Genomic DNA, 55,518 nt, shown 5'->3' on the forward strand with positions numbered 1-55,518 from the left:
GGCTTGCTATCATCGCGCCACTTTACCTAGAGGAACCACCATGACCTTCTCCATCTACTCCGCTTCGATCCCCGTCTTCAAACAGATCCTGGGCAGCCTGGCCGCCATCCTGGACAAGGCGGAAACGCACGCGCAAGACAAGAAAATCGACCCGAACGCCCTGCTGCAATTCCGCTTGTTCCCGGACATGCTGCCGTTCGTGCGCCAGATCCAGATCGCCACCGACTTCGCCAAGGGCTGCGGCGCGCGTCTGGCCGGCGTGGCCGTGCCGCCGTATGAAGACAGCGAACAGAGCTTTGCAGAGCTGAAAGCGCGCATCGTGAAAACCATCGCCTTCCTGGAAAGCCTGCCGCAAGCGGACATCGACGGCAGCGAAACGCGCGCCATCACCACCGGCAGCGGCGAAAAGACCAAGCACTTCACGGGCCAGACTTATCTGTTCCACTACGCGCTGCCGCACTTCTTCTTCCACGCGACGACCGCGTACGACATCCTGCGCCACAATGGCATCGAAGTGGGCAAGAAGGATTTTATCGGTAGTTATTGATCGCTAGCGTCAACAGTACCGGGGTCAGACCCTCAATGCCGCTCACACAAAAGTCATCGCCGGCATGTGAGGGGGTCTGACCCCAGCAGTTGCCCTTGGGTTAGCTAAGTATTCCGGCGCGGATACCCCTGCGCCAGGATGCGCACCCACACCACTTCCTTCTCCTCGTCCGTCATCGACACCCAGTGGGCCACTTCCACCACGGTGCGGCCGCAGCCGCGGCAAATTTCATCGAACGTCGTCGAGCACACGGCCACGCAAGGCGTGTCTGGACGCGGCGGCAATTCCTTGTCAGCCATCAGGATACCTTCGGCAAGCCGAGCTTTTCCCAGCCTTCGACGCCCAGCGCTTCCAGGGTGGCGATATTCTTGTCGAAGATTTCCGATGCTTCCGGGAAGGCCTCGACGGCGCGCTCGATGCTGTCTTCGCGCAGCAGGTGCAGGGTCGGGTACGGCGAGCGGTTGGTGTAGTTGCTGATGTCGTCCTCGAACGTCTCGGCAAACTGGTAGTGCGGGTGGAAACTGGCCACTTGCAGTTCGCCGGCCAGGTGCATGTCTTCTACAGCCGCGTCGGCCACATCGAGGAACTCGTTGTAGTCGAGGAAATCGTTCAGGGTGTAAGGGTGGATCAGCAAGGTCGTGTCGATCTGCTCGGGGTCCGTGTCGGCCAGGGTTTGCAGCTCGTCCATCAGCATCGCCAGCAGATCTTCCGGGTTCTCCGACTCGCATACCACATAGCGGATCTGCTTCTTGACGTGCACGGCCTTGGCGAACGGGCACAGGTTCAGGCCGATCACGGCCTTTTCCAGCCAGGCAACGGTATTGGCGATGATGACGGCGTTGTCGTCGTCGTGGCGCGGCGGGGTGTTCATATACTTGACTCTCTATCAATAAGGCAGCCGGCAGCCAAATGGCCGGCCAAAGCCAAATTGTACGCACTCTTTGCGCAGTCTCATACCGGACGGGCGCCAAGCTTGCGCCAGCCTCGTCGCCATGTATGCTATAACAGCGGCCGAATCGCACATCTGGCAAATTAAATTTGTAATAATTGCATTATTAGCGACTGGAAACATCGCTATTGACGCCTATGTGCTGTCATCATGCTGACATAATTCTTGACTCCGGCATGTGGATATACGTACACTCGCAACTTGATCATGGGTCTGTCCGATGTTTCTCCGACGACAACAATGGAACACTATGCACGAAAACTCCTTTAAATCTACCGTCCTGGCGGCGTTGGCCCTGGCGCTTGCGCCCGCCCTCAGCCAGGCGTACGAAGCCGGTGTTGAGAGCGATAACGCGCCAGTCGCCGCCGCCGCACCTGCCCTGATCCCGATGACCGCCCAGGTCACGGCGAAACTCCCCACCCTCGACAACCGCCTGCAAAAGACCGACCGTCTGCTGAAAAACCTCAGCGACAATTCCGATCCGCTGCGCGAAGCCGACGTCTGGGGCCGCATCCGCAGCGGCTATGCGATTCCCGACATCAACAACCAGCTGGTGGCGAATCACGTCAACTGGTACGCCACCCGCCCCGACTACATCGCCCGCACCACGGCACGCGCCTCGCGCTACATCTTCCACGTGGTGCAGGAACTGGAAAAGCGCGGCATGCCGACGGAACTGGCCTTGCTGCCGTTCATCGAATCCGCCTTCAACCCGCAGGCATTCTCCAGTGCCAATGCGGCCGGCATGTGGCAATTCGTGCCCGCCACGGGGCGCGATTTCAACCTCAAGCAAAACATGTTCAAGGACGAGCGCCGCGGCGTGCTGGCCTCGACCGATGCGGCCCTGACATACCTGCAGCGCCTGTATGACATGTTTGGCGACTGGCAACTGGCCCTGGCTGCCTACAACTGGGGCGAAGGTTCGGTGCAGCGCGCCATCAAGAAAAATCAGGCACTGGGCAAGCCGACCGATTTCGAAAGCCTGGCCGACCTGATGCCGGCCGAAACGCGCAACTACGTGCCGAAACTGCAAGCTGTCAAAAACATCATCGCCAATCCGGCCCAGTTCGGCCTGACCCTGCCCGTGGTCGACAACCAGCCGTATTTCACGGCCATCGACAAGACCAGCGACATCGACATCACCGTCGCCGCCCAGCTGGCCGAACTGTCGATGGATGAATTCAAGGCCTTGAATCCGCAATTTAACCGCCCCGTCATCATCGGCGGCGAAAAGACCAAGATTCTGTTGCCGCAGGAAAACGCCGCCAAGTTCACCACCAACCTGGCGCAATGGGGCCATGCCTTGTCGAGCTGGACCACGCACAAGATCACCAATGCGCGCGAACGCATCGAAACCCTGGCGTCGAAATTCGGCACCACGGCCGACGTGCTGCGCCAGGCCAACAATATTCCCCAGCGCACCAGCCTGCGCGCCGGTTCCACCATCCTCGTGCCGAAAACCTCGGCCACGATGAACAGCGACATCACCCAGGAAATCGCCGACAGCGCCACCATGCTGCTGGAAGCGGACCGTCCTGAACGGGCCGCCAAAGCGCTGCGCCGCGTCGCCAAGGGCGGCAAGGCGCAAACGGCACCGATCTCGCTGGTGAAGCCGCGCATCCAGCGTGGCGGCGGTAACAGTCGGGCAAAAGCGCGTCACTGATCGCCTGAGTTGTATTGACGCACTTCACCGGCCGCCACAGCTTTGCTGTCGCGGCCGGTTGTACATCCGCCCGACCCACCACCCCAGACAGGAGTCGTCATGGCTTTCTTGCAAGGCAAAAAAATCCTCATCACGGGCTTGCTGTCGAACCGCTCCATCGCCTATGGCATCGCCAAGGCTTGCCACCGCGAAGGCGCCACCCTCGCCTTCACCTATGTGGGCGAACGCTTCAAGGAGCGCATCACGGAATTTGCGGCGGAATTCGGCAGCGAACTGGTGTTCGACTGCGACGTGTCCAGCGATGAACAGATCAGCGCCGTCTTCCGCGACCTGGCGCAGCACTGGGAACATCTGGATGGCCTCGTGCATGCCATCGGCTTCGCGCCGCGCGAGGCGATCGCGGGCGACTTCCTCGACGGCCTGTCGCGCGACAGCTTCCGCATCGCCCACGACATTTCCGCCTACAGCTTTCCCGCCATGGCCAAGGCCGCCCTTCCCCTGCTGCATCCGGGCGCCTCGGTCCTGACCCTGACCTACCTGGGCGCCGTGCGCGCCGTGCCCTACTACAACACCATGGGCCTGGCCAAGGCGTCGCTGGAAGCGTCCGTGCGCTACCTGGCCGAATCGCTGGGCCCGCGCGGCATCCGCGCCAACGGCATCTCCGCCGGCCCAATCAAGACCCTGGCCGCTTCCGGCATCAAGGATTTCAGCAAGCTGCTGGGCTTCGTGGCCGAGCACGCCCCGCTGCGCCGCAACGTCACCATCGAAGAGGTCGGCAACACGGCCGCCTTCCTGCTGTCCGACCTCGCGTCGGGCATCACGGGCGAGATCACCTACGTCGATGGCGGTTTTTCACAAGTGATGGCGGTCAATCCCGAAGTGGAGTAATGCGGTGACGTGTGCCGACCTGGCGGCATGCCAAGGGAATGTATCAGCTGGAGCCCGGCCTGCACGGCAGGCGCCGCCGCTGCCCGCCGACATCGTGGCCATGCTCAATTAAACGGGCGAAATCTACGTATTCCTACTGATTTCAGATAGGAAACATCTTCAAAACGTGGTAGGACTTGCGTTTCTTCCCATTTAGCCCGTGCAAAACGGCGGCAAATACGGTATAGTGTCGTTGTGCGCTGCAATATGTTCCCTTGAAGCGATGGCAACACCGCAGTCATGCACTACAAACTTAGCAGCTTCGCAAGCCTTAGCGCATCCACAGGATGCCGCTTATAAAGCCCTCCCGCCTTGTGTGTCGCACCTGACACCGTCCCGGCGCAAAGCTTTTGTGCCGAAATTTCTTTTTAGTTGAGTCATTTCGTTTTGGTTGGCGTTGCTATTTTGCGTTCTGCTTTTTGCAAGAACGCTGATTTTTACGAAAGAAAAGAATGACATTTGAATCCTTAGGCCTGCATCCGTCCATCATCGCCGCTCTGACCGAATCGGGCTACACCGCGCCAACCGCGGTACAGTCGCAAGCGATTCCAGCCGCGATCGAAGGCCGTGACCTGCTGGTCTCGTCGCAGACCGGTTCGGGCAAGACCGCAGCTTTCATGCTGCCGTCGCTGCACAAACTGGCCAGCGCCGAACAAAGTGCCGCCGGCAAGACGCCGAACCAGGAAATGCAAGCATCGCGCGCCCGCGGCGAGCGTCCACGCTTCAAGGCTGCCCAGCCAAAAATGCTGGTACTGACGCCAACGCGCGAACTGGCCCTGCAAGTGACCACCAACACCGACAAGTACAGCACCGGCATCCGCCGCATCAAGGCTGTGTCGATTCTGGGCGGCATGCCTTACCCGAAACAGATGCAATTGCTGGCCAAGAATCCTGAGATCCTGGTCGCCACCCCTGGCCGTCTGATCGACCACATGGATTCGGGCAAGATCGACTTCTCGCAACTGGAAATCCTGGTGCTGGACGAAGCCGACCGCATGCTGGACATGGGTTTCATCGACGACATCGAAAAAATCGTGGAAGCGACGCCGGAAGGCCGTCAAACCATGCTGTTCTCGGCAACCTTGGACGGCGTCGTCGGCAACATGGCCCGCCGCATCACGAAAAACCCGCTGGTCATCCAGGTGGCAAGCTCGAGCAACAAGCATGAAAACATCACCCAGCGCGTGCACTTCGTCGACGATCTGTCGCACAAGAATCGCCTGCTGGACCACCTGCTGCGCGACGAATCGCTGGACCAGGCTGTTGTGTTCACCGCCACCAAGCGTGACGCCGACACCATCGCCGACCGCCTGAACATCGCCGGTTTCTCGGCTGCCGCCTTGCACGGCGACATGCATCAGGGCGCGCGTAACCGCACCCTGGACGGCATGCGCCGCGGCCAGGTCAAAGTGCTGGTTGCCACCGACGTTGCCGCCCGCGGCATCGACGTGCCGACGATCACCCACGTGTTCAACTACGATCTGCCGAAGTTCCCGGAAGACTACGTCCACCGCATCGGCCGTACCGGCCGCGCTGGCCGCAATGGCCTGGCCATCTCGCTGGTGAACCACGCTGAAGGCATGAACGTCAAGCGCATCGAACGCTTCACCAAGCAATTGATCCCGGTCAATGTCATCGAAGGTTTCGAGCCGAAGAAAACGGCATCGGCGCCACGTTCGAGCGCCCGTCCAGGCGGCTGGAAACCAGGCGACAACCGTGGCGGCGCGAAGCCAGGCCAACGCACGTTCAGCAAGCCGGGCGCACCGCGCAAGGACGGCGCGCCGAGCACCGGCGGCGGCTACAAGGGTTCCAACCCGCGCAGCACCGACGGCGCACGCCGCAGCTACGGCGACCGTTAATCACGGCGCCATGCCGCCAGCAGGCGGCAGGCAATAAAAAAAACGGCCACCAGATTGCTCTGGCGGCCGTTTTTTTATGCCGATTGCCTTTACTTCTTCGACACCTTCTGGCGCGACAGCTTGCGCAGCTTGGCTTGCTCGAAGCGCGCATGCTGCTCCGGCGTCTCGAGCACCAGTGGCGGCACGGCCACCGGCTTGCGGTTGGCGTCCACGGCCACCATCGTGAAATAGCAGCTGTTGGCGTGGCGCACCAGGCGCTGCTGGATGTTTTCCGTCACCACGCGGATACCCACTTCCATCGACGTCGTGCCCGTGTAATTGATCGAGGCCAGGAACGTCACCAGCTCGCCCACGTGGATAGGCTGCAAAAACATCACCTGGTCTACCGACAGGGTCACCACATAGCTGCCCGAATAGCGGCTGGCGCAGGCGTAGGCGACGCTGTCGAGGTATTTCAGGATGGTGCCGCCATGCACGTTACCGGAAAAGTTGGCCATATCGGGCGTCATCAGGACCGTCATCGTCAGTTCGTGGGCCGACCAGTTCATCGCGCTGTCCAAAGTGTTCTCCAAAGGGGAAAATGAAAAAATGAGGGGGATGTGAAAACCGGCCACTGGGGCCGGTTGCCGGGACAGGCTGTTACAGTCCCAGGTTGTCGATGTCGGCCAGCGATTCGCGGCCCTTGTCGGAAATGTCGTGGCCCTCGCCTTCGGCGCGCGCCACGATGTGGGCTTTCTTGCCCAGAAAGTAAGCCACTTCCGTGTCCAGCTTGGTCAGCGGATCGGCGGCGACGGCGCGCAGCCCCATGATGCAGCGGCGCAGGAACAGCAGTTGCTGCGCCTTATCGGTGATGGACAGACGGCCATCGCGTGCATAGCTGAGCAGCTTCAGGCCCGACAGGCGCTTGGCATTGCGGGCAACGCAAGCACTGGGGCGCTCGGTCTTGATGCCGCGTGCAACTTGCTCCAGCGCGTCATATTCATCGGTTGTTAATTTCTCGTTCTTCATTACTTTTCCATAAAAGGCCAGGTGTTCGGCCCCCATGGTACGCGCCCCGCTGCGCATCGGCAACAGGCAACGTGCATCTACCGCCGCCGGCCAGGCGGCCAGGCGGCGGAAACACGCGTGTGATGAGCGTTATTTGTAGCTGCGCAGCAGCAGCCATGCGAGGCCGCAACCAGCAACGGCACCCGCCAGGGCCAGCGCCACGAGGTGTTTGCTGGTGATCACAGGCCGCCGGCCCAGGTAGATTTTGTTATGCAAGGAATTGCCCACGATGGTCTCCTGTACAAGAATTTTTATGATGTCTCATTATAAGAACAGAATCGTGACGGCCGCATGACACTCGACAGTTGGGGCTTGATTTGTATCCACTCGGCAACATTTGTGGGCATTTTTGTTGTTTAAATGGCGTACCTCCGGCGAGGCCCGCGCCTTCCATTTCTGACTGGAAATAAACACGGCGCGCGCCTGCCCACCGCAGGCCTTGGCGCGGCGCCATGGCACGAAAACCGCTCAATGCATTTTCACGGGCGGTGGCGGCGGCGTTGGCTCCTCGACCGGCACGGGGTCGATGTGCGGCGGCTGTTCCGGCGGCGGCGTGAGGGGATCGCCTTCCGGCGGTGGCGGCATATCGGGTTCGGGCGTGCTGTGTGCACGCAGCGGGGAAAAACGGAATTGTGGCTGCATGGTGGCCTCCTTTGCCCCACTCTAGCCGATGCGGCCAAATCCTGGCGCCCGCCAGTGGCACGCTGCAGGGGAACTAAACGGCGTGGCGCCACTCCAACTTGGCAGGCATCCCCTACAGCACGAGTGCAAGCGACCCTATGGCGCGCAAGAAAATCCTCTTTATGGCCGAGGCAGTGACCCTGGCCCATGTTGGCCGCCCACTGAGCCTGGCCCAGGGCCTGGACGAGGAAGCGTACGAAGTGCACTTTGCCTGCGCCGATGGGTATGACTTTTGTTTCAGGCAAGCCCACTTCCGCCGCTGGCGCATCGACAGCATTTCATCACTGCAATTTCTGCAGGCGCTGGCCCACGGCAAGCCCGTCTATACGGAAAGCACCTTGCACGCGTACGTGGAAGATGACTTGCGCCTGCTCAATGCCGCCCAGCCCGATCTCGTGATCGGCGACTTTCGCCTGTCGCTGTCCGTCAGCGCGCGCCTGCAGCACATTCCCTACATTACCGTCAGCAACGCCTACTGGAGTCCCTGGGTGCGCCAGCATTACACGGTGCCCAGCCTGCCCCTGACGGGCGTGCTGCCCATCTGGCTGGCCGATCCCCTGTTCCGCCTGATCCGCCCGCTGGCCTTCGCCTCGCATGCCGTCCCCCTGAACCGCGTGCGCCGACGCCATGGCCTGCCATCGCTGGGCAGCGACCTGCGGCGCATCTATACGGATGCCGACCGCACCTTGTACGCCGATATTCCCCAGCTATTCCCGCCGCATGGCATGCCACCCACGCACGACTACCTGGGCCCCATCATCTGGGCGCCGCCGCTCGACTTGCCGGACTGGTGGCAGCGACCGGAACTGAGCAGCGGACGGCCGATCGTCTATGTCACGCTGGGCAGCTCGGGCCAGGGGCAATTGCTGCCGCGCGTGCTGCGCGCGCTGGCGCCCCTGCCCGTCACCGTGCTGGCGGCCACGGCCGGCACCATCCGCGTCGATGCCGTGCCGCCGAATGCCTATGTCGCGCCCTTTCTGCCGGGCGACGCGGCCGCCCGCCGCGCCAGCCTGGTGATCTGCAACGGCGGCAGCCCCACCAGCCAGCAGGCGCTGACGGCAGGCGTACCCGTCATCGGCATCGCCGGCAACCTCGACCAATTCCTCAACATGCACGGCATCGCGGGCGCCGGCGCCGGCCTGCTGCTGCGCGCCGACCGTTTCCAGGAAACCGCCCTGCGCCATGCCGCCACGCGCATGCTCGACGATGGCCGCGCCAGGCTGGCGGCGCGTCAACTGGCCACGGCCATGCGCGACTATGTGCCAGGGCAACGCTTGCTGCCCCATCTGCACGCCCTGCTGGGCTCGTCGCCCCGTGGTAGCCAGCCTTGAGGGGCGCCGTCGGTTTTTCTTACAACGCGTCCGGCAACACCTGCACTGTGTCAACAAAAGCACGCCAAGTCATTGATTTCAAAAGAACCTCATGCGTTGGCATGGAAGTCGCTTAAGTCTGGCCATGAGCACCTGCCGACAGGACTCAGGCAAGACTTCCAGACTCACTCAACCACGAGGTGAATGACATGAAACTTTCTAAACTGAAACTGCTCCCGGCGGCAGCGACACTGGCCATGCTGTGCGCGGCCGGTAGCGCACAAGCGGGCGCCTACGGCTATTCCTACAACAACATCTTCGGCCTGGTCATCGCCGTGCCGACGGGCCAGATCACGGTGGCCAACAGCACCACGATTTCGCGCAGCACGGCCACCCTGAACGGCGTGAGCGTCATCAACGGCGGCGCCGGTTCGCTCGACGCGCCGCGCGCCAACGTCGGTGCCGTCACCAAGGGCGAAAACGACTTCACCCAGCAAGGCCCCACTGGCACCTATTCGCGCGGCGATGCGCAGATCGTCAGCACGCAGTTCCCGTCGTTCCCGCCCGGCTCCACCTCCACCCAGGTGGTGAACGTGGCCGAAGCCCATCTGGGCGGCCCTGCCGGTACGGCCGATGCCTCCGGGCGCAATGGCTCGACCACGGGTTTTTCCGTCGATTTCGTCGTCGGTTCGCCCACGGCGACGCTGAGCTTTGACTTCCTGGCGTCGCCCTTCATGCAGGTCTTCCTGCAAAGCACGGTCGGCCAGTTGTCCACGGCCACGGCCAACCTGGTCGTCACCTTCACCATCACGGATGCGGCGGGCCTGACGGTGTTCAACTGGACGCCCGATGGCGTGATCGGCTCGGGCATCTTCGGTGGCACGGAAAACGCCGACGGCGCCAACCTGAACACCAGTCTGGCGACCAATTTCCTGACGCGCGGCAACCTGTTCACCTACGACCCTTCCGGCTGCGGCACGCCCACGGGCACGGGCGTGGGTACGGGCTGCGGCAGCAACTTCAGCTCCGTCAGCAATGCTTTAACGGCCGGCAACTACACCTTGACCTTGAATGCGGTGGAAAGCGTGGACCTGGTGAAACAGGCGGTGCCGGAACCTGGCACTCTGGCACTGCTGGGTCTGGGCCTGGCTGGCCTGGGCTATGCCCGCCGCCGCAAGGTTGCCGCCTGAACCAGGCAACAGGGGGATTTACAGGCGAGGGAGTCTCCTCGCCTTTTTTTATGTGGCAAGCCTGTCGGTTTTCCTTACAACGCGGCCGCCCGGCAGATGAGGATTTTCATGACTACATTTTCTTGTACCCGCTTGCCAACGGCCTTGCTGGCCTTGCTGTTGCTGGCCAGCAGCGGCACTGCCGGCGCCGCCGCCTATGGCTATTCGTACACCAGCGTCTTTGGCCTCGTCATCAGCAACCCCACCGGCTCCACCACCTTGGTCAGCAATATCGACCTGTCGCGCACCACCGCCACGCTCAATGGCAGCAGCGTCATCCACGGCGGCAGCAACGAGATCGATGCGCAGCAAGCGACACGCGGCGCCGTCACCAAGGGGGAAAATGATTTTACGCAACAAGGCATGGGCACGGCCTCGTTTGCGCGCGGCGAGGCGCAGATCGTCACCTCGCAAATCCCCCCCTTTCCACCAGGCTCGACCAGTACGCACACGGTGAATGCGGCGGAAACCTTTCTCGCGGGCGGCGGCAGCGCCGACGCCTCGGGACGCAACGGTTCCAGTACCGCGATGACCGTCAATTTCGTCGTCGGCCAACCGGGCGCGACCCTGGCCTTCGACTTCCAGGCCCTGCCTTTCATGCAGTTGTACCTCGATGCCCTGGCCGGCACGGGCTCGGCGGCCACGACGAATATGGCGATGACGTTTACCATCATCGATGAACATGGCCAGATCGTCTTCAACTGGGCCCCCGACGGCAACCTGGGCTCCGGCATCCTGGGCGGCACCGAACTGGCCGACGCCGCCAGCCTCAACACAGGATACGCACAAACGCCGCTGACCAGCGGCAGCGTGTTCACCTACGATCCCGGCGGCTGCGGCGCGCCCACGGGCACCGGCATCGGCACGACGTGCGGCGGGCAGTATGGCGCCGTCACGGACAATCTGGTGGCAGGCAGCTATACCCTGGTATTGAACATGCTGAACAGTTCCGAACTGGCCTATGTGCCGACGGACACGCCGATACCGCTACCTGGCACCTTGCCGCTGCTGGTGGCGGGTCTGGCGGCGCTGGCTGCCCTGGCGCCACGGCGGCGGCGCTGAACGCACAGGGAGTCACGCCTCACGGCCCAGCCGTGGGCGCCACCAGCAAGTCTTGCAGCGGACGGCGCAGCGAGCGCGCACTGGCCGCCGGCCCGGCGCCGATGCGCCCTAGGAACACGGCCCGCTCGACCGCCGCCGCCCCCAGCACGCCCTGGCATTGCACGGCCAGCTCCTGCGCCATGTCCTGCATGCCATCGGTGCGCGAAAAGGCGCGCCGTTCGCGCACGTAGCGGGCAAAGATCAGCGGCGTCAGTTCCGGCTGCAATTGCAGTCCCAGTTGCGTGGCCGTCAGCCAGAAGCGCTGCATGGCGCGGCCGGCCGCCACGTAATCGTCGATATGGCGCGGCGGCGCATCGGCCAGCAGCACGAAATGCGCGGCACAATACAGGCCCGGCAGCAAGTCCATCTGCAGCCGCGGGGCAATGGTGCCTCCCAGCCAAGTATTAAAAAAATCCACGCGGCGCCAGCTGTGCATGACCCAGCGCATCAGCCGCGCCGTCATGGCATCGACGCCGAGCGCCTGCTCCGGGATGCGGTCGGCACTGAAGCGCGCCCCCCATTCGATCACGTCGCGGTGCACCTTGTGCGCTTCGGGCATGGTCAGGCGCAGCTTCGCATTGTCGAACATCAGCCGCGCGCAGGCCAGGCGCGCGCGCCCGCCTTCGAACCACTGCACGCCGTAGCCGGGCGGCAAGCTGGCCGCCAATGCCGCCTTTTCGCTGGCGCGCAGGCTGCGCGTGCTGAGCCGGCGCCGCTGCACGCTGCGCCGGGGCAGGAAGGCCGCCAGCGGATCGGGCAGCATGCCCGGGCTGTCGACCAGCCGTACATCGAAGGTGGGCAAGGTGTCGGGCATGGACAAACGCCGGCGCGCTTCCATGCGCAAGCCGTGACAGCTGGCCGCCAGTGCCATGCTTTCAAGCAAGGCACCCAGCGACAGCTGGCTGGGATGGCCGTCGAGGTCATACACGCAATGGCTGCGCGTATCGAAACCATGCACGACCACGTGCCGCTGGTCGACGACTTCAAAGCGCCACGGCTGCGTATTGTCGCCGCTGGGCGCCCAGCGCGCCTGCTCGAGGATGTTTTCCAGCACGGGATCGTTCAGCAATGCTTGCGCCATTTATGCCCCCTGTGCGGCGCGGCGCCGCTTGATGATGGCCATCGTCAGGCGCTGCAGCGGATGACGGTTGCCGCCTGGACGCCAAGTATGCACGAGCTTGTTGCGGTAGGCGTCGAAATGCACGCCGTGCGGTGCCGCCATCACCTTGCCCCGTTTTAACAGGATTTTCAAGGCTTCCGTGGCGGCCGCGCCCGCGCACAGCTGGCAGCCCATGATGGTCGACGGTCCGCGCCGCTCCTTCAGGTTGATGGCGGACGGGTCGACCAGATACGGGCCGTGCAAGCCGGACGGCGCCAGCCCGACGAGGAAGCGCAGGGCCTTCTCTTCTTCGGGCAAGTCGCCCCAGCCAAAATACTCTTCGAACGTCATGCCGCCCGGCATGAAGCTGAGCACGGCCGTGCCCATGCCCAGCGGCGCGGCCGTGATGGCGGGAATGCCCAGGCGCGCGCACGTGGCGAAGGTGGCCTGGCGCGCGGGGAAGGCAAAGAAATCCAGGCCATCCACGTACAGGTCGACACCGGCAAAGAACTCCGCCAGGTTGCTGTCGTGTATGCCGTCGGGAAATTGTTTAATCTCCAGTTCGGGATTGATGTCCTTCGCCATCTGCGCCAATACGGCCACCTTGGGCTGGCCCAGGGTCGACATCATGGCGCCGGCCTGGCGGTTGAAGTTGGCGATATCGAAGGTGTCGAAATCGGCGATGTGGAAGGCGCCGATGCCCAGCCGCGCCAGGGTCAGCAAGTGCACGCCGCCCACGCCGCCCATGCCCGCGATGGCCACGCGCTTGCCGCGCAAGCTGTTTTGCTCCGCCTGCGTGACCCAGCCCAGGTTGCGGGCAAATGCCGCGTGATAGGAAAAACCTTCTGTCATGCTCACCTCTTCTGTGCATCCATTGCGGACGAAAAAGTTTGGACAGGTGAGCCGGGGATAAGTTCCCCCGTGACAGATAAAAAGCGGCTAGCGCGTCAGGCGCCGCTGCGCCGCGGCCGGCGCCACGGCGCCCACCTTGAACACGCTGACGATCTGCGCCAGCCCGGCCGCCTGCTCGTTCATGGCCTGCGCTGCCGCCGATGCCTGCTCGACCAGGGCCGAGTTTTGCTGCGTCATGTTATCCATCTCGACGATGGCCTGGTTGATCTGCTCGATGCCGGCGCTCTGCTCGGCGCTGGCCGAGGAAATCTCGGCCACGATATCGGTCACGTGCTGCACGCTGGAGACGACTTTTTCCATCGTCTCGCCCGCCAGCGCCACCAGTTTTTCACCGGCGCCCACTTGCTCGGCGGAGCTGTCGATCAATTGCTTGATTTCCTTGGCGGCACTGGCCGAGCGCTGAGCCAGGTTGCGCACCTCGCTGGCCACGACGGCGAAACCACGGCCCTGCTCGCCCGCGCGCGCCGCTTCCACGGCCGCATTCAGGGCCAGGATATTCGTCTGGAAGGCGATGCCGTCAATGACGGCGATGATGTCGCCGATTTTCTTCGACGAGGCATTGATGGCGCCCATGGTGTCGACCACCTGGCTCACCACGCCGCCGGCCTGCGTCGCCACTTGCGAGGCAGAAATGGCCAGCTGGTTGGCCTGGCGCGCATTGTCCGCATTCTGGCGCACGGTCGAGGTCATTTCTTCCATGGTCGAGGCCGTTTCTTCCAACGATCCCGCCTGCTGCTCCGTGCGCGCCGACAGGTCGTGGTTGCCCGAGGCGATCTCGCCCGATGCCGTGGAAATCGATTCCGCATCGCTGCGCACCTGGCTCACCAGATGCGCCAGGTTGTCGCGCATGGCCTTGATGGCCATCAACAGACTGGACGTATCGCCGGGACGCGTGTCGATCTGCGTGGTCAGGTCGCCCTGGGCGATTTGCGCCACGATGGCGGCGGCATAGTCGGGTTCGCCGCCGAGCTGGGCCAGGATGCGGCGCAGCATCAGGGCCGCCAGCGCGCCCACCACCAGCATCAGCGCACCGCCGATGGCCAGCAGCACGCCCGCCTGGGCCCAGAATTTGTGGTTGATGTCATCGATATACGTGCCCGTGCCGATCAGCCAGTCCCACGGTGCAAATTTCACCACGGCATACATCTTCGCCACGGGGTCGGGCACGCCCGGACGCGTGCCGTCCGCCTGCACGAGGCCGATGCGGCTGTTGGCCAGCGCGGCGCGGTAGCGGTCGCCCGACTGCTTCATGTTCTTTTGCGGCGTGCCGATGCGCGACGCATTCGGATGCACGTACAGCAAGTCCGTGCTGAAATCGCGCACAAAGTAATACATTTCGTCCTTGACGAAGCTGCCGATGGCCAGCTTGGCCTGCTGCTGGGCCTGCTCCCGCGTGAGCTTGCCCGACTGTTCCAGCGCGTACGCCTTTTCCACGGATGCGTTGGCCAATTCGACCAGCACCGTCAATTGCTCGACGCGCTCGGCCATCATGGTCTGGCGCAGGGAATACAGGGAGAAGGAAGCGATGAGGACGATGCCCAGCAAGGTGCTGAAACACAGGAGGAGAATGCGTGAACGGAGTGTCATGGGTGCCTGGAGTGAATAGGAAATTTAATTGCCCGATGGAAATCTTTTCAGAAAAGCAAAACGGGCGGCGCTACCGGGCTGTGCCCGGCAGGCACCGCCCGCTGTAAGTCGTGTTTAAAAGGTCAGGCCAAGGCTTCCTTGGCCGCCTCTTCCGGCGTCAAGCCGTCGTAGAACTGGTCGGTAAACCACTCGACCTGCTCTTCGATGTGATCCTGCGCCTGCGCCACGGTGGCGCCGCCGGCCACGAGGAAGCCTTCGACCTCGATACACCAGTTGATCAACTCCAGGGTTTCCGGATCGAGCTCTTCTTTCTTAGCCATCGTATTTCCTTGCTTGTTAAATTGCAATATCACATCAATAAGCGGCAGTTTAACAGCTTCGCCACGCTGCCGCCCATGCAGATCAAACACGAGGATTACTTGGCTGCAACATTTTTACGTTCCGGATACAGCACCACCTGCACATAATTGTGCATGTCCAGGTAGCGCTGCGCCGCCAGTTTGACGGCTTGCGGCGTGATGGCGCGCACGCGTTGCTCATAGCGCAGAATGTGCGCGGGGTCGCGCCCCTGCGTCACCGAACCCATCAACTGATTCATCCAGTAGTTGTTTTCGCGCAGGGATTTCTGCTGGCGCGTGATCCAGTTCAGCTTGACCTTTTCCAGGTCGGCCACGGATGGCCCGTCCGCCTTCATCTTGTTGATTTCGGCAAAGGCGGCGGCGATCACCTTGTCCACGTTTTCCGGTCCCGTCGGCAAGTTCAAGGCCACCGAATAATGACCGTACGGATGCTGGCCCATCGAGGTTTCAAAGCCGCCGCCATAGATCATGCTCATCTTTTCGCGCAGCACTTCGATGACTTTCAGGTTCAGCACCTCGCCCAGCGCCTGCAGGGTCAGCTTTTGCTCGTCCGAATACGCGACGTCGCCATTGAAGGTGATGGAAATCGTACTCTTGGGCTCGCTGCCCATATAGATATCCTTCTTGACGACGCCGGTCACCGGGCGCATGCCCACGTCGCGGTAGGCGTGCGCCACCTCGCCCACGGGCAAGGTGCCCAGGTAGCTGGCGATCAGCGGCTTGATCTTGTCGAGCTCGAAGCTGCCCGCAAAGATGAAGGTCATGCCGCGCGCGCTGGAAAAACGCTGGCGGAAGATGTCCAATGAGCGGTCCAGGCCCACCTTGTCGAAATCGGCCGCACGCGGCACGCCATCGACGCGGGGGTTGTCGCCATACATGGCGTGCTGGATGGCGTCGTAAAACACGGCTTCCGGCTGCGCCATGCTGTTTTTCGCCAGGTCCTGCTGCTTGCCGATGAAGGACTGGTACAGGCCCGCATCCTTGCGCACGTCGTTGAAATACAAATACACGAGCTGCAACATGGCTTCCACGTCGGCGCTGCTGGCCGAGCCGCCAAAGCCTTCGCTCAGTTCGCCCAGCGAAGCGCCCACATTGACCGTTTTGCCGGCCAATACTTTTTGCAAGTCCAGCGGCGCCAAATCCTTCAGACCCATGCTGCCGACCACGGCGCTGGCGTAGCGGGCGTTGTAGATGTCGGCGTCGCCAAACAGCGACTGGCCGCCGAAGCGCGTCGAGCCCATCAGTACCTGGTCATTCTTGAAGTCCGTCGGCTTGAGCAGCACGCGCACGCCATTGCCCAAGGTCAGTTCCGTCACGCCGATGGCACTGTTCAACTTTTCCGAAACGATGCTGCCGCCGGCCGGCGGACCGTCCATCAGCTTGCTGGCGAGCACTTTCTCCGTGCGCGGCTCGACCTTCTGCTGCTCGGCCTTCGCCACGGCGTCGAGCAATTGCTGCTGCGTCGGCACGCTGGACGTCGCATCGCCCGCTTTCGGTTCGGCGCCCATGAAGACCACCAGCTTCTTTTGCTGGTCGGGAATCACCTTGGCCACCGTTTCGTTGATTTCCTGCAAGGTTACCTGCGGCAAGAGTTCCTTCGCGTACAGCAATTCATTGGCGATGCCGGGAATGGCTTCCTGCTCCAGGAAGTTGCGCGAATACTCGGCCACGAAGCCGGCCGAATCGGATTTGTCGCGTTCGCTGTACGCGCGCTCGTAATTGCGCAACATATCCTTGCGCGCGCGGTCCAGTTCATCCTGGCTGAAACCGAAGCGGCGCGCCCGCTCGTCTTCCTGCACCAGCGCATCGACGGCCGGCTGCACGCCGCCCTTGCCCAGCAAGGCATAGGCGCTGAACGATTCATAGCCGCGCACCAGCTTGCCCATGCTGCTGCCGCCCTGGATGAACGGCGGGTTCGCTTGCTGCGTCAATTCCTGCATGCGCGCGCTGAGCATTTGCCCATACAGGTTTTCGATCATCTGGCGGCGGTAGTCGGCAATGGTGACGGGCTCCTGCGCGGCGCGGATCGGGTAGCGGATGAAGACGCTGTCGTCCGGTGCTTCCTTGTCCGTGATCACCACCGCTTCCGTTTGCGAGCGCTGCGGCACTTCCGCATACAGGCGCGGACGCGGTTTCGCGGGGTTTTTCAGCTTGCCGAAATGCTGGCGTATCATCGCTTCAGCCTGTTTCGGCTCCACGTCGCCGACCACCATCACGGCCATCAGGTCGGGACGGTACCAATCCTTGTAGAAACGCTTGATGGCTTCCGGCTTGAAGGTTTTCAACACGGATTCCTTGCCGATCGGCATGCGTTCCGCATAGCGCGAACCGTTCAGCAGCTTCGGATACAGCACCTTGTTCATGCGGTCGCTGGCGCCCTTGCCCAGGCGCGCCTCTTCCAGCACGATGCCGCGCTCGCTGTTGATGTCGGCCGGATTGAATTTCAAGCCGTGCGCCCAGTCTTCCAGCACGAGAAAACCTTTTTCCAGGTTTTCCTTCTTGTTCGTGGGAATCGGCAACACGTAGACGGTTTCATCGAAGCTCGTGTAAGCATTCAGGTCGGCGCCGAACTTCACGCCGATCGATTGCAAATAGGAAATCAGCTCATTGCGCTTGAAATGCGTGGAGCCATTGAAGGCCATGTGCTCCGTGAAATGTGCCAGGCCTTGCTGGTCGTCATCTTCCAGGATGGAACCGGCTTTCACCACCAGGCGCAATTCCACTTTCTGCGCGGGACGGGCATTTTTCTTGATGTAGTAGGTCAAGCCGTTCGGCAGTTTTCCGACGGTAACTTCTGGTGCCAGCGGCAAGGGATCGCTCAAACGGATTTCCGCCTGGGCCATGCAGGCGCACGCCAGCAAGACGGCGCCCGAGATCAGGCGTAATTTACTCAGCTTCATGTATTCTCAACGGTAAAATTCAGTAGCCATACCTTACACTGAAATTCTGTTTCCGCCATTAAAAACAGCTTAGGAAAAACCGCTTTTCCCAGGCAACTTTGCCGAATGACAAACTCAACGGTGTCCTGCCAGCTTTTTTCAATTGTGCTAAAGTATTGCCGCCGGTCATGTGGACCGGCACAACAATACGTCTTCGGGGCGGGGTGCGATTCCCCACCGGCGGTAAGACCGGCAACGGTCAAGCCCGCGAGCGCTTTCCAGGCACCGCTTGGCGAGGTCAGCAGATCCGGTGTGATTCCGGGGCCGACGGTATAGTCCGGATGAAAGAAGATGTGCAGTAGTGTGATGTCCCGTCGCCACGGCGATGCGGCCAGTTGCGTCTATTCGCTTGCCCTGCAGCGTTTTTCGCCTATGCGAGGAGCGTTTCACCATGTTAGTCAACAGCTATACCCTGCTTTCCAACGACCTGGAAGGTCGCATCCAGTCCGCCCTGGCCGCCATGCGCGCCGGCATCCCCGTCATCCTGCTCGACGATTTCGACCGTGAAAACGAAGCCGACCTGATCCTGTCTGCCGAAAAATTGACGAACGAAACCATGGCTTTGCTGATCCGCGAATGCAGCGGCATCGTCTGCCTGTGCCTGCCGACAGATGTCGTCAGCGCGCTGGAATTGCCGCCCATGTCGCCCGACAACGGCAGCCGCTACGGCACGCCGTTTACCGTCTCCATCGAGGCGCGCGACGGCGTCACGACGGGCGTGTCGGCCGCCGACAGGGTCACCACCATCCGCGCCGCCATCGCGCCGGACGCCAAGCCCGCCGACCTGGTGCGCCCCGGCCACGTCTTCCCCCTGCGCGCCGCGCCCGGCGGCGTGCTCGAGCGCCGTGGCCACACGGAAGGCTCCGTCGACCTGTCGCGCATGGCGGGCCTGAACCCGGCCGCCGTGCTGTGCGAGCTGATGAACCCGGACGGCACCATGATGCGCGGCGACGATATCGAACGCTTCGCCGAACTGCACGGCATGCCGATCCTCACCATCGAAGAACTGGTGGAATGGCGCAGCACGCGCGAGCAATAACGCTGCAATAGCGCTTCAGGCGGCCACGGCCTTCGGCACATGCACATGCCGGTACACGAGGCCCGCCGCCAGGCCATACGCGGCGGCAATCGTCGCGTAGGCCAGCGGCAGGCGCAGCGACCATTCGGGCAGCATGTGCAGGATGCTGCCGATCAGGGCCACGCCCACCAGGGCGCCGATCTGGCGGTTGGCATTCAGGGCGGCCGCCGCGCTGTTCGCATGCTGCTTGCCGGCCACCCGCATCACGGTGGCCGTCATGGCGGGAATGGCGATGCCGATGGCCACATTCATCACAGCCGTGCCCAGCGCCAGCCAGCCATACGGCGTGCCCGGACGCAAGCCCATCAGCAGCAAGGCCATCACGGCGCCCACCAGCAAGCCGGCCAGCATGGGCCTACGCGTGCCATGGCGCGCCGCAATACGTCCCGCCATGAAATTGCCCACCGTATAGGCCGCCATCATGGGCAGCAGGCGCAAGCCCGACTGCAGGGCGTCGGCGCCGCCCGACTGCTGCAGGAACAGGCTCAATAAAAACAGCTGGCCGAATACGCAGAAATTGATCAAAAAACCCACGCCATTGGCCGCGCCAAAACTGCTGCTGTGAAACAACGCGCGCGGCAACAGCGGATGGCTGCCGCTGCGCTCGCGCCGCAGCAATTGCCAGGCCGACAGCAAGGTCAATGCCCCCGCCGCCACGACGCCGGGAGACAGCCAGCCCAGCACGGGACCTTCGATCAACACGAAACTGAGGCCCGCCAGCGCCGCCACGCCCAGTGCATGGCTGAACAGCGACAAATCGCGCGGCTGACGCGCCGGCGCCACCAAGAGCAGCTGCGCCATGACGATGGCCAGCAGGCCCAGCGGCACGTTCACCCAGAATACGCTGCGCCAGCCGAACTCGTGCACGAGGATACCGCCGATCAAGGGGCCGGACGCACCGGCGACGCCCACCAGCGCCGACCATGCGCCCAGCATGCGCGTGCGTTCGCGCTCGTCGTCAAAACTGTGCGTGAGCAGGCTGAGCGAACTGGGCATGAACAGGGCCGCGCCCGCCCCCTGCAGCAGGCGCGCGGCCGTCAGGAAATACCCGTCGGGCGCGGCGCCGCACAGCACCGAGCCGAGCAGGAAGACGCCGAGGCCGCCCTGGTACACGGCTTTCGGCCCGTAGCGGTCGGCCAGCGCGCCGCCGGCCAGCAGCAGCGCGGCAAACGTCAAGGTGTAGCCGTCGACCACCCAGACCAGGCCCGTCAGCGGGATATGCAAGTCCAGCGCGATATCGGACAGCGCCACGTTGACGGCCGTGACGTCGAGCATCGCCATGACGAAGCCGAAGGCCAGGGTCAGCAAGATCAAGCCGTTGGCGCGGCGCGGTGGTGAGGCAGTCATGGTATTCCTTGCAGTACAGGGGCAGCCAGTATGCGAGCATTGCGCGATGCAGTAAACAGGCATAAACTCGGCATCTTGATGCAAAAATGCATCACAAAAAAAGGAAAATACAATGGACTGGGATAACGCGCGCATCTTTCTCGCCATCGGGCGGGCCGGCACCCTGCGCGGCGCGGCCGCCCTGCTGGGCATCGACCAGGCCACGTGCGGGCGCCGCCTGGCCGCGCTGGAAAGCTCGCTGGGCGCCACCCTGTTCCTGCGCACGCCATCGGGCTACGTGCCCACGCCGGCCGGCGAGCTGGCGCTGACGGCGGCCGAAGCGATGGAGCGGGCGGCCGACAAGCTGCAGCGCGAGATGCAGGGCGTCGATAACCGTTTAAGCGGCCTGGTGCGCGTGGCCACCACGGACACCATGGCCAGCCATTTCGTCATCCGCGCCATGCAGCGGCTGCACGCGGCCCACCCCGACATCCGCATCGTGCTCAACGTGGCGCCCGCGCTGGCCAGCCTGACGCGGCGCGAGGCGGACCTGGCCGTGCGCGGCGTGCGCCCCACCGACCCGGACCTGATCTCGCGCCACCTGGTCAAACGCAGCCTTGGCCTGTACGCCTCGAAAACCTATCTGGCCGAACGGGGCGAACCCGTGCGCGGCACGGCGCTGGCCGGCCACGACATCGTCATTTACCACCAGTCCGTGACGCCGCGCCACGCAGAGAAAATCGCCGGCGAATCCGTCGCCAACGCCCGGGTCGCCATGGAAGTGAACTCGGCGGCCATGCTGCAGGAAGCCACGCGCGCGGGCCTGGGCGTGGCCGAGCTGGCGACTCATCTAGGCGACATCGACCCGCAGCTCGTGCGCATCTGGCCCGAGCGGGCGGAAAGCTACGACGTGTGGCTGGTCATGCACGCGGACCTGAACCGCTCGGCCCGCGTGCGGGCGGCAGCCGACGCCATCATTGCCAGCGTGGCCGGCCCGGCGCACTAGGCGCAAGTCCATCCCCAAAAAAAATCATTCCCAAAAGAAACTTTATCTCTTGTGAATCTGATAAAATTCCTCCCCCGCCGCGCACAGCCGCCGCCAATCGCCGCGGGATCCCTCAATCCCCCTGGAGAATTTTTATGCTTATCTGGCAAGGCTTCGGCATACTTGGCCCCCTTATCTGTTTGATCGTCGTACTGGCCGCGCAAGCGCTGTTTGGCGCCACCCTGGGCGAGGCCTATACGAAGAGCCACACATGGACCCTGGCCCTGGCCTTCCTGCTGGCAGCTGCCGCCAGCTGGTATGCGGGCGTACGCCTGAACAGCGCGCCCGGACGCGAACTGATCGACCCGGCCACGCAGGAGCGCGTGATCCTGCGCCAGCGCCACACCCTGTTCTGGATTCCGATGCAATACATCGCCGTGCTGATGGTCGTCATGGCCGGCTTCGCCCTGTTTGAGTAAGTAGGTCGTGGGAAATTATTGTGAAGTTATGACGAACAGAACCGGATGCGCTGCAAGGCGCCCGTTGCGACGCAGTGCAGGCACTGCTAGCAGCAGGTAACGCCGCAGAGCGCCGGTTATGGAAGTCAGAAATCACAATAATTTATTACGACCTACTTCAGCGCGCACGCCTGACGTGCCCGGCGGGCGGGCAGATGTTAAGATGCCATGATGACCCTATCCGTCTCCCTCATCATCAGCCTGCGCCGCCTGCACCGGGCCACCATGGCCTGGCTGGTCAGCTGGTGGCGCATGCTGCATTTCGCCATCCTCGTGTTTTCGCTGGCCCTGTCGCCATCGAGCTATAACCGCGACAACCGCCCCATCCTCGCGCACCGCCTGGTGACGAACACGGCGCCCAATCTTGTGTGGTTCAGCGTGGCCTGCGCGCTCGTCAGCCTGGTGCTGATCCGCATCGTCGTCGTCAGCGCCCAAAGCTACGGCCTGTCGCGCTATGCGCTGGAAATGGTGGTGCGCGTGCTGGTGCTGGAATTGATACCGCTGACGGCCGCCCTGTTCGTGGCCCTGCGCCTGACCCTGCCCGACGGCATTGCTTTCGCGCAAATGCGCTCGTCCGGCATGCTCGATACCATGCAGCGCCAGGGCGTCGACCTGCTGCGCCGCGAATATTTTCCACGTGTCATGTCGGGCATCTTCGCCGTGTGGATGCTGGCCATCGTCAGCTGCGTCACCTCGCTGATCCTCGCCTACCTGACGATCTATGGCTTTACGCCGTGGGCGCTGCAAGGCTACACGCGCGTGGTGGGGCAAATTTTCAATCCGGCCGTGGCCCTGATCCTGATGCTCAAGGTGATCTTCTTCAGCTTTGCCGTGGCCCTGATCCCGCTGGCCTCCTCGTACTATCCGGAAGACCCGCACGGCCGGCGCAACCGCCTGTGGGCCGCGCACGGCCTGTCCGAAATGCTGCGCCTGTTTTCCGTCATCCTGCTGATCGAAGTGGCTTCGCTGATGGGCAATTACTACTGATGCCCCGCCCGCCACCGCCAGCGATCCCGAACCACCCATACGAGAGCCAGAAGCCATGAGCCAACCGCAAAATCCCGACCAGGTCGACGTCACGGCGCCCGCCGGTCTCGCGCAAGATAGTGTCCTGCCCGCCCCGCCGCCCGTGCGCCACGCCGAACTGAAGGCGGCCATCCTGCTCATCTTCATGTTCGTGCTGGTGGTCGGCTCCGTCGTCTACCTGATGTATGCGCGCGGCGCCTTCGAAGCCACGCAAACCCTGGTGCTGACGGCCGACGATTCCGACGGCGTGGGCGTGGGCGCCGACCTGACCTTTTCCGGCTTTCCCATCGGCCGCGTGCAGCGCATCGAGCTGGCGCCGGACGGCCGCGCACGCGTCATCGTCGACGTGCCGCGCAAGGACGCGCACTGGCTGCGCAGCAGCTCCATCTTCACGCTGGAGCGGGGCATCGTGGGCGGCGCCAAGCTGCGCGCCTACAGCGGCATCCTGACGGACCCGCCGCTGCCCGACGACGCCACGCGCGATTTGCTGGTGGGCGACATGGCGGCGGAAATCCCCCGCCTGCTGGCCGCCGCCAAGGATTTGCTGAACAACGTGGCGACCCTGACGGGCAGCGATTCCGCGCTCGACGGCACCTTGCGCAATGTGCAGGCCGTGACGGGCAAGCTGAGCGGCCCGGGCGGCGCCATGGGCTTGCTGACGGGCGACGACAAGCAGTCGCGCCTGCTGGTCGAGCGGGCCAACGCCCTGCTGGTCACTGCCGACCAGCTGGCGCGCCGCACGGATGGTCTGGTGGCCAATGCCGATACGCGCGTGTTTGGCGACAAGGGCGTGATGACGGATGCCCAAGCGACCATCGTGCAGCTGAACGCGCTGCTGGCCGACACCCGCGCCAGCCTGAAAAAAGTCGACGCCGTGCTGGTCGAGGCGCAAGCCGTGGGCGCCAACGCCAAGGCGGCCACGGCCGACCTGGGCCCGCTGCGCGCCGATGTGGAAAGCAATCTGCGCAAGGTCGAACAGCTGGTCAATGAAATCAACCGCAAATGGCCGTTCAAGCGCAATCCGGAGATCAAACTGCCATGAAAATGTCCCGCCCCGCTCTCGCCGCCCTGCTGTCCACCTTGCTCGCCGCCTGCTCCAGCGGCCCGCCCGTGCCCGACTGGAAAATGAATGCGCAAAGTTCCGTCGAACGGTTTCAAGCGGCCTACCTGGGCGGCAACGCCCTCGTCGAACAGACGGAATTCCGCCGCGCCCGCAGCCAGGTGGCGGGCACGGGCAAGCTCGAACTGGTGGCGCGCATCGAACTGCTGCGCTGCGCCGCGCGCGTGGCCAGCCTGGCCTTCGAGGACTGCACGGGCTTCGATGCGCTGCAAGCGGACGCGAACGACGCCGACCGCGCCTATGCGGCTTACCTGGCCGGCAAGGCGCAAGGGGCCGATGTCGCCCTGCTGCCGGAAGCGCAGCGGGCGGCAGCAGGCGCCGCATCCGACACGGCCGCCGCCAGCGCCGTGGCGGCCATCGATGACCCGCTGTCGCGGCTGGTGGCGGCCGGCGTGCTGCTGCGCTCGGGCCGTGCCACGCCGGCGCTGCTCGACACGGCCGTCGCCACCGCCTCGGACCAGGGCTGGCGCCGTCCGCTGCTGGCCTGGCTGGGCGTGCAGCGCCTGCGCGCCGAACAGGCGGGCGACACGCAAGCGGCGCAGCGCATCGCGCGGCGCATGGCGGTCGTCGAGCAGCCGCCGGCTCCCTGAGCGCGCCGATGGCGGCCCAAGGCAGGCGGAATCAGGCATAATTCAGCCAGGATGACAGCTATGCCGTGCAGGCAGCGAGGTGTGACGATGCAGTTCGAGGATTTCGACCTTTCCACTCCCGATACCGGCCGGCATGCCGGGGCGGCGCCTGGCGATGACGCACCGGCGGCTACGGCCGTGCGCCTGCAATACCTGCTCGACAATACACCCTCCATCATCTATTGCACCGTGCCCAGCGGCGACTTCAAGATGACTTTTGTCAGCAACAATGCCTTGAACGTGCTGGGCTACCAGCCCGAGGACATGGTCGCCGATCCCAATTTCTGGTTCGACCACATCCACCCCGACGATGCGCCCGGCATCTTTTCCAGCCTGGCGCAGATCTTCGTCGAAGGCGCGCGCGCCTATGAATACCGTTTCCGCGTGCGCGACGGCAGCTACCTGTGGATGCACGACAGCCTGCGCCTGGTGCGCGACGAGCACGGCGTGCCGTTCGAGGTGATCGGCTCGCTCACGGACATCACCGAGCGCAAGCGCATGGAAGCGATGCTGCAGGCGCGCGGCGAGGAGCAGCAACTACTGATCAGCAAGTTGCAGGAAGCGCACGACCAGCTGCTGCAATCGGAAAAGATGGCGTCCATCGGCCAGCTGGCGGCCGGCATCGCGCATGAAATCAACAACCCGATCGGTTTCGTCAACTCCAACATGAGTTCGCTGCAAGGCTATGTCGGCACCCTGTTCGACGTGATCGGGCAATACGAAGCGGCGATGCGCGAGCCGCCGGACGGCCCGGCCCTGGCCGACAGAGTGACCCAGGTGCGCGCGCAGGCCGACCTGGCCTTCCTGCAGGACGACATCGGCGACCTGGTGCGCGAGTCGATGGATGGCTTGAAACGCGTGCGCGACATCGTGCAGGCGCTGAAGGATTTTTCCCACGTGGGCGAGACGGACTGGCAAGTGGCCAGCCTGCACGCGGGCCTGGACAGCACCCTCAATATCGTCGCCAACGAGTTGAAATACAAGGCGCGCATCGAGAAGCACTATGGCGAGCTGCCGCCGATCCTGTGCCTGGCCTCGCAGCTGAACCAGGTGTTCATGAACCTGCTCGTCAACGCGGGCCAGGCCATCAGCAGCGACGGCGTGATCAGCATCCGCACGGGCCACGCGGGCGACTGGGTGTGGGTGGAGATCGGCGACACGGGCGCCGGCATCGCGCCCGAGCACCTGAACCGCATCTTCGAGCCGTTCTTCACCACCAAGGCCGTGGGCAGCGGCACGGGTCTGGGCCTGTCGCTGTCGTACGGCATCGTCAACAAGCACGGCGGACGCATCGAGGTGGCGTCGGAAGTGGGCCAGGGCACGCGCTTTACCGTGCACCTGCCGCTGCAGCCGCCCACCGCCGCGGCCGCGAACGCCTAGGCGTCCTTCACGGGCGCGTACACGCGGATGCTGAGGCGCCCGCCATTCTTGCCTTCGAAATCGAGCAGCTGGGCGATCACGCGGGCCGTCAGCACGTGTTCGGCCGCCAGCAGCATCAGGCCGTCGCGGCTGATTAGGTCGCGCGACAGCACCATGCCCGGTTCCAGCTGGCCCGACAGCACGGTCAGGTCGCGCGCCGGCGGCTCCGTCTCCTCCATGATGCCGCGGAAAGCGGCCACCACGGCCGGGTCGTAGCGCTTGCCGACGCTGTCGTAGATCAGGGTGCGGGCCTCGTCGGCGCGCAGGCTGCGCTGCACCATGGCGCCGATCTGCAAGCCGTCGTAGTCGGACGCCAGCGCCAGGATGCGCGCGCCCATGGGAATGGCCAGGCCCACCAGGCCATCGGGAAAGCCGCCGCCGTCGAAACGCTCCAGCTGCGAGCGCAGGATCACGGAGACGGCGCGCAGCTCGTCGAGCGCCATCAGCAGCTGTTCGGCGCGCAGCGGATGCTTGCGGAAGGCGGCCAGCTGCTCGCCCGTCCAGGCGCTGGCCGGCAGTTCCAGCACGTCGTCGCTGAGGCTGAGCTTGCCGATATCCTTGAGCAAGGCCGCGATGAACACGTCGCGCGCCTCCTGCCCTTCCAGGCCCAGCGCCTGCGCCAGCTTGCGCGACAGCTCGGCCACCCGCCGCGCATGGCCGGCCAGCTTGCCGCCGCGCATTTCGATCAGGTTGGAAAACACCTTGATCGTCGTCACGAACGTGGCTTTCAGGCGCTCGTTGGCCGCCTGCACCTCGTCGTGCGACTGTTTCAGCTGCTGCGTGCGCGTGGCCACCTTCGCTTCCAGGCTGGCGTTGAGAGCCTGCAGCTCCACGTTCTGGCTGGCCGTCAGCGCTTCCAGGCGCCGTTTTTCCTGCTCCAGCGCGCGCCGTTCCAGCGCGTGGCGCACCACCAGCACGATATCGTTCTCGTCCCACGGCTTGGTCACGTAGCGGTAGATTTCGCCCTGGTTGATGGCGTCGAGGATGGACTGGATGTCGGCATAGCCGGTCAGCAGCAGGCGGATGGTGCCGGGCCAGCGCTGGCGCACCTGGGCCAGGAACTGCGCGCCATCCATGTGCGGCATGCGCATGTCGGAAATGACCAGGTCCACCGTCTCGCTCTCGAGCAGGGCCAGGCCGGCCGCGCCGCCGTCGGCCGTCAGCACGCGGTAGCCGTGCGGGCGGAACAGCCGCCGCAGCGACGACAGGATATTCGGTTCGTCGTCGACGCACAGGATGGTGGGCGGCGCGGCCGCGGTGCTGGCGCTGGCGCTGGTACTAGTGCTCGTGCTCGTGCTCATGCTGTCCTGTTCGTTCATGGTGTGACGGGCTGCGCCTGGCGCACGGGCAAGGTGATGCGGAAGGTGGTGCCGCGGCCGATGATGCTGCGCACGTCGATGCGGCCATGGTGTTTCTGCACCGTCGTATAGGCCAGCGACAGGCCCAGTCCCGTGCCCTTGCCGACGGCCTTGGTGGTAAAGAACGGGTCGAAGATGCGCGACAGGTGTTCGGGCGCGATGCCGCCGCCCGTGTCCTCGACCTCGATCCACACTTCCGTGGCGTTGTCGCTGCCCGTGCGCAGGGTGATGCGTCCGCGCGCCTCGCCCATGGCGTGGGCCGCGTTGACGACGAGGTTCATGATCACCTGGTTCAGCTCGGAAGGCTGGCATTCGATATCGGGAATGTCGCCATATTCGCGCACCACGTCGGCCTTGTACTTGACCTCGTTGTTCACGATATTGAGCGTGGTATCGATGCCTTGGCGCAGGTCGGCCCAGACCCACTCCTGGTGCGCATCCGTGCGCGAAAAATCCTTCAGGTCCTGCACGATGCGGCGCACGCGCGAAATGCCTTCCTTCGACTCGCCCATCAGCATGGGAATGTCGGTGCGCAGGAAGTCCAGGTCGATCTGTTCGCGCAGCGCGCGCAGGCGCGCCGCCACCACGGGGTCGGCGACGGCCGGCTCGGCGTCCTCGTAGGCGTCGAGCATGCTGAACAGGTCATCCAGATAACCTTCCAGGGTGCCGACATTGGAAAACACATAGCCGATGGGATTGTTGATCTCGTGCGCCACGCCGGCGGCCAGCTGGCCGATCGACGCCAGTTTTTCCGACTGCAGCAGCTTTTGCTGGGCCAGCGACAGCTTGCTGTTCAATTCCGTCAGGGCCAGGTTGCGCTCGCGCAGTTCCAGATCGGCGATCTGGCGCTGGCGGATATCGTCGGCCAGGCGTTCGTTCATTTCCGCCAGCTGGGCCGTGCGCTTGGCCACCAGGTGTTCCAGATTGTCGTGCGCCTTGCGCAGCGCCAGTTCCGCCAGGCGCCGCTCGCTCACGTCGCGCAGGGTTTCGATGGCGCCCACCAGGCGTCCCTGGCGGTCGCGCAGGGGCGCCGCCGTGAAATGCAGCCAGTGGCCGTCGGGCCCGATATCGGCAAAGAAATCCTCGGCCTCGAAGGCGCCGGGGATCACGGGAGAACGCTTCAGCTTGCCAAGGTAAAGGTCATTTTCGCCGAGCGCGATATCGTCGGCCACCAGCAGGTCGGCCAGGCAGGCGCGCGGCTGCGGATAAAACGCCTTCCAGTGGTCGCGCGTGCCGACCATTTCGGCGGCCGTAAAGCCCAGCAGCTGTTCGCAGGCGCTGTTCCAGTGCGTCACCACGTGGTTCGTATCGATGGCGAAAGTGGCCACGGGATGGCCGTCGAAAAATGCCGACAGCGCGATGGTGTCGCCCTGGCGGCGTTCCGGCATGGCGGGCAGCGCCTGTCCTGCATCTGTTTCCATGGCCTCTATCCTGTTCATGCCAGCATGATCCGCGACATTTCATCGAAGGTGTGTTCCGTTTGCGCCAGCAGCGCCAGCCAGGCCTGCTCGTCCAGCGCGACGCTGCGCCAGCCCGCCGGCGACAGCGGCGGCACCAGCGCATCGTCGACCCCGGCCAGATCGAGCGCCAGGGCGACGGCATTGGCCATGTGCACGGCCAGCGGCAGGCCGCCCGCTTCCAGCCGGTCGATGGCATAGTGGTCGGCCACCGCCTGCTGTATTGCCTCGGGAAACTTCCAGTAGGCGGCCAGGGCGCGGCCCACCTGCGCGTGATCGATGCCGATGACGGCCAGTTCCGCCTCGGCCATCTGGCAGTCGTGCGCCTGGCGGTAGCTGCGCACGAGCGCGTGCTCGGCCGGGAAGCGCGTCACCAGCACCAGGGTGCCCAGGTCGTGCAGCAGGCCGGCCGTGAATGCCGTTTCGGGATTGACGCGCAAGTGCGGCGCCAGCAGGCGCGCGGCGATGGCCGTGGCCAGCGAATGGCGCCAGAACGCCTGGAAATCGAAGCCGCCGCTCACCGGCGCGAAGCTGCCCGTCAGGGCGCAGGCCGTGACGACGGTGCGGATGCTGTGAAAGCCCAGCACGGATACGGCTTGCGGAATGCTGGTGACCTTCGATTGCATGCCGTAGAACGAGGAATTGGCGATGCGCAGAGTCTTCGCCGCCAGGCCCTGGTCCAGCTCGATCTTTTGCGCCAGCACGTGCACGTCCGTGTCGTCCTGGTCCATGCTCGACAGCAGTTCCAGCACGACCACCGGCAGCGAAGGCAGTTCCTGTATCTGGCGGATGATATGTTCAAAGCTAAGCCGTGTCATGCCGCGCCCCCTTGCCGGTAGCGCTGCACCAGCGCCAGCAGCTGGGCCCCGGCGGAATCGGGCGGCGTGGCGCGGAACAGCACGGCCAGCCGTTCCAGGCGGCGCAAGCGTTCCTGCTCGGCGTGCGCCTGCGCGGCGGGGTCGGGCGCCTCATCCATGACGACGTGGCAGCGTTCCACATTGCGCCGGCGCAAAGCCGCCAGGTTCGCCGCCGTCAGGGTGGCGCCCTGGGCCAGCAGCACGGCGCCGCTGGCGTCGTTCAAGGCCTGCGCCAGCACCATGCCTTCCTGCGCCTGCTCCATGGAAATTTCGCGTCCGCTTTCACTCATGTATCCGCTCCATGACGACTCAGGGTGACCAGGCTGCCGCGCGAGCGCGAATGCAGGCCCATCGGATGGACCGCCACGGTATATGGCTGGCCATCGATGGCTGCCAGGCAAAGCGCGCCCTGCCCGTCGAACAATTGCGGCAAGACGATCGCCGCCTCGTTGCCCAGCAGGGCCGCGCCCCGTTCGAACAGGTTGGCCGCCGCCGCGTTGATGAAGGCGATCATGCCGTCCTCATCGAGGCCGATCACGGGCAGCGGCAGAAATTGCAGCAATTCGCGCGCGATGCCGAGGCTGACCTCGTCGCGGCTGATCTGATGCTGCTGCTGGCGCACCAGCGCCTGCATGGCGGCATTGGCCGCCGCCAGCGCCTGGTTGGCGTCGCGCAGCTGCGCATTGAGGCGCACATTGTCGTCGTCGATGCCCTTCAGGCGAAAGGCTTCGGCGATATGCTCGCGCAGTTGATGGTCTTCCCAGGGCTTGGTGAGAAACTTGAAGATGGCGCCCTCGTTGACGGCGTCCGTGACGGCCTGCAACTCGGTATAACCGGACAGCATGATGCGGATGGTTTGCGGACACAGCAGCTTGGCCTTGCGCAGGAAGTCGGCGCCCAGCATGCCCGGCATGCGCTGGTCCGACACGATCACGTCGACGGCATGGCTGGCCAGCACGTCCAGCCCTTCCTGGCCGCTGTTGGCCGTAATGATATGGTAGCCATCGCGCCGCAGCAGGCGCTTGAGGGAAGCGAGGATATTGGGCTCGTCATCGACCAGCAGCAAGGTGCGCGGCGCCGCCGCAGGCTGCTGCCCGGCGTCCGCCGCCAGCGCCGCCATACCCGGCATGCCATGCTCGTCGTGCACATCCATCGGACCATCCTCTCATCGCCATGGCGATATCGGAGCTTGCCTGGAGGGGAATCTGCCGCGCGAGACAGTCTTGCGAGTCTTGCGCGGCAGCCAGCTTGCGTTGAAATTATACGACTAAATATTCCTTCATTGCACTTATCCTGCACTTATCCGCGCCGCGCCGGACAAGGCGTGTTGCGGTAGAACACAAAGCCGCCCAGGCCGATGGCTTGCGTGTCGGCTTTCACGGCGTACACCAGCGTGTTCCTGGCCGCATCGACCCTCAGCAGATTCTTGTGCAGCACCGTTTGCGCGTGCGACAGTTCCAATGATGGGGTCGGCGCCAATGCCAGACTTAGTTCGGACGTGGCCGCGTCATACGTCCAGCGGCCCGGGTTGAAAAAGGCGAAGCCGCCGTCGAAACGCAGGCTGCCATCCTTGAACTGGGTCAGGCAAATGCCGGGAAATTCGCTGGGCGGGTTGTACCAGGTGGCGGCCACGGCGGCATCGGCCGGCGTCTTGCCCGGCATCTGCATGCCGGTGCTGTCAGTTTTGCCGCCCAGGCCGGCGCAACCGGCCAGCGCCAGCGCGCCCGCCAGCACGCCCGCGCGTATGGTGTATATCATGTGCATTGCCGTCCCCTTGCTTTATAGAAACACAATCTTAAAGCGGGATGGCTGGCCGTTCAAGCGGCCAGCGCACATAAGGCCAATTTAATTGTCCCCGGCCGACTTCGCCGCCATGGCAGCCGCTTCGCGCAATTTGTCCTTCTTGCTCTTGCGCGCGCCCTTCACGCCGCCGTTCACCGTGTCCGTGACGGGATGCACGGGCGCAGGCAGTTCCGTCGGCTCGAAACCGGCCACCACTTCGCGCACGATGCGCAAGTCGTTGCGGTTTTCGATCAGGCGGAAATGCGCTTCCGTGTCGGCCGTGACGAAACTGATGGCCGTGCCGCTTTCGCCGGCGCGGCCCGTGCGGCCGATGCGGTGCGTGTAGTCGACGGCCGAACGGGGCAAGTCATAGTTGACGACGGCCGGCAGGCCGGCGATGTCGATGCCGCGCGCGGCCACGTCGGTGGCCACCAGCACCTGCAGCCGGCAGGCCTTGAAGTCGGCCAGCAGCTGGCTGCGCGTGCCCTGGCTGAATTCGCCGTGGAAGGCGCCCACGTGCAGTCCCGCGCGCTGCAGCTTGTCGGCCACGTGTTCGGCCGCGTACTTGGTGGCGACGAACACCAGCACGCGCTCCCACTGCTGCTGCAGGATCAGGTAGCGCAGCAGCTGCGTGCGGCGCGGCACGTCGACCGTGATGGCACGCTGCACGATGTCGGGCTTGTCCTGCGCTTCGGACGCCACCTCGATGCGCACGGGCTCCTTGAGCAGGCTGTCGGCCAGCGCCTGCACGCTGTCGGGGAAGGTGGCGGAAAAGAACAGGTTTTGCCGCTGTTTGGGCAGCAGCGCCAGGATGGCGTTAATTTCCTCGCTAAAACCCATGTCGAGCAAACGGTCCGCTTCGTCGAGCACGCACAGCGACACGCCGCCCAGCTTCACGGCATTTTGCCGCACCAGGTCCAGCAGGCGGCCCGGCGTGGCGACGACGATATCGGCGCCGCCGCGCAAGTCCATCATCTGCGGATTGATCGACACGCCGCCGAACAGCACGGAAATCTTCAGTTTCACGGGCAGCGGCTTGGCCAGCGCGTGCACCGTCTGCCCCACTTGCGCGGCCAGCTCGCGCGTGGGCACGAGGATCAGCGCGCGCACCTGGCGCGGGCCGGAAGCGGGCGCCATCAGCGCCTGCAGCAGCGGCAGCGCGTAGGCGGCCGTCTTGCCGGAACCCGTCTGGGCCGCGCCCAGCACGTCGCTGCCGCGCAGGATGGCGGGAATGGCGGCCGCCTGGATGGCCGTCGGCGCGGCATAGCCGGCCTTGTCGACGGCACGGACCAGGGCGGGAATCAGACCCAGGGAGGAAAATGGCATAGCGGGCCTTCTTTATTCGTAAAGTGAGACCGGCCGCAATGTGCGGCCGGTCGGAATAGCGACAGTATAAGGCAATGACCGTTAACGCCCAACCAAACCTACTGCGCGTCGGCATAGGCGGCCTGCGATGCTCACTGTACTATTCGTACAGTTCCGCTTCTCGGCCACCTCTTCCTTCCGCTCGCTACGGTTTGATTGAGCGTCGTTGCGACAGTAGATCATTGCTTGGGCATTTGCAGCGTCGGATGGCCCGCGTCATCGTAGCCCGGCATGCCGCGCCGGATCGTATGCGAAAAGTCCGCATCGTCGTTGGCGGCCCGCGCGCGCGCCGTGATGTGACCGCCATCGCGCAACTGCTGGAAGGTCTGGCCAGGTACCAGGCCCTTGACGTCGAACAGATAGCGGTCGAGGTAGCCCGAGGCCATCAGCCGGTAATCGAGCGGCAGGCCCGGCACGATGCGGCGCACCATCTCGAAGACGATGGTGGTGCAGTTGGCCGTCAGGGTGTTGTAGAACTGCGGCTGGGCCTTCAGCGCCTGCGCCTCGTCCAGGTAGGCGAGGAACAGCGAGCGCATGGCCGCTTTCGGCATCATCACGCGGTACAGATGCATGTCCTCGCCGCGCGCATTCGTGCGCACGCGCAGGATGTCGCGCTCGTCGGCGGCGATCAGGCTCATTTCAAAATGCTTGAAAAAGCCGCCGATGGCGGAAAAGCTCTCGCCCTTTTCCTTGCGGATCTCGATGGAAAACGTCAGAAAGCGCCCGTCGGCGAAGCCGAACGAGATCAGCGTATGCGCGATGTACGGCCCCGTCCAGTACGACAGCGCCGTATCCACCGTGCGCAGCTCGTCGAGGTCGTAGCTGCGCTGCTCCCACTTGACCGTGTAATCGTCGTCGCTGCGCCAGTCGAAATTGCGCACATTGTCCAGGGTGACGAGGTTGCCCTTGAGCGTGCCCGTGACATTGCGCGCCACGTCGTCGGCCCACACGCGCTGCTGTTTCGGCGCGATCAGGCTCCACCACACGAGCAGCAGGATGAAACCGGCCGCATACGGCAGCAGTACGCGCGCGTCGCCGCGCGTCCACCACAGCGCGATGCTGGCCACGCCCAGCGCGGCCCACAGCAGCGCGCCGATGGCTTGCGCCGCCGTGCCGCCGGACAGCTGGTACCACAGCGCCAGCGCACCCCACAGTGCGGTCAACAGGATAATCAGGGAAACGGCCATTTTGCCAATGCTGGCCAGCACGGAGCGGGCATGGTGTGATAAGAAAGTCATGCCCTGATTATAAGGGCAAGCGCAGGAAGAGGTGCGTCCGAGCAAGTACAGCCGAACAACAGGCACTGGCCGCACATCATTGCTTGCCTGCTAATTTATTTCATGAGAGCATATTGCAAAAATAAAATGTATAGACAAGGCATCCTCTCACCGCAGTGCGGCCTTGCCGATTTCCGGAGACACCTTTGCAAGCCCCTTCCCTCTACGCCCTCGCCGGCAGCCTCAATTCCCTGTTCATCATCGTCAGCCTGTACGGCCTGTGGTCGCAGCTGCAAAAAATCTGGCGGCGCAAGCGCGATGCGGGCATCGGTGCCGGCCAGACGACGGACATCCTGTCGATCAACCAGTTCACCGTCAGCTTCCTCGCGTATTGCGCGTTCTTCGTCTACGGCTATTCGATCACACCGTTCAACCACTACATCGTCTGGCCCCGTTTGGTCGCTTCCCTGATCGCGCTGGCCATCCTGCATGAAATCGAGCGTGACCGCCGCAGCCGGGCATCGCGCCATGCGCTGCTGGCCTGCGCGCTGCTGCTGTGCGCCGGCGTGGCGGGGCTGGCCTTCGGTCCCACCTTCACCGATGAAAAGCGCGTGATCTCGCAAAGCCTGATCGTCGCCGTCACCGTGCTGCTGGCGCAGGGCTATGCGCACCAGATCCGCCTGATCTGGCGCTCTGGCAGGACGGGCGCCGTGTCGTTAAAGATGAGCCAGTTCATCCTGGCGATGGATGTCAGCACCATCTTCTTTGCCTGCGTCATGGGCCTGTCGACGGGCTGGCCATTGCTGCTGCTCGCCAGCGTCAGCGCCACGACCAAGCTGATCATCATGTGGCTGTTCCGCTGGGAGAAGAGCAGCCGCGCCGCGCAGGTCAAACGGCAGGCACCGGCCTGAGGTTATTGCCCGCTCAGCGCCCGCATTTCCGCATACAAATTCGCCTTGCCCTCGAAGCCGATGCCGACCAGGTCCGGCATGGTGATGTGGCCGTTTTCGACGCGCACGCCGTCGGGAAAGCCGCCGAACGGCTGGAATAAATCCGGATACGATTCATTGCCGCCCAGGCCCAGGCCCGCCGCGATATTCAAGGACATCTGGTGGCCGCCGTGCGGGATGCAGCGGCTGCGCGACCAGCCGTGCTGGTGCAGCATGTCCAGGGTGCGCAAATATTCCACCAGGCCGTAGCTGAGGGCGCAGTCGAACTGCAGCCAGTCGCGGTCGGCGCGCATGCCGCCGTAGCGGATCAGGTTGCGCGCATCCTGCATGGAAAACAGGTTTTCGCCCGTCGCCATGGGCTTGTCGTAATAGCTGCGCAAGGTCGCTTGCAGCTCGAAGTCGAGCGGATCGCCCGCCTCTTCATACCAGAACAGATCGTACTGGCGCAGCGCCTTGGCGTAGGCGATCGAGGTGTCGAGATCAAAACGGCCGTTGGCATCCACGCACAGCTTCTGCCCATCCTGCAGCACCTCCATGATGGCGTCAATGCGGCGCAAATCCTCGTCCAGCGAGGCGCCGCCGATCTTTTTCTTGACCACCGTGTAGCCGCGGTCGACATAGCTGCGCATCTCGTCCTGCAAGGCGGACAGGCTCTGGCCCGGGTAGTAATAGCCGCCCGCCGCATACACGAACACCTGTTTGTCGGGCACGCCCGTGCCGTGGCGCTCGGCCAGCAGCTGGAACAGCGGTTTGTTCTCGATCTTCGCCACGGCATCCCAGATGGCCATGTCGATGGTGCCGATGGCCACCGAGCGTTCGCCGTGGCCGCCCGGCTTTTCATTGGTGTACATGCAATCCCACACCTTGTGCGGATCGAGGTTGCTGCCGTCGTCCGTGACGAGGCTGGCGGGATCGGCATGGAGGATGCGGGGGATGAAGCGCTCGCGCATCAGCATGCCCTGGCCGTAGCGGCCGTTCGAATTGAAGCCGTAGCCGACGACGGGCTTGCCGTCGCGCATCACGTCGGTGACGACGGCCACCAGGCTCAAGGTCATCTTCGTGAAATCGATGTAGGCGTTGCGGATGGGGGAAGAGATGGGGATGGTCTTTTCGCGGATCTCGACGATTTTCATGCGGCTCTCCTGTGGATGAAAACAATGACGCCAGCTTACCGCGATACAAAGCCATATAATCGATCTCAATTTAAAGCATTATTCACTTGAAGTGAAAGATGAACCATGAAAACGGACGCCACCACGGAAATGGCCTTCTTTGTGCTGCTGGCCAAATTGGGCAGCCTGTCGGCCACGGCGCGCGAGCTGGGCATCACGCCGCCCGCCGTCAGCAAGCGATTGGTACTGATGGAGCAGCGCCTGGGCGTGCGTTTGCTCAACCGCAGCACGCGGCGCATCAGCCTGACGGGCGACGGCGAAAGCTATCTGCGGCAGGCGCGGCAGATCCTCGACGATATCCGCGCCATGGAGGAGTCGCTGGCCAGCGGCGGCGCGGAGCCGCGCGGACTGCTGCGCGTGAATGCCACCCTGGGCTTCGGGCGCACGGTGATCGCGCCCCTGCTGTCGCAATTCGCGCTGCGCCACCCGCAGCTGGAAGTGCAGCTGCAGCTGACGGACAGCCCCATCAACCTGGTCGAGCAGGCGTACGACCTGGGCATCCGTTTCGGCGACTTGCCCGACACGCGGCTGTCGGCGCGGCGCATCATGTCGAACCGGCGCTTCCTGTGCGCCTCACCCGCCTACCTGCAGGCGCACGGCACGCCGCGGACACCGGACGACCTGGCGCAGCACCGCTGCATCGTGCACCGGCAGAACGACGACGCTTACGGCATCTGGCGTTTGAGCCGTGGCCGCGCCAGCCACACGGTAAAGGTGCGCGGCACGGTGGCCAGCAACGATGGCGACGTGGTGCTGGGCTGGGCGCTGGACGGGCACGGCATCCTGCTGCGTTCGGAATGGGACCTGGCGCGCTACCTCGACAGCGGCCGCCTGCGCGTGGTGCTGGCCGACTATACGCTGGCGCCGGCCGACCTGTACGCCTACTACCCGAGCCGCCACCAGCTGCCCGCCAAAGTGCGCGCTTTTATCAATTTTCTCATCCAGCAATTGCAGCCGGAAGCGGCCACAGCGGCAGAATCGGGTTAAACTATAATATTGCGATATGGCAATATTATGAAGGAGTAGGTTTTGCTAGTCATACTCGGATTTCTCGTCGTGCTGTTTTCCGTCTTCGGCGGCTTCGCCATGCAGGGGGGACACTTGGGCGCCCTGTTCCAGCCGCTGGAACTGCTGATGATCGGCGGCGCCGCGCTGGGCACCTTCTTTGTCGGCAATGACGCCAAGGCCATCCGCGCCACGTTCGCCGCCCTGCCCACCCTGTTCCACGGCTCGCAATACACGAAGGCGCGCTACATGGAACTGATGGGGCTGATGTATGAAATCCTCAGCAAGATCCGCAAGGAAGGCTTGATGTCGGTCGAGGACGATATCGACGACCCCTACCGCAGCGCCATCTTCGTGAAGTACCCGTACACGCTCGGTGACGAGCACATCCTGGAATTCATCACCGATTATCTGCGCCTGATGGTGTCGGGCAATATGGACGCCTACCAGATCGAAAATCTGATGGATAACGAGATCGAGACGCACCATGAAGACGCGGAAATGCCGATCCAGACGATTTCGCAGCTGGCCGACGCCATGCCGGCCTTCGGCATCGTGGCCGCCGTGATGGGCGTGGTGCACACGATGGCCTCCGTCGGCTTGCCGCCGGCCGAGCTGGGCGTGCTGATCGCACAGGCGCTGGTGGGCACCTTCATCGGCATTTTGCTGGCCTACGGCTTCATCGCGCCGCTGGCGAGCTTGCTGCGCCGCAAGCACCATGAAACGGCGAAGATGTACCAGTGCGTGAAAGTGACGTTATTGGCCAGCCTGAATGGCTACGCGCCGGCGCTGGCCGTGGAATTCGGCCGCAAGGTCATTTCCGCCACGGAACGCCCCTCGTTCAGCGAACTGGAAAACCACGTGCGCCAGGTGCGCACGAAGAACTGATCCCGCCTGCCTGCTTACCCCGCGCGTCAGGCTTGCGGCGCCGTCCAGACCAGGTTCCACAGGTGGCCGTCGATATCCTCGAAGCCCTGGTCATACATGAAGCCATGGTCTTCGGGCGGATGCGGTATGCGGCCGCCAGCGGCGGCGGCCTTGGCGATCAGGCTGTCCACCTCTTCCCGGCTTTCGCAACTGAGGCAAATGACGACTTCATTGGCTTGCCGGGCATCCGCGAGCGGCTTGTCGATCAGGGACCGGAAGAACGGTTCGGTCGTCAGCATGGCCTCGATGCTGCCTTCGACGATGTTCATGAACGCCGCGTTCTCGCCGCTGAAGCGGGAATTGAAGGTGAAGCCGAGCGCGGAAAAGAAGGCCCTGGATTTATCCAGTTCCTTCACGGGCAGGTTGAGGATGATCTGTTTGTTCATGGCGATTCCTTGCTTCCTTGGTGAAGGTGGGATGGGCAAGCGGTGCGCCTTCCCTGCGACGGGTGACGGCATACCAAATTGACACGCTTACGAAAAAATCGTTCCTCCAGAATATCAATAAATACTGAAGAAAGGCGCGGACTATGCTCAGGACTTGCCCTCGATGCTGGCGGCGGCTCGGGCGCGGGCCAGGCTTGAGCACGCGCCAGCCACCGCGCGCAGGCGTTCTTCCAGGTAGGCGCTCACGCGCGGATGCTGGCTGAAGGCGACGTTGAAGCGGATGTGCTGATCGGGCGTGTCGTTGGCCGAAAACGCGGCGCCGCGCATCAGCAGGATCTTGTTGCGGTAGGCATCCTGCACCAGCAAGTCCACGTCCAGCCCTTCGGGCATGCTGCCCCACAGGAAAATGCCTGCGTCGCCGGGCTGCTCGAACAGCACGCCGGCCGTGCTCAGCTGACGCGTGCTGGCGTTGCGCGCCACCATGATCTTGCGTTGCAGCCGCTCCAGGTGCTTGCGCAGATTGCCGGCCTTGAGCACTTCCAGCAGCACGTATTCGTTCAGCGCAGGCAAGGTCATGATGGAATGGATCTTGGTGCGCATCAAGGGCTTGAGCAGGGAAGGCGCCGCGGCCAGGTAGCCCATGCGCAGGGCCGGGCTCAGCGCCTTGCACAGGCTCGAGTAGTAGATCACGCCGTCCAGTCCGGACAGCGACGCCAGCCGCGTGCTGTGGCCCGGCTGGAAATGGCCGTGCACGTCGTCTTCGGCGATCAGGAAGCCGTACTGCTGCGCCATGATCAGCACCTTGTGCAGGTTGGCGGCGCTGCTGCTCCACCCGGTGGGATTGTGCAAGGCCGTCTGCATGAACAGCAGGCGCGGACGGTGCGTGCGGCAAGCCGCTTCCAGCTCGTCCAGATCGAGGCCATCGGGGCGGCGCCGGATGGGCACCAGGCGCACGCCGTCCTGGCGCAGCCTGCCGAACATCAGGAAGTATCCGGGGTCTTCCACCAGCACCGTATCGCCGGGCTGCAGGAACGTGCGGCAGATCAGATCGATGGCATGGGTGCCGCCGAACGTGGTGAGGATGTGGCTGGCGTCCGCCGCGATGCCGATGCCGCGCAACAGCAGCGCGATCTGCTCGCGCAGTTCGGCCAGCCCTTGCGGCGGGCAGCGCGAGGCCATGCCGGCCGCGCTGCGCGCCAGACCGCGTTGCACGGCGGCCGCCGGCAGCGCGTCCTGCAGCCAGGTGGGCGGCAAGGCGCCGCTGCTGGCCAGCAGCACGCCCGGCCGCTGGTCGTTCACTTGCTGGCTCAGCCAGACCGGCTCCTGCTCCTGTCCCGCTTCCAGCGCCACCTCGTCGGGAATGGCGCGGCCGGCGTCGGCCGGTGCGCAGACGAAGAAGCCTGTCGTGCCGTGCGTATCGATGACGCCTGCAGCCACCAGCCGGTCATACGCGACCACCACGGTGTTGGTGCTCACCGCAAGCTGCGTGGCGAGCTGGCGGATCGACGGCAGCCTGGTCCCGCCAGGCAGCACGCGCTGCGCGATCTGCTGGCGCAGTGCGGCCTCGATCTGCTTGAACAGGGGAATGGGTGAGGAGCGGTCGATGGCGAACATGGCGCAAGTCTAGCGTAAAAACGTCAGGGCGAGGACCAGCAGGATGGCGCCCATCGCCAGATTGAAGATGCGCTGGTTGCGCGGTGCTTTCAGCACGCTGCGGATCGACACGCCGAACAGCGCCCACATGGCGTTGCACGGCATGCCCACCACGGTGCCGGTCACGGACACCAGCAGCGCGCTGGCGAGCATGTTGCCGTGCGCCGGCATGAAGACCGACGCCATGGTGATCGCCTTGAGCCAGCTCTTGGGGTTCAGCGCCTGAAACAGCGCCGCCTGCGCAAACGACACGGCCTTCGGTGCGCTGCTTCCCGCCACCGAGGCGCCGGCCAGCTTCCACGCCAAAAACACCAGATACAGCGCGCCCGCGATCCGCAGTAGCTGCTGCGCCATCGGATACGCGACGAACACGCTGCCCAATCCCACGCACATGAGCATGGTCTGCACAAAGATGCCGGCCTGGATGCCGAGGATCACCGGCAGCGCCCCCCGATAGCCGAAATTGGCGCCGGTGGTGGCCAGCATGACGTTGTTGGGCCCGGGGGTGGCGGACATCACAAAGCAATAGCTCATCAGGGGTAAGAGTTCGGTCATGGCAGGCAGTCGCAGCGTGGAGAAGGCCCCAGTCTAGAAGCGCGGCACGGCGGCGACAAGGCACAAGGCGGCGTGTACAGGCACATGCTGTATCAGCCGGACGACTGCTACAGCGGCGATACGAAAGTCAGGATTTTTGCGGCAACATCAGGCCGCTTTGAAACGCCAGCTTGATGTCGCTTTCGTTCGAGTAGGCAGAAGATGCCCACACCTCGCCTGCTTGAAGCCTGGTGAATGTCTGGATGATATTGCGCCGCCATGGGGATGGCCTGGAAGAAAAGTATCCAGTGAAAAAACGCTGCGCCTGTTCCTGCGTCCCGAAGCACAACAGGAATGACAAAGGGGTAGACGATGGATCGCAAATGGCGGGAAAACCGCCCCCATGCGACGCAAGATGTTCAAGCGCCCGCGGACGATCGGCGAACAAGGAGAACAGCGGCAGCGCGCGTTCGGCAAGCAAGTGGCACATCTGCTCAATCGAGGAACGCGCCGTCGAACCCGCCACCTGCCAGATCATGGCGCTGGCATCTTTTTCGGATCGAAGCAGGCCGCCGAACAGAACGGCGCCATCGTAACCAGCTCCGCCGCCCTTCTCCGCAAGCCACTTCTTGAGGGCCTTGCTGGCGATGGAAAGGTCGACCTTCATGCGGACATCGCTGCGGGAATTATAGCGCTCGGGCTCGAACGACACCTCGAAAACGGTGTCCTTATCGGCAGCCACCTTCTTCCAAACGGTTCCTGCCTTGTTGGGCTTAAAGCCATGGGGCGCGAGAAATTTCCCCACTTCCTGGCAAGCGTGAAGAAACTGGGCTTTTGGATCGCCATGACGGTTGACGGGATCGGCCGACCACGCTTGCCATTGGCTGTAGCGCTGGTCGAGGATGGGTTTCAGTTGATCGAATTTCTCCCAGGTATTCTCGACGTGATAGACGCTCGGATACTCAAAGCCGTGCGCGGCGGCGTGACGGTTGAACACGTCGCAATAGTCTTGCAGAAAACTGCCATGCTGTCGGGCAAATGCCGACTTTGCGTCGTAATAGTCAACGGCGAAAGCATTGCCCTGATCGTTGAGATCTTCTTCCCATAGTTTGCCATCGCAAGCATCAATCAGAAATTGTAGTCCGGTAATTTCCCGACTGAGCAGGCGCCTTAACTCCCCGGCGGAATCCGTGCGGTGGAAATTGCTCGCCATGTCCTGGTGAACCAGCCAGGCCAGGAACATGCCGATATGGATGCCGCCATGCTCTTCCGGCAAATCATCGGGATATTTTCCACCAGAATGCCAATCAATCCTGTCATATGCCATTGTGCAAACCTATAAGAATATCGAAATAATCACCTTGAGCGACTCCAGCATCATGACCAGCGTGCTTGCCAACGGCCTGACCTGGATGGCCATTCAGGGACCCGGCGCCGTCTCCTCCGGGCAGCTGACCTCGTCCTCTGGCGTATACAAGGTCATCGGTACGCGCTGGCCGTCGACTTCCAGCTCGCGCACTTTCGGCGGCACCAGCTGGAACTCGCCCGCCTGCAGTTTTTCGCGCAGGGGCTTGCAGCGCAGGGCGTCCGTGGGGATTTGCCCGCGCGCGGTCCAGCTGCCGTCGTCCTTCTCCGCCAGCAAGACGGAAGAGGCGCGCGGGTCGTTGCTGATAAGTAATACTTCCTGCTTGCCGTCGCCATCGAAATCGAGCAGGTAGGCGTCGCACTGGGGCCCTGCCCGCTTCAGGCAGGCGGGCAGGCGCCAAGCCGGGCTCACTTGCGTCCAGTCCTGGCGCAGGAAACTCTGCGGCAGCTTGGCCGTGGCCGGGCGCAGGGTCAGGTTGATCGACACGTCGCTCAGCGCGCCCGTCTCGTCGAGACGGTTCTGGCGCTTGAGCATGGCCTCGGCGCGCGCCCGCACGATGGCGGCATCCGGGCCCGTCGTGCGCGTCTTGAGTTCCTGCAAGGCGGCCTGGCCGTAGCGGGCGCCCTGGAAGCGCAGGTATTCGAAATCGAATTTGTCCACGCCAACCTTGCCGCTTTCCAAGCGCGCCATCTGGCTGGCCACGGAAATGCGCGCCGGGTCGGCCAGCGGCGAGAACAGGGCGAACAGCACCAGCAGGGTAACAAAGGCGGTCGCCACGTTGACGTTGGCGATCAGGTGCAGCCAGTCGCCGTACTTGCTGGCCGCCCAGGCATAGCCGGCGGCGTAGCAGGTGGCGATCAGCAGGCAGGCGGCGGCGATCAGGCGGTCGGAGGTCCAGCCATGCGACATCACGCGCAGGGTCAGCGCATAGATGGCGATGCCCACCACCCACGGCAGCAGCAAACATGCCAGGCGCGTGCCCAGGCGGATCCCGCGCGCCACGCCATGGCCCACTTCGCCATTCTGGAAGGCGGCATTGATCAGCACCACCAGCACGCCGGCCATGCCCAGCAACACGGACGCCGCATGGCGCGTGGCCCACAGGCGCTCGAAGCCGATGAATGGCAAGGTCAGCAGGAAGCCGGAGACGAGCACGGCGGCAATCGGCACCAGCCACGACAGCAGCACCAGCAGCAAGGTGCGGATGCCGCGCACGATGGATGGGCGCACGTCCGTGATATGGATGGCGAACGAGAACGCGAAGCAGATGACGGGAATCACGAACCAGGCCTGGCCCAGCAGCTTTTTCAGGAAACTGAGCTTAATCAGCAGAAACAGCTGCCCGCCCAGCCACAGCACCAGCCACAGGCCCAGCACGAACAGCAGGGAGAACAGCAACTGGATGCCCAGCTTCCAGGCGATTTCAAAGTAGGTCGGATAGCGGGCGATGCGCTGGCCATCCTGGGCGCTGGCCAGCACCAGCGCGTGGGCGATATACAAGCCGACGACGCAAAAACCGAACAGCTGGGCGGAAATGACGCGCAGGGGCGCGCCCGGCTTGTAATTGCCCCAGATCACGTGTTCAGCGCCGCGCGCCACATCATGCCAGGCCAGCACGGCCAGCACGACAGCCGCGCCCGCCATCCACAGGGCGATGCGCTTCACCGACATATGGCCCAGGCTGGACACCAGCAGGATGGGCAGCAGCAAGCTGATCAGCATCAGCGGCCCCAGCAGGTAGGCTTCCGTGGCGGGCCACACCTTGTCCTGCGCCGTGCTGTACAGCCAGTACAGCAGCAAGCCTTGCAGCAGGCCCGTCACCAGGCGCGTTAACGCGATGCGCGGCGCCACCACCGGATCGAGCAACGCCATGTTTTTTCCTGCGGCATCCTGCTGCATAGTCATTCCTTTAATAGTCGTTTATTGCTGTAAAGCACGGCCATTATTGCATTTCGTTATATTCATCTCAACAGCGATTCGTGCGCGCGCCCTTCCCGCCCATCCCCGGCGCGGTGCAATGGCAGGCTTTGCGCGAGGCCCCAGGCCAGTTCCGGCACGAGGAACAGCCACAACAAAGGCTGGCCCGTCTCCAGCAAGGCCCACGCCATCCAGGTGGAAAACAGGTAGCGGGCCGCCGCGTCGTAGCGGCCCAAGCGCGGCTGCGGGTCAAGCACGCGCAGCACGGACCAGACCATCACCACGCTGCCAAACAAGCTGCTGATCAGCAGATGCAAGGGCTCGAAGAGAGGCAGCGGCGCGCCGCCCAGGCCCACATTGAGGACGTTCAAGTGCTCGCTCAGCAGCAAAAATGTCCACGGCGTGGTAAACGGGGCCGTCATGAGCACATCATAAATGGCGCTGGCGCGCACCACGCGGCGGAAGGCGGAAACGGACAACATGGGAACTCCTGTCAGTGGAAAGCGCCCATGATCGAGGCTGGAGTACACTCCAGGGTCAAGCATTTTATGAAAGAAAAGAACCATGCAGATCGGCGAAATGGCACAGGCGACGGGCTTGAGCCGCGATACCCTGCGCTTCTATGAAAAACGGGGCTTGCTGCGCGCGCGGCGCGGCGCGAATGGCTACCGCGACTACCCGCCCGAAGCGGCCGACTGGCTGCGCTACCTGCGCACCGCGCAGCAGCTGGGCTTTACCCTGGCGGAAATCGAGGCCGACATGCCGCTGCTGGCGGCCGCCGGCGATCCCGCCACGGCGGATCTGCTGCGCGCGGCGCTGGCGCGCAAGCTCGGTGAAATCGATGCGCGCATCGATGGACTGACGCAGTTGCGTGGCGAACTGGTGCGGCGTATGGGGGCGGCAGCGGCGGCGTGCCCGTTGCGCGGCGATGCCGGTGCGAATCCCTGAACTGCTGCCGTGGCTGTTCTTGCTGGGCGCGGGCAGCGCGCAAGACCCCTGACGTTAAAAAACCGCCTGTGCATGGCAGCAGGCGGTTTGATGTCGGGCAACCCCGGTTTACTTGGCAGCCTTGCGGCGGCGCAGGAAACCCATCAGGCCAAGGCCGGCCAGCAGCATGGCGTAGGTTTCCGGTTCCGGCACGGCGGCCATCACGGACACGTTGTCGATGACGGCGCCCGAGTAATTGTCGTATGACGTGCCGGCCTTGGCGGCACTGGCAAACGACAGGGTCGCCAGGCCGGTGGAAGCGGCAGTGAAGCTCAGGGTGTTGCTGTACAAGGTGTTGGACGCGGCAGCGGTCGAGTAGAAATTACCGGCCGCGCCACCGAAATTGACGCTCACGCCCTGGCCTGCGGGGCCGCCGGAATTGCGCGCCATGTCAAAGCTCAGATTGTAAGTCTGGCCGGCAACGACATTGAAATTTTGCGACAGGAAACCAGGACCAGGCGTGCCCAGCATATCGATGCTGTAGCCATCGATGGCGTTATACGCATTGCGGATCAGGTCGACGGAGCTGGCGCCCACGGTCCAGCCCGTAATGGCCGAGGAACCGCTGTTGACGACTTTAAAACCGCTGTCGAAGGTGTAGCCGGAAGCGACCGTGTCAAAATTGCCGTTCGTAATCAGGTTGACGGGACTGGCGCTGGCGGCACCTGCGGCAAACAGGGCGACAACTGCTGCGATGGTGGCGATTTTCATGATCTGATTTCCTTGCTTTATTGATATTAAAGTTTCCTTAAGTGAAATCATATCTCAGCCTTGATGAAAATCAAAGAACTTTACAGAAATATATTGAATGTAGATAATTTGCAACGCTTTTAGGCGCGCTGCGCCGTCAATCGAGTTCCTGCCGCGCTACCAGGATGCCGTCCGCATCGGCATAGATCCAGTCGCCCGGATGCACGGCCACGCCGCTGAGCTGCACGCGCACGTCGCGCTGGCCGGCGCCCGTCTTGTTGCTCTTGCGCGGATGCGTGGCCAGGGCGCGCACGCCGATCTGGCAGACATTGATTTCCTCGCTGTCGCGAATGCAGCCATCGACAACGATGCCGGCCCAGCCATTGCTTTCGGCCAGCACGCCCAGTTGACCGCCCACCAGCGCGCGGCGCAGGCTGCCGCCGCCATCGATGACCAGCACGTGGCCCTGGCCCGGCGTTTCCAGCGTGCTGCGCACGAGGGCGTTGTCCTCGAACACTTGCAAGGTGGTGGCGGGCCCGCTGAAACGCACGCGCTGGCCGAAAGCGCGGTACACGGGCGGCAGCACGGCCAAGGTGCCGTCGTCGAGCATGGCCGCATAGTCGTCGCACAGGTCGGTGGTGGCAAAGGTCATGGAGATTCCTTTCGTAGCAGATGGCAACGATTCTATGCCTTTTGCAGCGCGGCGGCACGTGTTTTGCCGCCCACTCCCACGGCCGTGGCAATCGCCAGCGCCTGGAACAGGCCGATAAACACGAACAACAGGGCCGGATGGTCGCCATCCATCAGCGCGCCAAAGAACAGCGGACCGACGGCCAGGCCGCTGTCGAGGCCCGAATACACGACGCCATACACGCGCCCGGTGGCATTCTTCGGCGCCGCGGCGCGTATCATCAGGTCACGCGACGGCCCCGCCACGCCCGAGGTCAAGCCGATGGCGCCCATCAGCACCACCGCGCCCCAGGCCGGCACGACGGCCATGGACAGCAGCACGGCCAGCAGCGCGGCGGCGGAAAAGGCGATCGCCACGTTGCGGTCCGGCTGCTTGCTGCGCGCGCCCACCACGCCGCCGGCCAGCATGCCCACGGCCGAGGCCAGCATATAGGCCGTGTAGGCGCTGGTGGCCAACGCCAGGCTCATGCCGTACAGCTTGACGAGGGCCACGCTGGCAAAGCTCTGAATGCCGCCCAGGGCGATGGCGGTAATGAAGAAGAAGGCAAAGCACATCCACACGGCAGGCAGGCGCAGGAAATCCAGGGTGCCTTCGCCGCCAGCCGGCTGACCCGCTGCGGCCTTCTTGACAGGCTCGGGGCGGATGGCATGACGGTTCAGGAACAGGATCAGCAGCACGCCGAACGGCAGCACGGCAGCGCATTGCAGCGCGATTCGCCAGTCATAATGGGTGGCGACATAGGTCATGAACAGCGGTGCCAGGGCCCAGCCGATGTTGCCGCTGATGCCATGCACGGAAAAGCCGTAGGCCACGCGGGCCGCCGAAACGCGCTGGTTGAGGATGGTATAGTCGGCCGGATGGAACACGCTGTTGCCCATGCCGGCCAGCATGGCGCCCAGCATCAGCGCGGCATAGCTGTGCGCGGTGGACAGGGCCAGCGCCGACACCCCCAGCAGAAAGACGCCGGAAAACAGCACGGCGCGGGCGCCGAAGCGATCGACGACAAAGCCGGCCAGCGCCTGCCCCACGCCCGAGATGATGAAAAACACCGTCATCAGCAGGCCCAGCTCCGCATACGACAGGTCGAATGCGGGTTTCAGCCAGACGAACAGGGCCGCGAGGATCAGATGGTAGAAGTGCGACACGCCATGCGCCAGCCCCACCAGGGCGATGACGCGCGCATCGCCGCGCAAGGTTGGAAGTTCGGATGCTGAGTTAGTTGTTATCATGTCATACCCTGTCTTATACTGGTGAAGCTCAAGTGTATGCAAAATATCATTGTCTGTTTTCCGACAGGATGACATAATTTATCGAATTAAGGCCAAGCTGATGGGTGTACCTATCCTCCACCATACCCGCATGTGTCCGCCGCGGGAAGCGCCCAGCGCGACCATCCCCGTGACGATGATCGCGCGCGACCTGCAACCCGATGAATTCTTGTTACCGCATACCCACCCCTGGGGCCAGGTCACGATGGCGCTCGAAGGCGTGCTGCGCATCACTGCCAACAACAGCAGCTGGGTGCTGCCGCCCATGCGCGCCATCTGGATCGCGCCCAACGTGGAGCATGCCGTCACGATACTGGAAAAAACCCGCTTGCGCCCCCTGTGCATCCACGCCGCACGCGCGCCGTTCGCGGGCCAGGATTGCAAGGTGCTGGAAGTGTCGAACCTGCTGCGCCAGCTGATCATGGCGCTGGAACAGCTGGATCCGGGCCAGGAACCGGCGCGCGAGGCCTTGCTGGCCGAACTGATCCTCGATGAATTGAAACGCTCGGCCACGCGCCCCATCCGCGTCCCCTTGCCCAGCGACAAGCGCCTGAAGACCCTGTGCGACAGCCTGATCGAGAAACCGGGTTTGAATCAGACCCTGGAACACTGGGCGCAGCTGGTCGGCGCCTCGGAACGCACTCTGGCGCGGCTGTTCGAACGCGAATTGGGCATGAGTTTTGGCCAGTGGCGCCAGCAGGTGCGCCTGGCGCACGCGGCGCCCCTGATCGCGCGCGGCGTGCCGCTGTCGCAGGTGGCCGAAGAACTGGGCTACGCCAGCCAGTCGGCCTTTTCCGCCATGTTCAAGAAAACCTTCGGCAGTTCGCCATCGGCCTTCTTTGCGCACGGCGAACGAATATAGCTAGCGCGTCGATATCGTGCTCAGGGCAAGGCGGTGCAACACCGCCATCGGCGCTTTAGCGGTGCGCCCTCAGGCCATGAAGTCGAAGAGGGAATTCTTGCCCGTATAGCCCGGCAAGGCCGAGTTCGTTCCCATCTGTTCCTGGGCCGAATAGGCTTTGATCAGCGCCTGCGCCTGGGCCGTCAGCGCCTTGGCCAGCACGGCTTTCTTGTTGGTCAGCGTGGTGATGTCCTTGCCGACCGTCTGCACTTCCTTGCGGATGATGCTCGTTTCACCTGTCAGCTCGCCGATCTTGCTGGAAAACTGGTCCGCCACGCCCTTGCCGTTATTCGTAAACAACTTGCTGACGGCATCCGGATCGGCCGCGATGGCGGCCTTGAGTTTTTTATCGTCGAGCACCAGTTCTCCGCTTTTGCCCAAGGTCACGCCAGCACTGCTGAGGATGGAGGCGGGCACGCCCGTGCTGGCCGTGCGCAGCACTTGCTCCATCTGCGAACGCACCTGACCCAGGGCCGTGTCGGATTTCAAGTCGCCCTGCTGCAGGCTTTGCAGCTTGCTGTTGAGTTCATTGTAAGCCGTGACGAAGCTGGCCACATTGGTCGCGATCTGGCTGCTGTCCTTGGCGATGACGAGATCGGTCGTGCCCTTTTTCTTCAATTCGATGGTGGCGCCCTCGACCGCCGTCGTCAAGGTATTCGTGGCGCTCTTGATCTCCTTGCCGTCGACGGTGAGCAGCGCATCCTGCGCGGCGGCCGTCTGCTGCAGGCCCTTGCCGGCGCCGGGTGCATAGCTGAGCAGGTTGCTGACGGCAGCGTCGCCGGACACGCTGATGCGCATGCTGCTGTCGGCGCCGCTCTTGCCATTGATGGCCAGCGAATAGCCATCGGCGCCCTTCACCACGCTGGCATCGACGCCCTGCTGCTTGAGCGCGGCGGCGATACCGTCAAGGCTATTGTTGCTGCTGTCTATCGTCAGCGAAATGACCTTGCCGCTGCCGGGCGTAAATTGCTTGCCGTCGGCCGTGCCCACTTCGATTTTGACCAGCGCCGGCGCCCCCGTGCCGATGGCCGCGCTCGACGATTTCTGCGCGCCGCTGAGCAGGGTCTGTCCCTGCGCGAGTTGCTTGACGTTCAGCTCATGGCTGCCGCTGACGGCCTTGTCGGTGGTGGTGGCGCTCAGCACATCCTTGGCGCTCGACGTGGCCGACGTGGCCAGGCCGCTGCCGGCCATGTTCTTGGCCACGGTCTGGAATTTTGCCAGCGCCGATTGCAGCTGGCCCAGGCCCGAGAATTTGGCCTGGTCGCGCGCCAGGCTGGCGTTGAGCTTGACGACGCCCGTGTTCTGCGACTGCATCTGGCGCTCCACCTTCGCATACACATCGGCCGAGATATTGCCCTGCGTCGTCTGCTGCGTGTTGTTGGTGTAAGCCCTGCTGTTGATGGTCGAATTAAACATGGTAGGCATTCCCGTCGGGTGTATGGTCATGGCACACGGTTCAGGTCTTGACCGTGCTGCGCTGGAAACGGACGGCAGGCGCGCGTGGCGCGGCAAGGTCCCTCTTCTGGTTGATAATTATGCAGTATTACCGGAATATCAAAACAGCGAACAGAACAGGTTTTTCCTGACTGCAAACCCATATGCACCATTTTAGCGCATTTCATTTGCAGCCGATCTTGTCTTGTTTCAGCGCATGAATCTCGAAATGGCGCTGCTGACAGCCATGTCCAGCTGCGGGAAAGTGAGTCCCACCTTGAAACCTGCACTGCTGAAAATGCAGTGCGAGACGGACACGCGCGCCTCAATGATGTGCGCCGCGCCATCGTAAAACAGCTCGAACAGCACCTTGCCCTGCTTGCCTGTCGGCAGCGGTTCCGCGATGACGGCCGTCATGCCGCCCGGCCCCACGTCAAGGGTGCGCGCCGCCACGGGGTCCGCGCCGTCCATCACCAACATTGCCTTGGCACGCAATATCTTGCGTGCGCCCTGCCTTTGCTCAACTAACACTATATTCCGCTTCTCTATTAATTCATTGTCGACGCGAACTCGCTACGCGAATTCATCGGACAAATATTATAGTTCCAAACGGAAACTTTGTTTGACTTACCTCAAGCTTGGCATTTAAACCATACCAACTCTTACTCCAGGTCGCGCAATTTATTGAACGCTTCGTCGATGCGCTCGACGCCGATGACCTTGAGGCCTTCGATGACTTGCTTCGGCAGGTTGGACTTGGGCACCACGGCCAGGGTAAAGCCCAGCTTGGCCGCTTCGCGCAAGCGTTCCTGGCCCCGCGGCGCGGGGCGGATTTCGCCGGCCAGTCCCACTTCGCCAAACACCACGAGCCCCCGCGGCAGGGGCTTGTTGCGCATCGACGAATTGATTGCCAACAACACGGCCAGGTCGGCCGCCGGTTCCGTGATTTTGACGCCGCCGACGGCGTTGATGAACACATCCTGGTCGAAGGCGGCGATGCCCGCATGGCGGTGCGCCACGGCCAGCAGCATGGCCAGGCGGTTCTGCTCCAGGCCGACGGACAGCCGGCGCGCATTCGGCAAGTGACTCGTGTCGACGAGGGCCTGGATTTCCACCAGCAGGGGGCGCGTGCCTTCCTGCGTCACCATCACGCACGAGCCAGGCACCTGGTTGTCGTGCTGCGACAGGAACAGCGCGGACGGGTTCGACACCCCTTTCAAGCCCTTTTCCGTCATGGCGAACACCCCCAGCTCATTGACGGCGCCGAAACGGTTCTTGATGGCGCGCACGAGGCGGAAACTGGAGTGGGCGTCGCCCTCGAAATACAGCACCGTGTCGACGATATGCTCGAGCACGCGGGGGCCGGCCAGCGCCCCCTCTTTCGTCACGTGGCCGACCAGAATGATCGTCACGCCCGTCTGCTTGGCCGCCCGCGTCAGCTGCGCCGCGCATTCGCGCACTTGCGCCACGGAACCGGGCGCCGAGCTGAGGGCGTCCGAATACACGGTCTGGATCGAGTCGATGACCACCACTTCCGGCTTCAGGTCGTTCAAGGTGGAGAGAATTTTTTCCAGCTGGATCTCCGCCTGCAATTTGAGTTCCTTGGCGTCGATGACGAGGCGCTTGGCGCGCAGGGCGATCTGCGCGCCCGATTCCTCGCCGCTGACGTACAGCACGCGCTTGTGGTGCGACATGTTCGCCAGCGCCTGCAACAGCAGGGTCGACTTGCCGATGCCGGGGTCGCCGCCGATCAGCACCACGCCGCCCGCCACCATGCCGCCGCCCAGCACGCGGTCGAATTCCTCGATGCCCGTGCCGAAGCGGGGCACGTCGATGGCGTCGATATCGTCGAGCGACAGCACGGGCGCCGTCTGCGCCAGCGACATGTGCTGCGGATTCGAATAGCGGTTGTTGCCGCCCGTCTCGGGCAGAGTTTCCACCATGGTATTCCACTGGTTGCACGAGGTGCATTGCCCCATCCATTTGTTGCTGATGGCGCCGCAATCGCTGCAGGTGTAGATGGTCTTGACTTTTGCCATGGTGTACTTTGCCCGGGTAAATGAAATAACTGGTTATATATACAGTATATACAAACCGCGCTTCCGCGTCACCCTACGCTTCGATCACCGGTACGCGCGGCGCCAGCGCGCACATGAGCTCGTAGCCGATGGTGCCGGCGGCCAGCGCCACCTCGTCGATCGGCATGCCCTGCCCCCACAAGGTGACGCTGCTGCCGACCTTGGCGCCCGGCACGTGGGTCAGGTCGACCATCAGCATGTCCATCGACACCCGGCCGATCAGCCCCGTGCGCACGCCGTCGACCAGCACGGGCGTGCCTTCGGGGGCGTGGCGCGGGTAGCCGTCCGCATAGCCGCAGGCCACCACGCCCACCTTGACGTTGCCGGCCGCTTGGTAGCGGCTGCCGTAGCCGACCACCTCGCCGGCGGCGATGTCCTGGATGCCGATAATGCTGCTGCGCAAGGTCATCGTGGGCAGCAAGCCGAACGCCTGCGCGGACGTGCCGCCCGGGGCGCCGCTGGGCGTGCCGCCATACAGCATGATGCCGGGACGCACCCAGTCGCTGTCCAGATGGTGCATCAACACGCCGGCCGAATTGCACAGGCTGCGCGGCAGCGGCGTACCGATGCTGGAGGCGCCCGCTTCAAAACGCAGCATCTGCTGTTCCAACGGCAAGCGCGTGGGACCCGCCTCGTCCGCATTGGCGAAATGCGTCATCAGGGTGATCGTGCCGATATGCGGCATGGCGCGCAGGCGCGCATACGCACCCGCCACGGCAGCCGGCGTGAAACCCAGGCGGTTCATGCCCGTATTCATTTTCAGGTGCACGTCGATGGCGTGCGGCAGGCGGGCCGCTGCCAGCATGACGATCTGTTCTTCGCAATGCACGCTGCCATTCAATCCATATTGCGCCATGACAGGCAAATCGCTGGCATCGAAAAAACCTTCCAGCAGCAAGATGGGTTTGGTCCAGCCCAGTTCGCGCAAGCGCACGGCGTAATCGACCTCGACCAGCGCCAGGCCATCGGCCTCGGCAAAGCCCCGCATGGCCCGTTCCAGCCCGTGACCATAGGCATTCGCCTTGACGACGGCCCATACCTTGGCGCCGCGGGCGCCGGCACGGGCGCGCGCCAGATTGTGTTGCATGGCATCGAGATGGATGGTGGCGATAAGGGGCCTGGGCATATGCGTCGTTCACGGCGGGTGGGAAAGCCGTATTTTACCGGATGGGCCGCAAGCGGGAGCCGCAAGCAGGTCCGCAGCGCGTCCGAGACCGGCGCCCAGGACACCATGTATAAAATGCTCACATATATGTGTATTTTTCTACGGCAGAAAAATTAAGCTTCGCTTAGGCAAGACTATGCAAAGCAGCCCCTGCCAAACTTGGGGTTTGCCGTTTTTTCGTGGTATAAAGCAAGCCAGATATGATTTCAGGCAATCCAGAATGAATCGTGGTTTTTATACCATCATGGCGGCGCAGTTCTTTTCCTCGCTGGCAGATAACGCCCTCTTTTTTGTCGCCGTCGATTTATTGGTGTCCATGAAATCCCCGGCGTGGATCACGCCGCTGCTCAAATTGTCGTTCGTGCTGTTTTACGTGCTGTTGGCCGCTTTTGTCGGCGCCTTCGCGGATGCTCTGCCGAAAGGCAAGGTCATGTTCATCGCCAACATGGTCAAGATCTTCGGCTGCGCCCTCGTCTTCTTCCACGTGCACCCGCTGCTGGCCTACGCCGTCGTCGGTTTCGGCGCGGCCGTGTACTCGCCCGCCAAGTACGGCATCCTGACGGAACTGCTGCCGCCGGAAAAGCTCGTGGCGGCGAATGGCTGGATCGAAGGCTTGACCGTCACTTCCATCATCCTCGGCACCGTCATGGGCGGCGCGCTCGTCAGCGGCCACGTGTCCGACATGCTGCTGTCGATCGACATTCCGCTGGTCGACACGGGCATCACCAGCAAGACGGAAGCGGCCTTGTGCGTCGTGGTGGGCATCTATGCGCTGGCGACCCTGGCCAACCTGAAGATTCCCGACACGGGCTGCGTGTATCCGCACCAGGAACGCAATCCTATCAAACTGATTACCGATTTTGCCAATTGCTATTCCATCTTGTGGAAAGACAAGCTGGGCCAGATCACACTGGCCGTGACGACCCTGTTCTGGGGCGCCGGCGCCACCTTGCAGCTGATCGTGCTGGAATGGGCCAAGCAGTCGCTGAACATGCCGTTCGACAAAGCGACCAGCCTGGTGGGCGTGGTCGCCATCGGCGTGGCCGCCGGCGCCGTGCTGTCGGCACGCTTCATTCCGCTGCGCAAATCGCTGACCGTCATTCCGCTCGGTATCGCCATGGGCGTGATCGTCATGATGATGACGCAAGTACATTCCGTATGGATCGCCTACCCGCTGCTGATCCTGATCGGCGCCCTGTCCGGCTTCTTCGTCGTGCCGATGAATGCCCTGCTGCAACATCGCGGCCACGTGCTGATGAGTGCAGGCCATTCCATCGCCGTGCAGAACTTCAATGAAAACCTGTCGATTCTCACCATGCTGGCCGTGTATTCGATCATGATCCGTTTGCACCTGCCGCTCAACATCATCATCACCCTGTTCGGCCTGTTTGTTGCCGGCACCATGTACGCCATCATGCGCAAGCACAAGCTGAACCAGGCTGAGCATGACAACTTGTCATTGATTGGCGAGCAGAAGCATTAACTTCCGGGGTCAGACCCGCCGGGTCTGACCCCAACATTACGCAGGTAGCGCACCCGCTATCCGCCGTGCGGCAGCCTGCTGCGTCCAGTCATGCGGCACGACAAAACCGCGCGTGCGCTCCACTTCCCAGCCTTCGATAGTATCCACGGTGGCGACCATCACCGGTTGCGCCAGATCAAACAACTGCGTGCGCAGGGCCTCCACGTCGAGCACGTCCACGTCGCGGCCCTTGAACGGCGCCAGCCATTGCAGGCGCGGCAGCACAACGTAGCGCTGCTCGGGCAGTTGGGCCGGCGTACACCAGAAACCGTGACCGTGTTCGGGGGAAATACCGTCCATGGCGGGCGTCACGCCTGCCGGATAAAACAGCCAGCCCTTGACCAGCGCCTGCGCCGCGCGCACGGGGTGCGCCAGCAGGGTTTGCGCGGCCGGATGGCGGGACAGGGCCAGTTGTTTGTCGAGAATCTTGCGCATCTTCAAGCCCAGGGTGTCGGCCAGGTTGGGGCCGATCAAATGGTTGAAGTCGCCGGGATCGGGCGCCCCTTCGAGCAGGTAGAACTTGGTG

Annotated in this window: 55 protein-coding genes and 1 riboswitch (1 of these 56 only partly in view); of the genes, 20 read left to right on the forward strand and 35 right to left on the reverse strand. The window is 63.5% G+C overall.

The annotated features are described in order from the left end of the window. Window positions 1-40: 40 nt before the first annotated feature. Window positions 41-547, forward strand: a complete 507-nt coding sequence (locus AC1RBA_RS06575; RefSeq protein ID WP_034779265.1) for a DUF1993 domain-containing protein — start codon at window positions 41-43, stop codon at window positions 545-547. A gap of 104 nt (window positions 548-651) precedes the next feature. Here the strand turns inward: AC1RBA_RS06575 and AC1RBA_RS06580 are convergent, their stop codons facing one another. Both AC1RBA_RS06580 and AC1RBA_RS06585 read right to left on the reverse strand, forming a co-directional pair. Next, a complete protein-coding gene (locus AC1RBA_RS06580) occupies window positions 652-846 on the reverse strand; it encodes a DUF1289 domain-containing protein (RefSeq protein WP_034749680.1) in 195 nt (64 codons plus the stop codon). Then, window positions 846-1,418, reverse strand: a complete 573-nt coding sequence (locus AC1RBA_RS06585; RefSeq protein ID WP_070311434.1) for a DUF1415 domain-containing protein — start codon at window positions 1,416-1,418, stop codon at window positions 846-848. The genes AC1RBA_RS06580 and AC1RBA_RS06585 overlap by 1 nt, the downstream gene beginning before the upstream one ends. A gap of 328 nt (window positions 1,419-1,746) precedes the next feature. On the opposite strand from AC1RBA_RS06585, the gene AC1RBA_RS06590 reads away from it, so the two are divergent. From AC1RBA_RS06590 to AC1RBA_RS06600, 3 genes are all read left to right on the forward strand, one after another. Further along, a complete protein-coding gene (locus AC1RBA_RS06590; protein ID WP_070288666.1) occupies window positions 1,747-3,159 on the forward strand; it encodes a transglycosylase SLT domain-containing protein in 1,413 nt (470 codons plus the stop codon). Window positions 3,160-3,258: 99 nt separating this feature from the next. Further along, on the forward strand, window positions 3,259-4,047 hold the full coding sequence (fabI, locus tag AC1RBA_RS06595) for an enoyl-ACP reductase FabI (protein WP_070311433.1): 789 nt from the start codon (window positions 3,259-3,261) through the stop codon (window positions 4,045-4,047). Window positions 4,048-4,538: 491 nt separating this feature from the next. Further along, window positions 4,539-5,945 carry a DEAD/DEAH box helicase gene (locus tag AC1RBA_RS06600; RefSeq protein WP_035820280.1) on the forward strand — a complete coding sequence of 469 codons (1,407 nt, stop codon included), beginning with the start codon at window positions 4,539-4,541 and terminating at the stop codon, window positions 5,943-5,945. An 89-nt stretch (window positions 5,946-6,034) separates the two neighbouring features. Here AC1RBA_RS06600 and AC1RBA_RS06605 read toward each other — a convergent pair whose 3' ends face one another. From AC1RBA_RS06605 to AC1RBA_RS06620, 4 genes are all read right to left on the reverse strand, one after another. Further along, window positions 6,035-6,493, reverse strand: coding sequence for an acyl-CoA thioesterase (locus tag AC1RBA_RS06605; RefSeq protein ID WP_034750191.1), 459 nt, complete (start codon window positions 6,491-6,493; stop codon window positions 6,035-6,037). A gap of 91 nt (window positions 6,494-6,584) precedes the next feature. Next, on the reverse strand, window positions 6,585-6,953 hold the full coding sequence (locus AC1RBA_RS06610) for a hypothetical protein (RefSeq protein WP_121670010.1): 369 nt from the start codon (window positions 6,951-6,953) through the stop codon (window positions 6,585-6,587). 129 nt (window positions 6,954-7,082) lie between these two features. Beyond that, a complete protein-coding gene (locus tag AC1RBA_RS06615; protein ID WP_162995739.1) occupies window positions 7,083-7,220 on the reverse strand; it encodes a hypothetical protein in 138 nt (45 codons plus the stop codon). A 240-nt stretch (window positions 7,221-7,460) separates the two neighbouring features. Then, the gene (locus AC1RBA_RS06620) at window positions 7,461-7,634 is read right to left on the reverse strand and encodes a hypothetical protein (RefSeq protein ID WP_175445159.1); all 174 of its coding nucleotides are present in this window, start codon (window positions 7,632-7,634) and stop codon (window positions 7,461-7,463) included. A gap of 137 nt (window positions 7,635-7,771) precedes the next feature. On the opposite strand from AC1RBA_RS06620, the gene AC1RBA_RS06625 reads away from it, so the two are divergent. The 3 genes from AC1RBA_RS06625 to AC1RBA_RS06635 all read left to right on the forward strand — a co-directional run bounded on the left by AC1RBA_RS06625 (window position 7,772) and on the right by AC1RBA_RS06635 (window position 11,274). Continuing rightward, a complete protein-coding gene (locus AC1RBA_RS06625; RefSeq protein ID WP_121670011.1) occupies window positions 7,772-9,004 on the forward strand; it encodes a glycosyltransferase in 1,233 nt (410 codons plus the stop codon). Window positions 9,005-9,192: 188 nt separating this feature from the next. Further along, entirely contained in the window at window positions 9,193-10,173 is a 981-nt protein-coding gene (locus AC1RBA_RS06630; RefSeq protein ID WP_083287582.1) for an EDSAP-1 family PEP-CTERM protein, read from the forward strand. A 108-nt stretch (window positions 10,174-10,281) separates the two neighbouring features. Continuing rightward, window positions 10,282-11,274, forward strand: a complete 993-nt coding sequence (locus AC1RBA_RS06635; RefSeq protein WP_492417316.1) for an EDSAP-1 family PEP-CTERM protein — start codon at window positions 10,282-10,284, stop codon at window positions 11,272-11,274. A 19-nt stretch (window positions 11,275-11,293) separates the two neighbouring features. Here AC1RBA_RS06635 and AC1RBA_RS06640 read toward each other — a convergent pair whose 3' ends face one another. From AC1RBA_RS06640 to AC1RBA_RS06660, 5 genes are all read right to left on the reverse strand, one after another. Continuing rightward, a complete protein-coding gene (locus tag AC1RBA_RS06640) occupies window positions 11,294-12,394 on the reverse strand; it encodes a nitroreductase family protein (RefSeq protein WP_492417318.1) in 1,101 nt (366 codons plus the stop codon). Beyond that, entirely contained in the window at window positions 12,395-13,264 is an 870-nt protein-coding gene (locus AC1RBA_RS06645; protein WP_070223918.1) for a ThiF family adenylyltransferase, read from the reverse strand. 87 nt (window positions 13,265-13,351) lie between these two features. Then, window positions 13,352-14,911 carry a methyl-accepting chemotaxis protein gene (locus tag AC1RBA_RS06650; RefSeq protein WP_070223920.1) on the reverse strand — a complete coding sequence of 520 codons (1,560 nt, stop codon included), beginning with the start codon at window positions 14,909-14,911 and terminating at the stop codon, window positions 13,352-13,354. Between the two features lie 122 nt (window positions 14,912-15,033). Beyond that, window positions 15,034-15,231, reverse strand: coding sequence for a hypothetical protein (locus tag AC1RBA_RS06655; protein WP_010399555.1), 198 nt, complete (start codon window positions 15,229-15,231; stop codon window positions 15,034-15,036). 95 nt (window positions 15,232-15,326) lie between these two features. After that, the gene (locus AC1RBA_RS06660; protein WP_492417320.1) at window positions 15,327-18,170 is read right to left on the reverse strand and encodes a M16 family metallopeptidase; all 2,844 of its coding nucleotides are present in this window, start codon (window positions 18,168-18,170) and stop codon (window positions 15,327-15,329) included. Window positions 18,171-18,355: 185 nt separating this feature from the next. Further along, window positions 18,356-18,506, forward strand: a riboswitch (FMN riboswitch). A gap of 94 nt (window positions 18,507-18,600) precedes the next feature. On the opposite strand from AC1RBA_RS06660, the gene ribB reads away from it, so the two are divergent. Continuing rightward, a complete protein-coding gene (ribB, locus tag AC1RBA_RS06665) occupies window positions 18,601-19,248 on the forward strand; it encodes a 3,4-dihydroxy-2-butanone-4-phosphate synthase (protein ID WP_121670015.1) in 648 nt (215 codons plus the stop codon). A 15-nt stretch (window positions 19,249-19,263) separates the two neighbouring features. Here the strand turns inward: ribB and AC1RBA_RS06670 are convergent, their stop codons facing one another. Next, window positions 19,264-20,634: an MFS transporter gene (locus tag AC1RBA_RS06670; RefSeq protein ID WP_492417322.1), complete on the reverse strand. Its 1,371-nt coding sequence runs from the start codon at window positions 20,632-20,634 to the stop codon at window positions 19,264-19,266. A 112-nt stretch (window positions 20,635-20,746) separates the two neighbouring features. Between AC1RBA_RS06670 and AC1RBA_RS06675 the strand changes: the two genes are divergently transcribed. From AC1RBA_RS06675 to AC1RBA_RS06700, 6 genes are all read left to right on the forward strand, one after another. After that, window positions 20,747-21,619 carry a LysR family transcriptional regulator gene (locus tag AC1RBA_RS06675; protein WP_070288676.1) on the forward strand — a complete coding sequence of 291 codons (873 nt, stop codon included), beginning with the start codon at window positions 20,747-20,749 and terminating at the stop codon, window positions 21,617-21,619. Window positions 21,620-21,753: 134 nt separating this feature from the next. Continuing rightward, window positions 21,754-22,077 (forward strand): hypothetical protein, encoded by a 324-nt coding sequence (locus tag AC1RBA_RS06680; RefSeq protein ID WP_070223930.1) that lies wholly within the window; start codon window positions 21,754-21,756, stop codon window positions 22,075-22,077. A gap of 210 nt (window positions 22,078-22,287) precedes the next feature. Continuing rightward, window positions 22,288-23,103, forward strand: a complete 816-nt coding sequence (locus AC1RBA_RS06685; RefSeq protein WP_070224172.1) for an MlaE family ABC transporter permease — start codon at window positions 22,288-22,290, stop codon at window positions 23,101-23,103. 55 nt (window positions 23,104-23,158) lie between these two features. After that, window positions 23,159-24,184 (forward strand): MlaD family protein, encoded by a 1,026-nt coding sequence (locus AC1RBA_RS06690; protein WP_070288677.1) that lies wholly within the window; start codon window positions 23,159-23,161, stop codon window positions 24,182-24,184. Beyond that, window positions 24,181-24,852 (forward strand): hypothetical protein, encoded by a 672-nt coding sequence (locus AC1RBA_RS06695; protein WP_492417325.1) that lies wholly within the window; start codon window positions 24,181-24,183, stop codon window positions 24,850-24,852. The genes AC1RBA_RS06690 and AC1RBA_RS06695 overlap by 4 nt, the downstream gene beginning before the upstream one ends. Before the next feature lie 87 nt (window positions 24,853-24,939). Next, on the forward strand, window positions 24,940-26,271 hold the full coding sequence (locus AC1RBA_RS06700) for an ATP-binding protein (RefSeq protein ID WP_492418123.1): 1,332 nt from the start codon (window positions 24,940-24,942) through the stop codon (window positions 26,269-26,271). On the opposite strand, the gene nosR is transcribed toward AC1RBA_RS06700, so the two are convergent. From nosR to AC1RBA_RS06740, 8 genes are all read right to left on the reverse strand, one after another. Next, window positions 26,268-27,629, reverse strand: a complete 1,362-nt coding sequence (nosR, locus tag AC1RBA_RS06705) for a response regulator c-di-GMP phosphodiesterase, NosR family (protein ID WP_492417326.1) — start codon at window positions 27,627-27,629, stop codon at window positions 26,268-26,270. The two genes, AC1RBA_RS06700 and nosR, sit on opposite strands and share 4 nt — an antisense overlap. After that, window positions 27,626-29,089, reverse strand: a complete 1,464-nt coding sequence (locus AC1RBA_RS06710) for an ATP-binding protein (RefSeq protein ID WP_070223938.1) — start codon at window positions 29,087-29,089, stop codon at window positions 27,626-27,628. The genes nosR and AC1RBA_RS06710 overlap by 4 nt, the downstream gene beginning before the upstream one ends. Window positions 29,090-29,103: 14 nt before the next feature. Continuing rightward, window positions 29,104-29,943 carry an HDOD domain-containing protein gene (locus tag AC1RBA_RS06715; protein WP_492417327.1) on the reverse strand — a complete coding sequence of 280 codons (840 nt, stop codon included), beginning with the start codon at window positions 29,941-29,943 and terminating at the stop codon, window positions 29,104-29,106. Beyond that, window positions 29,940-30,272 (reverse strand): hypothetical protein, encoded by a 333-nt coding sequence (locus AC1RBA_RS06720; RefSeq protein ID WP_070223942.1) that lies wholly within the window; start codon window positions 30,270-30,272, stop codon window positions 29,940-29,942. Before AC1RBA_RS06720 ends, AC1RBA_RS06715 begins: the two co-directional genes overlap by 4 nt. Then, window positions 30,269-31,135: a response regulator gene (locus AC1RBA_RS06725; protein ID WP_492417329.1), complete on the reverse strand. Its 867-nt coding sequence runs from the start codon at window positions 31,133-31,135 to the stop codon at window positions 30,269-30,271. The genes AC1RBA_RS06720 and AC1RBA_RS06725 overlap by 4 nt, the downstream gene beginning before the upstream one ends. Before the next feature lie 146 nt (window positions 31,136-31,281). Continuing rightward, window positions 31,282-31,740 carry a hypothetical protein gene (locus AC1RBA_RS06730; RefSeq protein WP_070223944.1) on the reverse strand — a complete coding sequence of 153 codons (459 nt, stop codon included), beginning with the start codon at window positions 31,738-31,740 and terminating at the stop codon, window positions 31,282-31,284. Window positions 31,741-31,827: 87 nt separating this feature from the next. Next, window positions 31,828-33,090 carry a DEAD/DEAH box helicase gene (locus tag AC1RBA_RS06735; RefSeq protein ID WP_492417331.1) on the reverse strand — a complete coding sequence of 421 codons (1,263 nt, stop codon included), beginning with the start codon at window positions 33,088-33,090 and terminating at the stop codon, window positions 31,828-31,830. 218 nt (window positions 33,091-33,308) lie between these two features. Next, window positions 33,309-34,367: an Lnb N-terminal periplasmic domain-containing protein gene (locus AC1RBA_RS06740; protein WP_230505258.1), complete on the reverse strand. Its 1,059-nt coding sequence runs from the start codon at window positions 34,365-34,367 to the stop codon at window positions 33,309-33,311. A gap of 185 nt (window positions 34,368-34,552) precedes the next feature. Here AC1RBA_RS06740 and AC1RBA_RS06745 point away from each other — a divergent pair, with 185 nt between their 5' ends. Beyond that, window positions 34,553-35,257, forward strand: coding sequence for a hypothetical protein (locus AC1RBA_RS06745; protein ID WP_492417333.1), 705 nt, complete (start codon window positions 34,553-34,555; stop codon window positions 35,255-35,257). Window positions 35,258-35,259: 2 nt separating this feature from the next. On the opposite strand, the gene AC1RBA_RS06750 is transcribed toward AC1RBA_RS06745, so the two are convergent. After that, window positions 35,260-36,429 (reverse strand): mandelate racemase/muconate lactonizing enzyme family protein, encoded by a 1,170-nt coding sequence (locus tag AC1RBA_RS06750; protein ID WP_492417335.1) that lies wholly within the window; start codon window positions 36,427-36,429, stop codon window positions 35,260-35,262. A gap of 105 nt (window positions 36,430-36,534) precedes the next feature. Here AC1RBA_RS06750 and AC1RBA_RS06755 point away from each other — a divergent pair, with 105 nt between their 5' ends. Continuing rightward, window positions 36,535-37,455, forward strand: a complete 921-nt coding sequence (locus tag AC1RBA_RS06755; protein ID WP_070288687.1) for a LysR family transcriptional regulator — start codon at window positions 36,535-36,537, stop codon at window positions 37,453-37,455. A gap of 42 nt (window positions 37,456-37,497) precedes the next feature. After that, window positions 37,498-38,361, forward strand: a complete 864-nt coding sequence (motA, locus tag AC1RBA_RS06760; protein ID WP_035820336.1) for a flagellar motor stator protein MotA — start codon at window positions 37,498-37,500, stop codon at window positions 38,359-38,361. A 26-nt stretch (window positions 38,362-38,387) separates the two neighbouring features. Here motA and AC1RBA_RS06765 read toward each other — a convergent pair whose 3' ends face one another. The 6 genes from AC1RBA_RS06765 to AC1RBA_RS06790 all read right to left on the reverse strand — a co-directional run bounded on the left by AC1RBA_RS06765 (window position 38,388) and on the right by AC1RBA_RS06790 (window position 44,738). Next, window positions 38,388-38,786, reverse strand: coding sequence for a VOC family protein (locus AC1RBA_RS06765; RefSeq protein WP_070311425.1), 399 nt, complete (start codon window positions 38,784-38,786; stop codon window positions 38,388-38,390). A gap of 147 nt (window positions 38,787-38,933) precedes the next feature. After that, window positions 38,934-40,400 carry an aminotransferase-like domain-containing protein gene (locus AC1RBA_RS06770; RefSeq protein WP_409028250.1) on the reverse strand — a complete coding sequence of 489 codons (1,467 nt, stop codon included), beginning with the start codon at window positions 40,398-40,400 and terminating at the stop codon, window positions 38,934-38,936. A 9-nt stretch (window positions 40,401-40,409) separates the two neighbouring features. Next, on the reverse strand, window positions 40,410-40,994 hold the full coding sequence (locus AC1RBA_RS06775) for a LysE family translocator (protein ID WP_230505243.1): 585 nt from the start codon (window positions 40,992-40,994) through the stop codon (window positions 40,410-40,412). 127 nt (window positions 40,995-41,121) lie between these two features. Next, window positions 41,122-42,300, reverse strand: a complete 1,179-nt coding sequence (locus tag AC1RBA_RS06780) for a DUF7832 domain-containing protein (protein WP_070288691.1) — start codon at window positions 42,298-42,300, stop codon at window positions 41,122-41,124. Between the two features lie 93 nt (window positions 42,301-42,393). After that, the gene (locus AC1RBA_RS06785) at window positions 42,394-44,211 is read right to left on the reverse strand and encodes a DUF4153 domain-containing protein (RefSeq protein WP_492403104.1); all 1,818 of its coding nucleotides are present in this window, start codon (window positions 44,209-44,211) and stop codon (window positions 42,394-42,396) included. An 89-nt stretch (window positions 44,212-44,300) separates the two neighbouring features. Next, window positions 44,301-44,738 carry a hypothetical protein gene (locus tag AC1RBA_RS06790; RefSeq protein ID WP_492417336.1) on the reverse strand — a complete coding sequence of 146 codons (438 nt, stop codon included), beginning with the start codon at window positions 44,736-44,738 and terminating at the stop codon, window positions 44,301-44,303. Between the two features lie 82 nt (window positions 44,739-44,820). On the opposite strand from AC1RBA_RS06790, the gene AC1RBA_RS06795 reads away from it, so the two are divergent. After that, window positions 44,821-45,204, forward strand: coding sequence for a MerR family transcriptional regulator (locus AC1RBA_RS06795; RefSeq protein WP_070224176.1), 384 nt, complete (start codon window positions 44,821-44,823; stop codon window positions 45,202-45,204). Between the two features lie 108 nt (window positions 45,205-45,312). Here AC1RBA_RS06795 and AC1RBA_RS06800 read toward each other — a convergent pair whose 3' ends face one another. From AC1RBA_RS06800 to AC1RBA_RS06810, 3 genes are all read right to left on the reverse strand, one after another. Continuing rightward, on the reverse strand, window positions 45,313-45,954 hold the full coding sequence (locus AC1RBA_RS06800) for a choice-of-anchor C family protein (protein ID WP_492417337.1): 642 nt from the start codon (window positions 45,952-45,954) through the stop codon (window positions 45,313-45,315). Window positions 45,955-46,090: 136 nt separating this feature from the next. Beyond that, window positions 46,091-46,585 (reverse strand): ribonuclease E activity regulator RraA, encoded by a 495-nt coding sequence (gene rraA / locus AC1RBA_RS06805; protein WP_070223974.1) that lies wholly within the window; start codon window positions 46,583-46,585, stop codon window positions 46,091-46,093. Between the two features lie 32 nt (window positions 46,586-46,617). After that, entirely contained in the window at window positions 46,618-47,853 is a 1,236-nt protein-coding gene (locus AC1RBA_RS06810) for an MFS transporter (RefSeq protein WP_070223976.1), read from the reverse strand. Between the two features lie 100 nt (window positions 47,854-47,953). On the opposite strand from AC1RBA_RS06810, the gene AC1RBA_RS06815 reads away from it, so the two are divergent. After that, window positions 47,954-48,754 (forward strand): AraC family transcriptional regulator, encoded by an 801-nt coding sequence (locus AC1RBA_RS06815; RefSeq protein WP_492417339.1) that lies wholly within the window; start codon window positions 47,954-47,956, stop codon window positions 48,752-48,754. A 69-nt stretch (window positions 48,755-48,823) separates the two neighbouring features. Here AC1RBA_RS06815 and fliD read toward each other — a convergent pair whose 3' ends face one another. The 4 genes from fliD to alr form a co-directional block, all read right to left on the reverse strand. Further along, on the reverse strand, window positions 48,824-50,209 hold the full coding sequence (fliD, locus tag AC1RBA_RS06820) for a flagellar filament capping protein FliD (RefSeq protein ID WP_070288697.1): 1,386 nt from the start codon (window positions 50,207-50,209) through the stop codon (window positions 48,824-48,826). A gap of 228 nt (window positions 50,210-50,437) precedes the next feature. Next, entirely contained in the window at window positions 50,438-50,758 is a 321-nt protein-coding gene (locus tag AC1RBA_RS06825) for a PilZ domain-containing protein (RefSeq protein ID WP_071650264.1), read from the reverse strand. 131 nt (window positions 50,759-50,889) lie between these two features. Then, window positions 50,890-52,266: a DNA repair protein RadA gene (gene radA / locus AC1RBA_RS06830; RefSeq protein ID WP_046683923.1), complete on the reverse strand. Its 1,377-nt coding sequence runs from the start codon at window positions 52,264-52,266 to the stop codon at window positions 50,890-50,892. 73 nt (window positions 52,267-52,339) lie between these two features. Next, window positions 52,340-53,431, reverse strand: a complete 1,092-nt coding sequence (gene alr, locus AC1RBA_RS06835) for an alanine racemase (protein ID WP_492417341.1) — start codon at window positions 53,429-53,431, stop codon at window positions 52,340-52,342. A 259-nt stretch (window positions 53,432-53,690) separates the two neighbouring features. On the opposite strand from alr, the gene lplT reads away from it, so the two are divergent. Continuing rightward, window positions 53,691-54,953: a lysophospholipid transporter LplT gene (lplT, locus tag AC1RBA_RS06840; protein ID WP_070288699.1), complete on the forward strand. Its 1,263-nt coding sequence runs from the start codon at window positions 53,691-53,693 to the stop codon at window positions 54,951-54,953. Between the two features lie 36 nt (window positions 54,954-54,989). On the opposite strand, the gene AC1RBA_RS06845 is transcribed toward lplT, so the two are convergent. Next, a protein-coding gene (locus AC1RBA_RS06845; protein ID WP_492417343.1) for a DUF1853 family protein crosses the window boundary here: on the reverse strand, window positions 54,990-55,518 show its 3' portion. The gene runs 410 nt beyond the window's last position; the window shows 529 of its 939 coding nt (coding positions 411-939); the start codon falls outside the window, past its right edge — the gene reads right to left on this strand; the stop codon is at window positions 54,990-54,992.

It is taken from the genome of Janthinobacterium sp. GW823-FHT03B06, from assembly GCF_058796955.1.

Coding starts and splice junctions, on each gene's coding strand:
- AC1RBA_RS06575 (WP_034779265.1), top strand. CDS start 41: ATGACCTTCTCCATCTACTCCGCTTCGATCCCCGTCTTCAAACAGATC.
- AC1RBA_RS06580 (WP_034749680.1), bottom strand. CDS start 846: ATGGCTGACAAGGAATTGCCGCCGCGTCCAGACACGCCTTGCGTGGCC.
- AC1RBA_RS06585 (WP_070311434.1), bottom strand. CDS start 1,418: ATGAACACCCCGCCGCGCCACGACGACGACAACGCCGTCATCATCGCC.
- AC1RBA_RS06590 (WP_070288666.1), top strand. CDS start 1,747: ATGCACGAAAACTCCTTTAAATCTACCGTCCTGGCGGCGTTGGCCCTG.
- fabI (WP_070311433.1), top strand. CDS start 3,259: ATGGCTTTCTTGCAAGGCAAAAAAATCCTCATCACGGGCTTGCTGTCG.
- AC1RBA_RS06600 (WP_035820280.1), top strand. CDS start 4,539: ATGACATTTGAATCCTTAGGCCTGCATCCGTCCATCATCGCCGCTCTG.
- AC1RBA_RS06605 (WP_034750191.1), bottom strand. CDS start 6,493: ATGAACTGGTCGGCCCACGAACTGACGATGACGGTCCTGATGACGCCC.
- AC1RBA_RS06610 (WP_121670010.1), bottom strand. CDS start 6,953: ATGAAGAACGAGAAATTAACAACCGATGAATATGACGCGCTGGAGCAA.
- AC1RBA_RS06620 (WP_175445159.1), bottom strand. CDS start 7,634: ATGCAGCCACAATTCCGTTTTTCCCCGCTGCGTGCACACAGCACGCCC.
- AC1RBA_RS06625 (WP_121670011.1), top strand. CDS start 7,772: ATGGCGCGCAAGAAAATCCTCTTTATGGCCGAGGCAGTGACCCTGGCC.
- AC1RBA_RS06630 (WP_083287582.1), top strand. CDS start 9,193: ATGAAACTTTCTAAACTGAAACTGCTCCCGGCGGCAGCGACACTGGCC.
- AC1RBA_RS06635 (WP_492417316.1), top strand. CDS start 10,282: ATGACTACATTTTCTTGTACCCGCTTGCCAACGGCCTTGCTGGCCTTG.
- AC1RBA_RS06640 (WP_492417318.1), bottom strand. CDS start 12,394: ATGGCGCAAGCATTGCTGAACGATCCCGTGCTGGAAAACATCCTCGAG.
- AC1RBA_RS06645 (WP_070223918.1), bottom strand. CDS start 13,264: ATGACAGAAGGTTTTTCCTATCACGCGGCATTTGCCCGCAACCTGGGC.
- AC1RBA_RS06650 (WP_070223920.1), bottom strand. CDS start 14,911: ATGACACTCCGTTCACGCATTCTCCTCCTGTGTTTCAGCACCTTGCTG.
- AC1RBA_RS06655 (WP_010399555.1), bottom strand. CDS start 15,231: ATGGCTAAGAAAGAAGAGCTCGATCCGGAAACCCTGGAGTTGATCAAC.
- AC1RBA_RS06660 (WP_492417320.1), bottom strand. CDS start 18,170: ATGAAGCTGAGTAAATTACGCCTGATCTCGGGCGCCGTCTTGCTGGCG.
- ribB (WP_121670015.1), top strand. CDS start 18,601: ATGTTAGTCAACAGCTATACCCTGCTTTCCAACGACCTGGAAGGTCGC.
- AC1RBA_RS06670 (WP_492417322.1), bottom strand. CDS start 20,634: ATGACTGCCTCACCACCGCGCCGCGCCAACGGCTTGATCTTGCTGACC.
- AC1RBA_RS06675 (WP_070288676.1), top strand. CDS start 20,747: ATGGACTGGGATAACGCGCGCATCTTTCTCGCCATCGGGCGGGCCGGC.
- AC1RBA_RS06680 (WP_070223930.1), top strand. CDS start 21,754: ATGCTTATCTGGCAAGGCTTCGGCATACTTGGCCCCCTTATCTGTTTG.
- AC1RBA_RS06685 (WP_070224172.1), top strand. CDS start 22,288: ATGACCCTATCCGTCTCCCTCATCATCAGCCTGCGCCGCCTGCACCGG.
- AC1RBA_RS06690 (WP_070288677.1), top strand. CDS start 23,159: ATGAGCCAACCGCAAAATCCCGACCAGGTCGACGTCACGGCGCCCGCC.
- AC1RBA_RS06695 (WP_492417325.1), top strand. CDS start 24,181: ATGAAAATGTCCCGCCCCGCTCTCGCCGCCCTGCTGTCCACCTTGCTC.
- AC1RBA_RS06700 (WP_492418123.1), top strand. CDS start 24,940: ATGCAGTTCGAGGATTTCGACCTTTCCACTCCCGATACCGGCCGGCAT.
- nosR (WP_492417326.1), bottom strand. CDS start 27,629: ATGAACGAACAGGACAGCATGAGCACGAGCACGAGCACTAGTACCAGC.
- AC1RBA_RS06710 (WP_070223938.1), bottom strand. CDS start 29,089: ATGGAAACAGATGCAGGACAGGCGCTGCCCGCCATGCCGGAACGCCGC.
- AC1RBA_RS06715 (WP_492417327.1), bottom strand. CDS start 29,943: ATGACACGGCTTAGCTTTGAACATATCATCCGCCAGATACAGGAACTG.
- AC1RBA_RS06720 (WP_070223942.1), bottom strand. CDS start 30,272: ATGAGTGAAAGCGGACGCGAAATTTCCATGGAGCAGGCGCAGGAAGGC.
- AC1RBA_RS06725 (WP_492417329.1), bottom strand. CDS start 31,135: ATGGATGTGCACGACGAGCATGGCATGCCGGGTATGGCGGCGCTGGCG.
- AC1RBA_RS06730 (WP_070223944.1), bottom strand. CDS start 31,740: ATGATATACACCATACGCGCGGGCGTGCTGGCGGGCGCGCTGGCGCTG.
- AC1RBA_RS06735 (WP_492417331.1), bottom strand. CDS start 33,090: ATGCCATTTTCCTCCCTGGGTCTGATTCCCGCCCTGGTCCGTGCCGTC.
- AC1RBA_RS06740 (WP_230505258.1), bottom strand. CDS start 34,367: ATGACTTTCTTATCACACCATGCCCGCTCCGTGCTGGCCAGCATTGGC.
- AC1RBA_RS06750 (WP_492417335.1), bottom strand. CDS start 36,429: ATGAAAATCGTCGAGATCCGCGAAAAGACCATCCCCATCTCTTCCCCC.
- AC1RBA_RS06755 (WP_070288687.1), top strand. CDS start 36,535: ATGAAAACGGACGCCACCACGGAAATGGCCTTCTTTGTGCTGCTGGCC.
- AC1RBA_RS06765 (WP_070311425.1), bottom strand. CDS start 38,786: ATGAACAAACAGATCATCCTCAACCTGCCCGTGAAGGAACTGGATAAA.
- AC1RBA_RS06770 (WP_409028250.1), bottom strand. CDS start 40,400: ATGTTCGCCATCGACCGCTCCTCACCCATTCCCCTGTTCAAGCAGATC.
- AC1RBA_RS06775 (WP_230505243.1), bottom strand. CDS start 40,994: ATGACCGAACTCTTACCCCTGATGAGCTATTGCTTTGTGATGTCCGCC.
- AC1RBA_RS06780 (WP_070288691.1), bottom strand. CDS start 42,300: ATGGCATATGACAGGATTGATTGGCATTCTGGTGGAAAATATCCCGAT.
- AC1RBA_RS06785 (WP_492403104.1), bottom strand. CDS start 44,211: ATGGCGTTGCTCGATCCGGTGGTGGCGCCGCGCATCGCGTTAACGCGC.
- AC1RBA_RS06790 (WP_492417336.1), bottom strand. CDS start 44,738: ATGTTGTCCGTTTCCGCCTTCCGCCGCGTGGTGCGCGCCAGCGCCATT.
- AC1RBA_RS06795 (WP_070224176.1), top strand. CDS start 44,821: ATGCAGATCGGCGAAATGGCACAGGCGACGGGCTTGAGCCGCGATACC.
- AC1RBA_RS06800 (WP_492417337.1), bottom strand. CDS start 45,954: ATGAAAATCGCCACCATCGCAGCAGTTGTCGCCCTGTTTGCCGCAGGT.
- rraA (WP_070223974.1), bottom strand. CDS start 46,585: ATGACCTTTGCCACCACCGACCTGTGCGACGACTATGCGGCCATGCTC.
- AC1RBA_RS06810 (WP_070223976.1), bottom strand. CDS start 47,853: ATGATAACAACTAACTCAGCATCCGAACTTCCAACCTTGCGCGGCGAT.
- AC1RBA_RS06815 (WP_492417339.1), top strand. CDS start 47,954: ATGGGTGTACCTATCCTCCACCATACCCGCATGTGTCCGCCGCGGGAA.
- fliD (WP_070288697.1), bottom strand. CDS start 50,209: ATGTTTAATTCGACCATCAACAGCAGGGCTTACACCAACAACACGCAG.
- radA (WP_046683923.1), bottom strand. CDS start 52,266: ATGGCAAAAGTCAAGACCATCTACACCTGCAGCGATTGCGGCGCCATC.
- alr (WP_492417341.1), bottom strand. CDS start 53,431: ATGCCCAGGCCCCTTATCGCCACCATCCATCTCGATGCCATGCAACAC.
- lplT (WP_070288699.1), top strand. CDS start 53,691: ATGAATCGTGGTTTTTATACCATCATGGCGGCGCAGTTCTTTTCCTCG.